This is a genomic window from Gallaecimonas kandeliae (assembly GCF_030450055.1).
Lineage (GTDB): Bacteria > Pseudomonadota > Gammaproteobacteria > Enterobacterales > Gallaecimonadaceae > Gallaecimonas > Gallaecimonas kandeliae.
The window spans coordinates 1,339,430-1,393,255 of the sequence record NZ_CP118480.1 but is presented as its reverse complement, the minus strand read 5'-3'; the positions used below and the strand labels follow the sequence as shown (position 1 = coordinate 1,393,255).

Below are 53,826 nucleotides of genomic sequence, written 5' to 3'. Positions count from 1 at the left end.
CCACCAGGGGGGCTACCAGCACCAGTAGGGTCACCGCCAAAGAGCTGTGGTGGCTGCTGAGCAGGTGCTGGGCCAGGGTCAGGTAGAAGGCCAGCACGTAAAGGCCAACAGAACTGTTGCCCGGCCTGTGCTGGATGATGGCTCTGTAGGTTTCCCTGGGGCGGGCCCAGAGGGAAAGAAGGGCTTGGTAAGGCATGCAGTTCCTTGGCGACCTGAACGAGTAATGGCCAGATTGTGTCAAGGCTGGCACGCCCTGGCAATCCGCCTTGCCCGGCGGGCTCAGTTGACCGACCATTAGGCGTTGTTTCCTTCAGATGCAGGACTGGCCATGCGCTATCCCGTGCTCTTTATCGGCGGTTCGGATCCGTCCGGCGGCGCCGGTATCCAGGCCGACATCAAGACCTGCCAGGCCCTGGACGGCTATGCCATGGCCCTGCCCACCGCCTTGACGGTGCAAAGCAGCCAGGGGGTGCAGGCCTTGGAGCTACTGCCCCCCAGCCTGGTGGCGGCCCAATTGCGGGCTGTGCTGGCCGACATCCCGCCCCTGGCCATCAAGGTGGGCATGCTGGGTAGCCCGGCCATAGCCCAGGCGGTGGCAGCCGAATTGGAAGCCTGGCAAGGCCAGGCGCCGCTGGTACTGGATCCGGTACTGTCGGCCAGCAGCGGCCTGCGCCTGGGGGCCTTGGAAGCCATAGCGGCCCTGCTGCCCCATTGTTCCCTGCTGACCCCAAACCTGCCAGAGGCCGGCGCCCTGCTGGCCCAAAGCCTGGAACCCAAGGCCCTGCTCGAAGGCCTCAAGGCCTCCCTGCCCTGCGCCTTCCTGCTCAAGGGCGGCCACGGCCAGGGGGCCCTGCTCACCGACTGGCTCTGGGACGGCAAGCGCCTGTCCAGCCTCACCGCCCGACGCCAGCCGGACGGCCAGCTGCACGGCACCGGCTGCACCCTGGCCGCCGCCATTGCCACGGAGTTGGCCAAGGGCAAGCCCCTGGCCATGGCCGTGCTACTGGCCCACCAATACCTGCAAGGGGCCATAGCCAGGGCCGCCAGGGCCCCCCTTGGCAAGGGTCCCCATGGCCCTCTCTGGCACTGAGGCCTTTCTCGTCGAGAAAAGGTAAGCTGCAGACTGGCCCGCAGGCCTGCCTTTATTGCCAAGAGCTGGCATGGGAAAGGGTCAGGGCCTCAGCCAGGCCTCCTGGCCAGGACCTGGGATCTAACCGCAGCCCGGGCTCTATTCAGCCGGCCTCCTGGCCAGGACGTGGATATAGCGGGCCAGGCTGCGATAGGGCTCGCGATTGGCCACCCATTCCTCCCAGCGGATCCGGGTCTCGAGATCCGGCTGCTGCTCCCCTTTCTGGAAATAGTCGGAAAAACAGCGGATGCCGGTCTTGGCCTCCAGGGTCCAGCCGGCCTCCTCCAGCCAACCGTAGACGTCTTCCGGCCAGAGCGGGCTGTGAGGGGTCAGGCTGTGACCGCCACCGTAGCTGCCCCTTTCCAGGTGACGGTAGTTGCCGCGGATGAGGTGGTTGAAGTCGATGCTGTGGCGGTTGTAGAAGAGCAAGGAGAGGTGACCGCCTGGTGCCACCCTGTCCATCACCTGTTGCAGTGAGCCGTGCTGGTCCCCCAGCCACTCCAGTACGGCGTGGAAGAGCACCAGCGGGTACTGGCCGGTAAGCTCCTTGAGCCGGGCCTGGCGGCACTGCACCTGGACACCGGCAGTTGCAAAGGCCTCGCGGGCCTTGGCCAGCATCTCGGCGGACGGCTCGGCCAGCTCCAGGCGGTGGCCAAGGCCGGCCAGCAGCAGGCTCATCTCCCCCTGGCCGCCGCCCACGTCCAGTATGTCCAGGAGCTCTGCCAGCAGCGGCTTGAGATCCCTCAGCACCAGGTGTTGGCGCAAGGCGCCCTTGTAGCTGTCGTAGATGCGGCGGCCGAACTTGGCCGCCAGGCGGTCTTCAAAGATGCGGTCTTGGGTCATACGGGATTGGGCAGATCTACGAAGCGCACGTCCAGATCGAACTGGTCGGCCAGGTGCTCACCCAAGGCCTTGATGCCATAGCGCTCTGTGGCATGGTGGCCGGCGGCGAAGTAATGAAGGCCACGCTCGGCGGCAATGTGGGTGGTGCGCTCCGAGACTTCACCGGAGATGAAGGCATCGACGCCGGCATCGGCGGCCAAGTCGATGTAGTCCTGGGCACCGCCGGTGCACCAGGCGACGGTCTCTATCACCTCGGGTCCCCCCGGCAGGTGCAGGGGGCGGCGGCCAAGCTTGGCTTCCAGGTAGGCGCAGAAGTCCAGAGCCTGCATGGGCATCGGCAAGCGCCCCTTCCACACCAGGCCCTTGCCCAGCTCGTCGTCGAGGGCGCCACGCACCTCCAGCTCCAGCTGGCGGGCCAGTTGGGCGTTGTTACCCAGGCCCTGGTGGGCGTCCAGGGGCAGATGGTAGCCCACCAGGTTGATGTCGTGGGCCAAGAGGCTCTTGATGCGCTTGGCCTTGATGCCGGTGATGATCTGGGGTTCGTTCTTCCAGAAATAACCGTGATGCACCAGCAGCAGATCGGCCCCCCAGCCGATGGCCTCGTCGATCAGGGCCTGGCTGGCGGTAACCCCGGTCATGATGCGGGTGACTTCCTCGCCGCCCTCCACCTGCAGGCCGTTGGGGGCATAATCACGAAAAAGCGTGGGCTTGAGCAACTCGTCCAAGTAGCCGAGCAAGTGCTGACGTTCCATTTTTCCTCCTTCTTCGCCGCCCAGGATAAAGGGGGACCTTGAGGGCAAAAACCATGAAATTAGACAGGGGTTGTTAAAATAAGTATAAAATCTGGCGGGTTAAACACGCCTATACGTCGAGGAATATAAGGAAAGGGCCATGGCCACTCTGGATAAAGACCAAGTATTGGCAGACTTCATCGCTGCCTACAACGCCAAAAACGGCAAAGAACCGCAGATCGAGCAAAAAGGCAGCTGGTATGCCATCGACGGCGGCAAAAGCGTCCGCCTGGCGGATATCGTCGATATGACTGCCGAACTCAAAGGCGGCGCCGGCGAGGCCAAGGCCACCCCGGCCAAGAAAGCGGCCGCGCCCAAGGCAGAGCCGAAAGCCGCCCCCAAGAAAGCCGCTGCCCCCAAGGCGGCACCGGCCAAGAAAGCGGTCACCCAAGTCAGTGCCGGTAGCGGCCTGCTGCCCAAGGCGTTCTGGGAAGATGTCCTGGAAGGCCGTGACCACCACTGCCGCCGCCCCCGCGGCTTCTGAAAAAACGCCGGCACCCGCCGGCGTTTTTCTTTCCCGCCCCCAACAAAGCCGCTTCCCCCCCTTGCTCGAGGCCTTTCAAAAGAAGGCACTTTAACAAACAAAAAACATCAAACTGCCTTTCCAGGCCCTACCTCAGGCGCCTTATGTTGGTTTCGTTACCATTTGGTAACACAACAAAAATATAACGACGGGAGGACCCCCATGTATCGCAAAACCCTGTTGGCCACGGCCGTGCTCAGCACCCTGGCAGCCTCGTCCCTGGCCCAGGCCGCCGATGACAAGAAGGACGATCAGGTCGAACGTATCGAAGTGACCGGTTCCCATATCCGCAGGGCCGACCTGGAAGGCCCCTCACCCGTGCTCTACATCGACGCCAACCAGATAGCCCGTTCCGGCGCCCGTGATCTGGGCGAACTGCTGAAGAAGCTGCCCGTTGCCGGCAACGGCAGCTTCAGCCCCCAGGGTAACGACTCCGACTCCACCGCCAACGGCTCAGCCGGTATATCCCTGCGCGGCCTGGGGGCCGACTCCACCCTGGTGCTGCTGAACGGCAGGCGCATCGCCGTCAACGCCTTCGCCCAGGGCATAGACACCGCCTTCGTGGACATCAACGCCATCCCCGTCGCCGCCATAGAGCGTATCGACGTGCTCAAGGACGGCGCCTCGGCCATCTACGGCTCCGACGCCATCGCCGGCGTGGTCAACGTCATCCTCAAGAAGAATTTCGACGGCACCGAGATCAACGCCAGCATGGGCGACACCAAGGACGGCGGCGGCGCCGAGAAGTCCGCCTCCCTGCTCTGGGGCCACGGCGACGACAAGGCCCACACCACCGTGATCCTGGACTACTTCAAGCGCGACGAGACCTTCTACAGCGACCGCAGCTACTCCAGGAATGCTGACCAGAGCAGCCGTGGTGGTACAGACCATAGATCCTCTTCCGGCAACCCCGGCTCCTATATCCCCGCCACAGTGGGCGCGGACGGATCCATCACCCCCAAATCCGATCTCTACGAATGGCAGCCGGACGTCAACTGCCCTGTTGAAGACCGTATTGGAGCTTATTGTCGCTTCAACTACGCGCCCTGGATGACCCTCAACCCCTCCACAGAGCGAACCGGCCTCATCCTGACCCACCAGCAGGAGATCACCGAAAACATCACCGGCTTCATGGAAGCCAACGTCCAGCACTCCACCAGCAACGTGCATGGCGCCCCCAGCCCCTCCTTCGGGGAGTTCTACATGCTGGCGGACAACCCCCTGTTCACCTCTGGCGCAGCCACCAACCCCTTCCCGGGTGAAGACCTGACCATGCGCCGCCGCACCACCGAAGCCGGTGCCCGCCACAAGCAGGTGGAAGCGGACAACCAGCGCCTGGTGCTGGGCCTGAACGGCCAGCAAAACGCTTTCGACTGGGAACTGTCCTACACCTACTCCCGCTCCCGCAGCCACGAATACGGCAAGTCCGGCTTTGTGCAGAGTTCCCGCTTCCAGGACGCCATCAACGCCGGCCTCTACAACCCCTTCGCCACAGAGCAGGATCCGGCGGTCATCGACGATATCAGCGTCCAGACCACCCGTTCCGGCCGCTCCGTGACCAAGGCCTGGGACGGCCAGATCTCCGGTGACGCCTTCGCCCTGCCCGGCGGCGACAGCCAATACGCCGTCGGCGTCGAATACCGCCAGGAGGAGATAGAAGACGTCCCGGACGAGCTGTTCCTGCGCGGCGAGGTGTTCGGCACCGAAGCCACCACCGCCTTCGGCAGCCGCAACCAGTATTCGGTCTACGGCGAACTGGCCCTGCCGATAGTGGAAAAACTGGAAGCCCAGTTGGCCCTGCGTTACGAGCACTATTCCGACTTCGGCACCAACACCAGCCCCAAAGTCGCCCTGCAGTACAAGGTCACAGAGGATCTGATGCTGCGCGGCTCCTGGGGCAAGGCCTTCCGCGCCCCATCCCTGGTGCAGCTGGGCCTGGGCCCGACCCAAGAGTCGCCAAGTCTTACAGACCCGCTGCGCTGCGAGAAAACCGGAGCCGATGAGGACTGCAAAGGCCTGGAGCGCACCGTGATCCTGTCCGGTAACCCGGATCTGAAGCCGGAGAAATCCGACTCCTACAACCTCGGCATGGTCTGGCAGCCCCTCGACGCACTGGAAGTGGTGATGGACTACTGGAATTACGACCAGAAGAACCTCATCGACACCGACACCCAGTACCGTTTGACGCAAATGGCCAATGGGGTAGCGGAAGACAACTTCCAGGTGATCCGTGAACCGGCCGCCAACGGCGTGCCCGGCCGCATCTTCCAGATAGTCGACCAGTACCAGAACCTCGGTGGCCAGAAGACAGACGGCATCGATCTCGACATGCGCTACCACCTGGACAGCAACGTTGGCCTCTTCAACCTGAGCTACCTGCTGACCTGGGTGAACAACTTCAAGGAGATCAAGGCAGACGGCAAAGAACGTAACCTGGCCGGCAAGTGGCGCCACCCCGAATGGCGCTGGAACGCCGCCCTGGATTGGAGCCTGAACGACTGGGCCGCCACCGCCAGGGTCAACTACATCGGCCAGTACGAAGACAACGTCGACGTCGGCGCCGACGGCACGGTGGACCGCTTCGTGACGTTGGACACCAGCGTCAGCTACCAGGGCCTGGAGCACTGGAAACTGACGCTGGGCGCCAACAACCTCTTCAACGAGAAGCCGCCCTTCTCCGACAACGACTTCATGGGCTACGACACCGAGACAGCGTCCGCCCAAGGCCGTTTCGCCTACTTCAGGGTCAACTACCGCTTCTAAAGCACCCCAACGAAAAAGCCGCCCAAAGGGCGGCTTTTTTTATCAGGGCTTGCGGCGGCTCTCATTGCGGCCGGCCCTGGTGGGGGCCTTGCGGCCGCCGGGGCGGGCAGGCCTTCCCTGTTCGCCACCTTGACGGGCCTTGTCACCGGGGCGGCCCGGCTTCTTGGTGCCGGCTTGCTCGCCGCGCAGCCTGGGACCTTCTTTGCCGGGCTTTTCCTGGCGGGGCTTTTCCTGGCGCTGCTGGCCACGGCCCTGCTCTGTTTCCCTGGCCTTGTCACGCTTGACGGCGCGGCGGATACGGGCGGCAAGGACATAAGGGTTGTCCTTGGCGTCGGCCCGCTCGTCCAACAGGGTACGAGTCTCTTCCGGCAGGCCTACCAGGGTGCGCAGGTAGTTGACTTCGGGCTTGGCCAGCTCCTTCCAGCCGCCCTGGGGCAGTTGGCGGTCGAGATCCATCTTGCCGTACTGGGTACGGATAAGGCGCGACACCTGTACTCCCTGGGATTCCCAAAGCCGGCGCACTTCGCGGTTGCGGCCCTCTGCCAGGGTGACGGCGAACCATTGGTTCATGCCTTCGCCGCCGGTGAACCTGATGCTGTTGAAGTGGGCCGGGCCGTCTTCAAGCTGCACGCCCTTGCGCAAGGTCTTGAGCATGGCGTCTGTCACTTCACCGAAGATGCGCACCTGGTACTCCCGCTCCACCTGGTGGCTGGGGTGCATCAAGCGGTTGGCCAGCTCGCCGTCTGTGGTGAACAGCAGCAGGCCAGAGGTGTTGATGTCGAGGCGGCCGACGGCCACCCAGCGGCCCTGCTTGAGGCGCGGTAGGCGGTCGAAGACGGTGGCCCTGCCTTCGGGATCCTTGCGCGAGCAGAGTTCGCCTTCGGGCTTGTTGTACATCAGCACTCGGCAGACCACCTCTTCGGAGCTGCTGATGGGCACTATATGGCCGTCGATACGCACTTCGGCATGGCTGTCGATACGGTCGCCCAGGGTGGCGACCTTGCCGTTGACGCTGATGCGGCCGGCGGCGATCAGGGCTTCAAGCTGGCGGCGGGAGCCGTGGCCGGCACGGGCCAGGACTTTCTGCAATTTCTCTGTCATGGGGTTTCCTCTTCGAGCCTCTCGGCTGGGTTGGTGATGTCCATCAGCTCGGGCAAATCGCCCAGGCTTTTCAAATTCATGTCGTCCAGAAACTGGCGGGTAGTGCCAAACAGCGCCGGGCGGCCAGGCACTTCCTTGGTCCCCACCACCCGGATCCAACCCCGCTCTTCCAGGGTGCGGATGATCTGGGTGCTGACGGCAACGCCCCGCACTTCCTCAATCTCGCCGCGGGTAATGGGCTGGCGGTAGGCGATGAGGGCCAGGGTCTCCAGGGTCGCCCGCGAGTACCGCGGTGCCTTTTCTACCCAGAGCCGGGACAGCAGCGGGCTCAGGGCGTCGTTGGCCTGGAAGCGCCAACCGCTGGCCACTTCCACCAGTTGGATGCCGCGGGGCCTGTAGTCCAGCTCCAGGGCCTGCAGGGCCTTGGTGAGCTTGGGACGCGAGATTGTATAGCCTGCCAGCACGCTGTCCAGCAGATCTTGGGCCGACAGGGGCCGGCCGGCCACGAACAGGGCCGCCTCCAGCACCTGTTTAAGCTGTTCGTCACTGATCTTGGCCATGGCTGACCTCCACTCTCAACGACACCCGTTGGCGTCCTTCGTCACCTGTCCTGGCCATGGCGGATCTCCACGCGGATAGGGCTCAGGGGCTCGGGCTGGATGATGCGCACCGCAGCCAGCTTCTGCAGTTCAAGGATAGCCACGAAGGTGACCACCACGCCGGACCGGCCCTCTTCGGGCGTAAAAAGGGCGACAAAGGGCAGGTGGCCGGCCTCGGCCAGGATCTCCAGCACCCTGGCCATGCGCTCGCGGGTGCTGAGCTTTTCCTTGCTGATCTGGTGCTTTTCGAACATGGCCGCGCGCTTGAGCACCCCCGACAGCGCCAACACCAGCTCTTCCAGCGCCACCTCGGGCTGCAGCTTGATGGGGGCACAGCCGGGGCCTGTGTCGGCGCCGGCGATAAAGGTGTCCCGCTCCACCCGCGGCAGGGCGTCGATGTCCTGGGCGGCCTGCTTCATCACCTCGTATTCCTGGAGGCGGCGGATCAGCTCGGCCCTGGGGTCCACCTCTTCCTCGCCCTCTTCGCTGACCCTCCTTGGCAGCAGCAGCCGGGATTTGATCTCGGCGAGGATGGCGGCCATCACCAGGTATTCGGCGGCCAGCTCCAGCTTCAGCTCCTGCATCAGCTCCACGTACTCCATGTACTGGGCCGTGATACGGGCCAGGGGCATGTCGACGATGTCGACCTTGTCGCGGCGGATGAGGTAGAGCAGCAGATCCAGGGGGCCCTCGAAGGCTTCGAGGAAGACCTCCAGCGCCTGTGGCGGGATATAGAGATCCTCGGGCAGCTCGGTGAAAGGCTGCCCGTGGACAAAGGCCAGCGGCAAAGGCTGCTGTATGGGCTGGGTCGGGGTGTCCTGGGTCATTGGAAGGGGGTCACGTCTCCTGCGCCGACCCTGACAATCTCGACGGCCTCTTCGCTCATGTCAATGACGCTGGTGGGTTTTTCCCCCAGCACGCCGCCGTGGATGATGAGGTCCACCTGCCGCTCCAGGCCGAAACGGAAATCCTCGGGATCCGACTCGGTAAAGTCGTTGCCGGGCAGGATAAGCGACGTCGACATCAACGGCTCCCCCAGGGCTTCCAGCAGCGCCAGGGCGATGACGTTGTCCGGCACCCGCAGCCCTATGGTCTTGCGCTTGGGGTTGAGCAGGCGCTTGGGCACCTCCTTGGTGCCCTTGAGGATGAAGGTGTAAGGCCCAGGGGTGTTGTTGCGGATAAGGCGAAAGGCCTGGTTGTCCACCCTGGCATAGAGGGACAACTCGGAGAGATCCTTGCAGACCAGGGTAAAATTGTGGTCGTCATGCAGCTGGCGGATGCGCACTATGCGCTCCAGGGCCGCCTTGTCCCCCAGGTGGCAACCCAGGGCATAGCCCGAATCGGTGGGGTAGACGATGACGCCACCGCTACGGATGATGGCCACGGCCTGGCTGATCAGCCTGGCCTGGGGGTTCTCCGGGTGGACGTAGAAAAATTGGCTCATAAGGATTCCCTCTCCCAGACTGCGCGGCAGCCCGCCGGCAGGTAAAGGTTGCGCCCCAGCTCCGAAAAAGGGCTGGGGTAATGAAAATCGGACCCCTGGGAGCCGGCGAGTTGGTGCTCGGCGGCCAATTCCGCCAGGAAACGCCGCTCATTCAGGGGTTGCTGGCACTGGGCCACTTCCAGGGCCTGGCCGCCCTGCTCGGCAAAGTCCGCCACCAGCTTGCGCAGCCATTTACCGGAAAGCTTATAGCGGCCCGGGTGGGCCAGCACGGCGACGCCGCCGGCAGCCCTGATAGCCGCAATGGCCTCGCCCATCTCGGGCCAGGGTGGCGGCACATAACCGGGGTTGCCGCGGGTCAGGTATTTCTTGAACACCGCCTGCATGGTCGGGGCCTTGCCCTGGTTCATGATGTACTGCGCGAAATGGGCCCGGGTCAGGGTGCCTGAGCCTGCCAGGGCGCGGGCGCCTTCCAGGGCGCCGGGCACCCGGGCCTTCTCCAGGCGCCTGGCCATTTCCTCTGCGCGCCGCTCCCGGCGCTCGGCCTGGGCGGCGATGAGGGTGGTCAGGGCCTCATGCTGCGGCTCCACCCAGAGACCCACCACGTGGATCTCCTTGTTCTGCCAGCAGGTGGAAAACTCGATGCCGTTGATGAGCTCAAGCGCCTCTCCCGCCGCTTCTCGGGCTTCGGCGAGGCCCGCGACGCTGTCATGATCGGTGATGGCCAGGTGGCTTACCCGGCGCTCAATAGCCCGCGCCACCAGCTCCCTGGGGGAGAGGCGGCCGTCGGAAAAATGGGTGTGGCTGTGCAGGTCGTAAAGCATGGGGCCATTCTAACTGAAAGAAGGCGTTGACAGGGGTAAAAAAGGCCTATAGCTTGGATAGCAATTCAACTATTGAAAGAAACACGACCCATGCAAAACCAAGCATTCAACCTCATCTGGTGGTGGCACAACCCTTAAGCGGGCTGTGAGCTTGGTCGTGTTTACGATTTCCAAGAAGGGCCCGCAGAAAGCGGGCCCTTTTTCGTTTCTGGAGTTTTTAAGGCAATGAGCAGCAAGACAAACAGCATGACTTTCCGTTGGTGGTGGCGCTCCTGGCTTCAGGCGGGCTAGCTGCACCTTGTTGTTTGTCGAACCGACATCCAAAAGCCCGCTGAGAAAGCGGGCTTTTTCGTTTTTGAATCAAAGGAAAACATCATGATCATCGTACTGAAACCCCATGCCACCGAAGCCGATGCCAAGACCATCCTCGCCCGCATCGAAGCCAAGAACCTCAAGCCCCTCTACATGCCCGGCGTCGAGCGCATCGTCCTCGGTGCCATCGGCGACGAGCGGGTGCTGGACGAGCTGAACCTCGAAGCCGACCCCATAGTGGAGGAGGTCAAACCCATCCTCTCCAAGCACAAGCTGGTGTCCCGCGAACTGCATCCCCACGACACCCAGGTGCCGCTGGGCAAGGTCAAGATCGGCGGCGAGCGTTTCGTGGTCATTGCCGGGCCCTGCGCCGTGGAATCCCGCGAGCAGCTGCTGGGGGTGGCAGAAATGGTCCAGCACCACGGCGCCATCGGTCTGCGCGGCGGCGCCTTCAAGCCCCGCACCAGCCCCTACGCCTTCCAGGGCCTGGGTCTGGAAGGCCTCAAGCTGCTCAAGGAAGCCAACGAGGTGCTGGGGTTGCCCACCGTCTCCGAGGTGGTGAGCCCGGAAGACGTGGACGCCATGGCCGAGCACGTGGACATGCTGCAGATCGGCGCCCGCAACATGTACAACTACCGGCTGCTGGAAGCGGTGGGCCGCTGCGGCAAGCCGGTGATGCTGAAAAGAGGCCTGTCCGCCAGCATCGAAGAGTTCCTGCTGGCCGCCGAATACATAGTCGCCCACGGCAACCCCCAAGTGGTGCTCTGCGAGCGCGGCATCCGCACCTTCGAGACCGCCACCCGCAACACCCTGGATCTTAACGCCGTGGCCCTGCTGAAGCAGAAGACCCACCTGCCGGTGGTGGTGGACCCTTCCCACGGCACCGGCATCCGCGAGCTGGTGATCCCCCTGGCCCGGGCCGCCGCCGCCGTCGGCGCCGATGGCGTCATCGTCGAGGCCCACCTCAATCCCAAGGAAGCCCTCTCCGACGGCCACCAGGCCCTGACCGCCGCCATGTTCGAACAGCTGATGCGCGAACTCAAACCCTTCGTGGCCGCCGCCGGGAGGACCCTGTGAGACCCGCCCTGCTGCGCCTGCGCCTCGGCGCCTGCCCCGATCCCCTGGTGGCCTACCGGGCCCTGGGGGCCAAGACCCACAGCCTGCTGCTGGAATCCGCCGAGCCCAGCGCCGGCAACGCCACCCAGAGCCTGGTCATCACGGACGCGGCCCTGAAGATCACCGCCCTCGGCCGCACCGTCACTGTCCAGGCCCTCACCGCCAACGGCGAGGTGCTGCTGCCGGTGCTGGCGGAGCGCCTCAATGCCCAGGTGGAAGGCAATACCTTCAGCCTGAGCTTCGAGCAGCCGGACACCGAGCTGGACGAGGACAGCCGCCTCAAGGCCCCTTCTGTCTTCACGGTGCTGCGGGAATTGCTGGCGCTCTTGCCCAAGGACGCCGACCTGCCCTTCGAGAGCCTGGTGGCCGGCCTCTTCGGTTTCGATCTGGTGGCCAGCCTCGAGGATCTGCCCGAGCTCGACGGCAACGAAAGGGTGCCGGATCTCTGCCTGTACCTTGCCGAGACCGCCCTCTACCTAAACCACCGCACCGGCAGCGCCACCCTGCTGGCCCTGGCCCTGGGTGGCCAGGGCTCCGCCAGCTACTTCGAGCTGTCCCGGCGCCTGGCCGGTTACCAGCAGCAGCTGGCCCAGGCCGCTCCCCTGCCGGCCCTGGCCATCCAAGCCCCGCCCCAGGCGCGGGTAGAGCCGGACGACGAGGCCTTCAAGGCCCAGGTATCGGCCCTCAAGGAGCACATCCTCGCCGGCGACTGCTTCCAGGTGGTGCCCTCGCGGCGCTTCTTGGCCCCCTGCCCTGCGCCCCTCATCAGCTACCAGGCGCTGCGGGCCCAGAACCCCAGCCCCTACATGTTTTATCTCAACGCCGGCGACTTCGTGCTCTTCGGCGCCAGCCCGGAAAGCGCCCTGACCGTCGACAGCCAGAGCCGTGAGCTGGCCATCTACCCCATCGCCGGCACCCGACCCCGCGGCAGCGACGCCGACGAAGACAGCCGTTTCGAACTGGAGATGCGCCTGGACGAGAAAGAGCAGGCCGAGCACCTGATGCTGGTGGACTTGGCCCGCAACGACGTGGCCCGGGTCTCGGAGCCCGCCAGCCGCACCGTCACCGATCTCCTCAAGGTGGACCGCTACGAAAAGGTGATGCACCTGGTATCCCGGGTCAAAGGCACCTTGCGCGGCGATCTCGATGCCCTGCACGCCTACCAGTCGGCGCTCAACATGGGCACCCTCAGCGGCGCCCCCAAACTGATGGCCACCCGCCTCATCCGTGAGACCGAAGGCCGCCGCCGCGGCGCCTACGGCGGCGCCATCGGCTACCTCACCGCCCGCGGCGACATGGACAGCGCCATCGTCATCCGCTCCGCCCTGGTCCAGGACGGCGTGGCCTGCGTCCAGGCCGGCGCCGGCGTGGTTTACGACTCGGTCCCCCAGCTCGAAGCCGACGAGACCCGCCACAAGGCCGCCTCTGTACTGCGGGCCCTGGGCGCCGTGGAGGTGCAGTCATGATAGTGCTGCTGGATAACTTCGACTCCTTTACCTACAACCTGGTGGACGACTGCCGCCGCCTCGGCGAAGAAGTGGTGGTCTACCGCAACAACGTCTCGGTAGAGACGGTACTGGCCAAGCTGCAAAGCCAGAGCGGCGCAGTGCTGCTGATCTCCCCCGGCCCCGGCACCCCGGACCAGGCCGGCAACCTCAAGGCACTGCTGGCCGAAGCCCTGGGCCGCTTCCCGGTGCTGGGCGTCTGCCTGGGCCACCAGGCCCTGGTGGAGCTGTGCGGCGGCAGCCTCAAGCGCTCGGCCCCGCCCCGCCACGGCAAGGCCTTCCGCCTGGCCATCCAGGACCATCCCCTCTTCCAGGGCATGGGCAGCGCCCCCATGGTGGGCCGCTACCACAGCCTGGTGGCCGACCTGGTGCCCGACTGCCTGACGGTACTGGCCACCAGCGAAGACCAGGTGATGGCGGTGAGCCACAAGCAATACCCGGCGCTGGGCCTGCAATTCCACCCCGAGTCCCTGCTGACCCAAGGCGGTCACCAGCTGCTGGCCAACGCCCTGACTTTGCTGCGAGGTGCATCATGAGCCTGGATACGCTGCTGCAGGGCAAGGCCCTGGACGTGACCGAGGCCCAGGCCTTCTTCACAGAGATGGCCGCCGGCCGCCTCGAAGACGTGACGCTTGCCGCCGCCCTCACCGCCATGAAGCTGCGCGGCGAGCAGAGCAGTGAACTGCAGGGCCTGGCCCAGGCGCTGCTGGCCGCCGCCAATCCCTTCCCCCGGCCCCAGGGGGATCTCATCGACTGCTGCGGCACCGGCGGTGACGGCGCCAACACCCTCAACATCTCCACCACCGCCGCCTTCGTGGCCGCCGCCGGTGGCGTCAAGGTGGCCAAGCACGGCAACAGGGCCGTGTCCTCCCAGTCCGGCAGCACCGACGTGCTGGGCGCCCTGGGGGTGCCGGTGACGGTGCCGTCCACCGTCGCCCACCGCGCCTTGATGAACACCAACCTCTGCTTTATCGCCGCCCCCCAATACCACCCCGGCATCAAACACGCCATGCCGGTGCGCAGGGCGCTCAAGACCCGCACCCTCTTCAACCTGGTGGGGCCCCTGGTCAACCCCGCCCGCCCCAACCTGCAGCTGATGGGGGTCTACGATCCCGCCCTGCTGGACGTGGTGGCCAGCGCCCTCAAGGCCCTGGGAGTGGAGCGGGCCCTGGTGGTGCACGGCAGCGGCCTCGACGAGCTGGCCCTGCACGGCCCCACCCAGGTGGTGGAGCTGCTGGACGGCGCCCTTATCCAGTACAAGCTGACCCCGGCGGATCTGGGCCTTGAGGAAAGGGCCATAGACGAGCTGGCCGGCGGCGATGCCGCCTTCAACGCCGCCGCCCTGGAAAAGCTGCTTGCGACCGGCGAGCGCGGCCCTTACTTTGACGCTGTGGCCGCCAATGCGGGGGCCCTCTTCTACTTGGCCGGCAAGGCTGCCGGTCTGAAGGAAGGTGTTGCCCTGGCCGCCGAGATACTGGCGTCCGGCCGGGCCCACGCCACCCTGCAACAACTCAAGGAGATCCTTCGTGGCGACAGTGCTTGAGCAGATCGTTGAGCGCAAGAAAGCGGACCTGCCGGCCCTCAAGGCCCGCTATCCCAGGGCCGCCACCATGGCCCTGCCCCAATCCCGGCGCTCCCTGGAACACAGCCTGCGCTACGGCAGCGGCTTTATCCTCGAGTGCAAGAAAGCCAGCCCCTCCAAGGGACTGATCCGCCCCGACTTCGATGCCTTGGCCCTGGCCAAGGCCTACCAGTCCTACGCCAGCGGCATCTCGGTGCTGACCGACGAGCCCTACTTCCAGGGCCATCCTGATTACCTGGCGGCGGTGGCGGCCGAAGTCAAGGTGCCGGTGCTGATGAAGGACTTCTTCATCGACCCCTTCCAAGTGCGCCTGGCCCGCTACCTGGGGGCCGACGCCATCCTTTTGATGCTGTCGGTGCTGGACGACGCCAGCTACCGGCAACTGGCCGAGGAAGCCGGCAAATTCGGCCTGGACGTGCTGACCGAAGTGGCCACCGCTGAGGAGCGGGACAGGGCCGTGCGCCTCGGCGCCCGCATCATCGGCATCAACAACCGCAACCTCCACGACCTGTCCATCGATTTGCGCCGTACCGAGACCCTGGCCGAGGGCATTCCCGAGGACAGGGTCATCATCAGCGAGTCCGGGATCCGCACCCACGGCGACGTACAGCGCCTGCGGAAGGTGGCCAGGGGCTTCTTGGTGGGATCCGAGCTGATGAGCAAGAGCGACGTCAACCTCGCCTGCCGCCAGCTCATCCTCGGCGAGCACAAGGTCTGCGGCCTGACCCGGCCCCAGGACGCCAAGGCCGCTTATGAAGCCGGCGCCACCTACGGCGGCCTCATCTTCGCCGCCAAGAGCCCCCGCCAAGTGACCCTGGCCGAGGCCAAGGCCATCACCCAGGCCGCTCCTTTGGCTTATGTGGGGGTCTTCAAGGACGCCCCGGTGGCGGAAGTGGCCGAGGCGGCCGAGGCCTTGGGGCTTTTCGCCGTACAGCTGCACGGCGATGAAGATGCCGACTACGTGGCGGCCCTGCGCGGCCTCACACAGGCGCAGCTCTGGAAGGCCAGCACCGTGGAGGCCCCCAGCACCCTGGCCGTGGACCGCCTGGTGCTGGACAGCCAGGACGGCGGCCAATTCGGCGGCACAGGCCAGAGCTTTGACTGGCAGGCCATCCAAAACCCCGCCAAACTGCCCCTGATGCTGGCCGGCGGCCTGGGCCCGGCCAATGTCCAGGCCGCCCTCAAGGTCCCCGGCATACTGGGCCTGGATCTCAATTCCAAGCTGGAGTCCGCCCCCGGCGTCAAGGACGCCGCCCTTATCCAGCAGACATTCCAATTGATGAGGCAAGCATGAGTCGTTTCTCCCCCTATTTCGGCGAATTCGGCGGCACCTTCGTGCCGGAGATCCTGGTGCCGGCCCTGGACCAGTTGACCCAGGCCTTCGAAGACGCCATCGAGGATCCGGCCTTCCAAGCCGAGCTCGGCAAACTGCTCAAGCACTTCGCCGGTCGCCCCACGCCCCTTTACGAGGCCACCCACCTCAGCCCCAATCCCAAGGTGCGCATCTTCTTGAAGCGCGAGGATCTGCTGCACGGCGGCGCCCACAAGACCAACCAGGTGCTGGCCCAGGGTCTGCTGACCCAGCGCATGGGCAAGACCGAGATCATCGCCGAGACCGGCGCCGGCCAGCACGGGGTGGCCACCGCCATGGTGGCGGCCATGCTGGGCCTCAAGGCCCGGATCTACATGGGCGCCAAGGACTGCGAGCGCCAGCAGCCCAACGTCTACCGCATGAAGCTGATGGGCGCCGAGGTGATCCCCGTCCATGCCGGCTCCGGCACCTTGAAGGACGCCGTCAACGAGGCGCTGCGCGACTGGGCCGCCAACTACGACAAGGCCCACTACCTGCTGGGCACGGCAGCTGGTCCCCACCCCTTCCCGCACCTGGTGCGCGAGTTCCAGCGCATCATAGGTAAAGAAGCCAAGGCGCAGATGATCGAAGCCATAGGCCGGCTGCCGGATGCCGCCATCGCCTGTGTCGGCGGCGGCTCCAACGCCATCGGCCTCTTCGCCGACTTCATCGAGGAAGAAGGGGTGGAGCTCGTCGGCGTCGAGCCCGGCGGCGAGGGCCTCGACACCGGCAAGCACGGCGCCCCCATCCATCTCGGCCGCACCGGCATACTGCACGGCATGAAGAGCTACCTGATGCAGGATGACGAGGGTCAGGTGCAGGAGTCCCACTCCATTTCCGCCGGCCTCGACTACCCGGCCGTGGGCCCCCAGCACGCCTTTCTCGCCCAGACCGGCCGGGCCCAGTACGTGGCCGTGACGGACGACGAGGCCATAGCCGCCTTCAAGACCCTGTGCCGCAGCGAGGGCATCATCCCCGCCATCGAGTCCTCCCACGCCCTGGCCTACGCCCTCAAGCGGGCAGCGGCCGCCACCGAGGAAGAAGTGCTGCTGGTCAACCTCTCCGGCCGCGGCGACAAGGATCTCAACACCATCATGCAGCTGGAGGCCGGACAATGAGCCTGTACCAATCCCTCTTTGACCGCCTCAAAGCCCAGGACGAAGGCGCCTTCATCCCCTTCCTGACCCTGGGCGACCCGGATCTGGAGACCAGTTTCGAGCACCTCTGCCTGCTGGTGGAAAACGGCGCCGACGCCCTGGAGCTGGGCATGCCCTTCTCCGATCCCGTAGCCGACGGCCCCACCATCCAGGGTGCGACCCTGAGGGCCCTCGCTGCCGGCACCACGCCGCAAAAAGCGTTGGACCTTATCCGCCGCCTCAAAGACAGGTACCCGCAGATCCCGGTGGGGCTGCTGACCTACGCCAACCTGGTCTTTGCCGCCGGCATCGACAGCTTCTACCAGCAGGCCAAGGCCGCCGGGGTGGATTCGGTGCTGGTGGCGGACGTGCCGGTCAGGGAATCCCAGCCCTTCGTGGCCGCCGCCAAGACGGCCGGCGTAGCGCCTGTGCTGATAGCGCCCCCCAACGGCTCGGAGGAAACCCTCAAAGCCGTGGCCGAACTCAGCGAGGGTTACGTCTACCTGGTATCGAGGGCCGGGGTCACAGGCACGGAGACGGCGGCCGGCAAGCCGCTGGGCCACATCATCGAGACCTTGCGGCGCTACCAGTCGGCCCCTGTGGTGCTGGGCTTTGGCATAGGGGAACCGTCCCAGGTCAGGGCGGCGTTGGAGGCCGGCTGCGACGGCGCCATCAGCGGCAGCGCCACCGTGAAGGCGGCCGAGCGCGGGCCCAAGGCCCTGGCGAGGTTTGTCGAAGGCATGAAGGCGGCCAGCCGCCAAGCCTAAAGGAAAGGGCCCGATGGGCCCTTTCTGTTATGCTGGCCTCCAAAAAGAGGCCGCCATGTTCGACAAAGCCACACTGCTCAAGCTCGCCAACACCCGCATGCCCTTCGGCAAATACCAGGGCCGGTTCCTGATGAAGCTGCCGGAGGAATACCTGCTGTGGTTTCAGAAGAAGGGGTTTCCCGAAGGCGAGCTGGGAGAATTGATGGCGCTGGCATTGGCGCTCAAGATAGAAGGCCTGGACAGGTTGCTGGACCCTTTGCAGCGTCCTTTTTGACGGGCATGAAAAAAGGACGCCGAAGCGTCCTTTTTCTTAAGCTGGGTAACGTGGTCTTACAGAGCGACGACGTTGGCAGCTTGGGGGCCTTTCTGGCCTTGTTCTACGTCGAAGGAAACCTTTTGGCCTTCCTTCAGAACGCGGAAACCGTTGCCCTGGATGGCGCGGAAGTGAACGAATACGTCAGAACCGCCGTTCTCAGGGGTGATGAAGCCAAAACCTTTCTCTTCGTTGAACCACTTTACAGTGCCGGTAGACTTGGACATGGGATGTCTCCTGAAGTTGACTGTGCGCCGAGGCGCGTTAAACAAATTACTTATGATGACAAACAGTTAGTGAAGCTTCAGGACAACATTTCTGGTAAAGCGGAATGTGTAGCGAAGTATCAAATCTTGACTGTTACATGAAGTAAAGCCGCAACCTGCAAGCTGCGACCGATGACCATAGTAGCATAAGCGGCGCCAGCGTACAGCGTTATTTTCGTGAGACTCGCCTGTCCTTCGTTTCCTTATTTAGCGTAGCAGCAGTGCGGCCGAATATTGGCGTCGTCCCTGGCGCGACATGCGTTGGAACATGGCCAGGGGAACAGGCATGGCGATGTTGTCGGTCACGCTCTGGCCCTGGTCCAAATCCGGGTCATGCAGGTAGACGAAACGCTTGTCCATGGCCACCACCAGCACCCAGTGCGGCGCCTTCTCGTTGTGCATCAGGTAGGTGGAGATGAGTACCAGCGCCAGGCCGCCGCCGTCCAGGTGCCGCTTGAGGGCGTCGAGCTCCAGGCGCTGGATGATGCGGGCCACCCCGGCCTTCTTGAGGCGCTTGGAAAAATCCTCGTGCACCACTGAGATGATGCGCTTCTTCTCCAGGTTCCTGACCCCTTCGACGAAGGGCACTTCCCGGTCGGAGACGCAGAGGCTCACCTCCAGGCCATGGGCTTTGGCCGCCAATGCCAGGCCCTCGCCGGAGCAGCCGCCGTGGCCCGAGGTCATGTAGATGGTGGTGGACTCGCGCCAGAGGTTGAGTTCGTTGCTGATGCTGGGCCTGTGCTTCTTCTTCAGCGCCGACAGGGCCATCAGCAGGCAAGCGGGGCCGCAGGTGAAGCTGGTCTGCTGGGCATAATAAGGCACCTTGAGGCTGCCCCTGGGCAGCTTGCCCTTGAGGCGCTTTTCCATGCGCAGGCCGTCGCCGCCGTCCTCGTAGTAGGCCAGCAGCGGCGCTATGACCTTGAAGCCGCAGCGCCCGTAGAGGCCTATGGCGGCCTCGTTGCCCTGCTGCACTTCCAGGCGGATGGCGACCATGCCCTCGGCCAGGGCCGCTTCCTCGAGCTTGTCCATCAGGGCCTTGGCGATGCCGCGGCCACGGGCCTTGGGGTCCACCGCCAGGGAATAGAGCCGGGCCAGGGCCGTGCCCTTTTTCAGCAGCAGCACCGCGGCCCCCAGCAGCTTGGTCTTTTCCTCTGCCACCCAGACCTGGCCATGGGCCTCCTTCAGCAGGTGGCGCCAGCGGCGCCTGTCCAGCCTGTCGTGGGTAAAGGCCTTCAGTTCCAGGTCGTGGAGATCCTCGAGATCCCTAAGGGTGGCAAGGCGCAGTTTCATGTCGAACACCAGTTACGCGGCTTAACAGCACAATAGCCATAATTGGAGGCGCCCGACAGCAAAGGTTGCTTGTCTTAAGAACAAGAAACCCTTGTTTGCGAAGGCGTCTTTGCAGGCGCATGCTGGCGGCGCCCAAGCAGGCCATCAGCGCCCGCCAGCGCAGCACTACCCTAGTTCAGGAGCGACCATGACCCGGCTTTATATCCTCCTCAAGGACAGAAAACAGTGGGGAGGCCTCTACCCCTCGGAAGATCTGCTGACCGCCCGCCAATACCTCAAGCTCCATCCCACCAAGGAAGGGGACAAGGTCCAGGTACTCAACCTCACCGGCTCCTATCGCTACCTGGGCGAGGGCTATTACTGCTCGCTGCTGGCCGAAGCCCGTGGCCACAGGGTCATTCCCTCTGTCGCCACCTTGAACGACCTGGCCAGCCGCGGCCTCTACGGCCCTGAGCTGAAGACGGTCAAGGCCCCGGTTGAGACCGAGTCGAACTTTCGCGTCTTCTTCGGCCGCACCCTGGACCCGCAGTTCGCCGAGCTGGGGCTACAGCTGTTCGACCGTTTCCCGGCCCCTATCCTGGAGGCCAGCATCAAGGAGGGGGTCATCACCAAGCTCAAGCCCAAGGGGCTCAAGGATCTCAGCGACGCCGAGGAAACCCTCTTCGCCGAAGCCCTGGACGCCTTTTCCGCCAAGATCTGGCGGGTCAAGAAGCCCAAGCGCAAGTACCGCTTCGATCTCGCCATGCTGGTGGACCCACAAGAGAAGTTCCCGCCGTCGGACACCGGCGCCCTCAAGCGCTTTATCCGCGCCGGCCGCACCCTGGGGGTTCAGGTGGATCTCATCACCCACAAGCAGGCCGCACGGCTGGCCGAATACGACGGCCTCTTCATCCGCGAGACCACCAGCATCCACGGCCAGAGCTTCCAGATGGCACGCCGTGCCGAGAACCTGGGGCTGGCCGTCATCGACACCCCCGAGGCCATACTGCGCTGCACCAACAAGATCTACCTCGCCGAGCGCCTGGAGCAGGCCAAGGTGGCTATCCCCAAGACCCGGGTGGTGCAACACGGCGACGAGGAGGCCCTGGTGGCCGCGGCCCAGGAGCTGGGATTCCCACTGGTGATGAAGATACCGGACGGCTCCTTTTCCCGGGGCGTGGTCAAGGCCAAGGACATGGAGGAGGTGCACCATCATGCCCAGGCCTTCTTCAAACAGTCGGCGCTGATCCTGCTGCAGGAGTATTGCTACACCGAATACGACTGGCGGGTGGGGGTGCTCAACCGGCAGCCTCTTTTTGTCAGCAAGTATTTCATGAGCCGGGGCCATTGGCAGATCTACAACCACTCCGGCAAGAAGACCCAGTCCGGCGGTTTCGAGACATTGCCGGTGGCCGCCGCCCCCAAGAAGGTGGTGGAAACGGCGGTCAAGGCCGCCAACCTGATGGGGGACAGCCTGTTCGGGGTGGATCTCAAGGTGGTGGACGGCAAGCCGGTGGTGATAGAGGTCAACGACAACCCCAACATCGACTCAGGGGTGGAGGACAAGGTGCTGGGAGACCAGATCTACCTCACCATCATCCAGGAGTTCATCAAACGCATGAGTTGATGACCCAGCGCGGGGCTTTGGAGTGGGGAGCCAGTTGGCGTAGACTGGGCGGCAGTTGTCTGGAGGATTGCATGGCTGTTCTTGATTACCTGCCGCTCATCGTCTTTTTCATCGCCTACAAGCTGGGCGGCATCTACACCGCCACCTGGGCCCTGATGGCCAGCACGGCCCTGCTGCTGGTGATCTTCAAGGCCATGGGCAAGGCCATCAGCAAGCAGCAGTGGTGGCTGCTGGGGGCCGTGGTCGTCTTCGGCAGCATGACCCTCATATTCCGGGACCCCCTCTTCATCAAGTGGAAGGTGACTGTGGTCTACCTCGCCTTCGCCCTGGCCCTGCTGCTGGCCCAGCTCAAGGGCGAGAGCCTGCTCAAGACCATGCTGGGCGGCCAGCTGACGCTGCCTGACGGCGTCTGGCGCAACCTGAGCTTCGGCTGGAGCGCCTTCTTCGCCGGCCTTGCCGCCCTCAACCTCTATGTGGCCTACCACTATTCCCAGGACGCCTGGGTCAACTTCAAGCTGTTCGGCACCACTGGCCTCAACCTCTTGGCCATAGTGGTGACCGGTATGCTTATCTACAAGCATCTGCCGGAAGAAGAAAAGTCCTGATCGCAAAGGCCGCCCCGGGCGGCCTTTTTCATAGCAGGAAGGAGTGCAGTCCTGCTGCTTTGCTCGCCTTTGGCTAAGTTGTCGCCTCTTGTCCAAACAGTCATCAAAATGTCACGCCATGGCGGCACAATGCCTGCGAATTGGCATTGCGATACAGCGCCAGTCCATCTCTGAGACATCCTGATAGTGATTTTTTGCCCCGGCTGCTGCCGGGGCTTTTTCTTTTGCGTAAGCTAAGGGCCTCAACCAAGGAGAGCCCCATGCTGTACATGATCGCCAGTGAAGACGTTCCCCATTCCCTGCCCCTGCGCCAGCCGGCCCGCCCCGCCCACCTGGAGCGGCTGAAGCTGTTGCAGGAAGCCGGCCGCCTGGTGCTGGCCGGCCCACTGCCGGCCATAGACGCCAACGATCCGGGTGAGGCCGGCTTCACCGGCTCCCTGGTGGTGGCCGAGTTCGACAGCCTGGCCGAAGCCCAGGCCTGGGCCGACGCCGACCCCTACGTCGAAGCCGGCGTCTACCAGAAGGTGGTGGTCAAACCCTTTAAGAAGGTGCTGCCCTGAACCAGCACTTGTAAGGCGCTGGAACCACAGGAAGCTGATATGCCAGCGTAAAAAAAGCCGCCTCAAGGGCGGCTTTTTTTATCAGGCCTTGCTCGCCTCCAGGCGGGCCAGCAGGCTGGAGGTGTCCCAGCGGCTGCCGCCGAGGCGCTGCACCTCGGCATAGAACTGGTCCACCAGGGCGGTCAGGGGCAACTGGCTGCCGTTGCGGCGCGCCTCGTCCAGGGCGATGGCCAAGTCCTTGCGCATCCAATCCACGGCGAAGCCGAATTCGTACTGCCCCTTGTCCATGGTCAAGGCGCGGTTTTCCATCTGCCAGCTCTGGGCGGCCCCCTTGGCGATCACCTCCACCACGTCGGCCACGTTGAGGCCGGCCTGCTTGGCGAAGTTGATGCCCTCGGCCAGGCCCTGCACCACGCCGGCGATGCAGATCTGGTTGACCATCTTGCAGAGCTGGCCGGCACCTGCCTCACCCAGGCGCTTGATCTGCTTGGCGTAGGTCTTGAGCACCGGCTCGGCCTTGGCGTAGCTGGCCTCATCGCCCCCGACCATGATGGTCAGCTGGCCGTTCTCGGCGCCGGCCTGGCCGCCGGAAACGGGCGCGTCCAGGAAGCCGATGCCGCGGGCCAAAAGGGCCTGGTGCAGTTCGCGGGCGACGATGGCGCTGGCGGTGGTGTGGTCCACCAGTATGGCGCCGCTGGCCATGCCGGCCAGGGCCTGCTCGGCGACACTGCGCACGTCGTCGTCGTCGCCGACGCACATCATCACCAGCTCGGCACCCTGGGCCGCCTCGGCGGGGGTGGCGGCATAGCGGCCGCCATGTTGCTTGGCCCAGGCCTCGGCCTTGGCACCAGTCCTGTTGTAGACGCAGACGTCAAAGCCCGCCTGCTGCAGGTGGCCGGCCATGGGATAGCCCATGACGCCGAGGCCCAGAAATGCCACTTTCATCTTCAATCCTTCCAGTTGAGGAGCCGCTTGTAGAGGGGCCTGAGCTTGCCATAAATCGGCTTATAAATCTCTTGGTAGAGGCGCTGGTAAGTCCGCTGGTGCTCAGGCTGCGGCCAAAAGCATTGGCCCTGGTGGCACATGGCCTCGCCGGCCGCCGCCATGTCCGGATACCAACCCAGGCCCACGGCCGCCGCCATGGCCGCCCCCAGGCCCGAGGCCTCGAAGGTATGGGGCCGGCTGACGGGCTGGCCCAGCACGTCGGCGAGGATCTGCATCACGGTATCCGACTGGCTGCCGCCCCCCGACACCCGGATGCCGCTAAAGGCCTGGCCCTTGGCTTTTTCCAGCCTGTCCTTGCCGGCCTTGAGGGCGTAGGCGATGCCTTCGATCAGGGCCCGGTAGAGATGGGCACGGCTATGGCCGTCGGTCAGGCCCACCAAGGCGCCGCGGGCTTCGGGCCCGGGGTAGATGACGCCGGGCGCCATATGGGGGTCGAAGACCAGGCCGTCCGAGCCCGGCGGCACGGCGCTGATCAGCTCCTCGACGATCTCCTCCGCCGCCCTGGCCTCGGCCTTGGCCGCCTGGGTCTCCACCTCCCCGAATTCCTGCAGCAACCAGCGCAGCAACCAGAAGCCGCGGTTGAGCTGCACCTCCAGGCAATAGGCCCCGGGCACCAGGGCCGGGTATGGCGGCAGGAAACGCACCGCCTCTTTGTACTTGTGGCTGAGGCCTGTGATGGTGGCGGTGGTGCCGAGGCTGATGGAGGCCAGTTCCTCGCCGGCCACCCCGGCCCCCAGCACTTCTGCCTGCTTGTCGCCGCCGGCGGCGAAGAGCTTGAGGCCCGCCGGCAGGCCAGTGGCCTCGGCGGCGTCCAGGCTCAGCTCCCCCAGCAATTGGCAAGGCGCCACCAGTTCGGGAAGCTGGTCACGGCGTACCTTGAGGGCCTGCCACTTCCAGTCCCAAGGCTCGGCCCAGGCCTGGCGGCGATAGGAAAAGGGCAAGAAGCCGACCTGGGAAGCCACCGAATCCCGGTACTGGCCGGTGAGCTTGAGGGTCAGCCAGGCAGAGAGCAGCCCCACCTTCTTGGCCTCGGCATGGACCCTGGGCTCATGCTGGGCCACCCAGTTGATCTCGGCCTCGGCCTGGAAATGGCGCACTGTGCCCAGTTGCCCTGCCGCCATCAGCGCCAGGCGCCAATGCCAGGGGATGGCCGGCAACTGGCTGGCGCGGCGCCGGTCAGGCCAGATGATGGCCGGGCGCAGGGGCTGGCCCTCACCGTCCAGGTGCAGCAGGGTGCCACGCTGGGTGGTGAGGGCCGCCCCCGCTATGGCCTTGGGGTCTATGCCGGTTTCCCTGAGCAGGCCCTTGCTGGCCTGGCAGAGGGCTTGCCAGAAATGCTGCGCCTCCAGCTCGGCGCTGCCGCCCGGGCCCTGGTAGAAAGGCGGCTGAAAGGCTTGCTGGCGCTTGGCCAGCAGCTGGCCCTCCCGGTCAAACAGCAGGGCACGGACCGACTGGGTGCCGCAGTCGAGGGCGAGAAGGTAGGAAGGGTTATTTGCCATAGGTCAAAAATGGGGCACTTAGGCTACAGGCCTTGGGGATGCGTGATAAAATGCCCACAAAATCCCCTGCATTTCAATCATGTAATGAAGCTGTTGCGGGCCGTCCTCATTCTTTTCAGCTGCCTCTACCTGGGTAAGGGGCTGGTTTACCTCAGCCATTTGCCCATACCGGGCAGCATCATCGGCATGCTGCTGCTGTTCCTGGCCCTATCCTCTGGCCTCGTCAAGGGCCACTGGGTCAGCCCCTTCGTCACGCCCCTGCTGCGCCACATGACGCTGCTTTTCATCCCGGCCGGGGTGGGGCTGATGAACTACCTGGACCTCATCAGCAGCCATGCCCTGGCCCTGCTGGGCACCACCCTGCTCTCCACCTGGCTACTGATCCTGGCGGTGGGTACCTGGCATCAGCGGAGGCAGCCCCATGATTGAAACCGCCCTGCTGGCCCTGACCCTGGCGCTCTACTGGGGCTTTCGCACCCTGCAAGCCAAGGTGAAAAGCCCACTGCTGAACCCGGTGCTGCTGGCCATCGCCTGCCTGGTGCCGCTGCTGATCTATTGCCATATCCCCTACGAGCGCTACATGGCGGGCGGGCGCTTTATCAACTTATTCCTGGAGCCGGCCGTGGTGGCCCTGGCCTACCCCCTCTACCAGCAACTGGCGCTGATCCGCGCCCAGTGGAAGGCCCTGCTGGTGACCCTGCTGCTGGGGGTGCTGCTGGCCCTGACGCTGACGGTGTTGCTGGCCTGGGCCCTTGGCGCCGACAAGACGGTGGCCCTGTCCCTGGCGCCCAAGGCCGTCACTACCCCCATCGCCATGGGGGTCAGCCAGAAACTGGGCGGCATAGCCCCCCTGACGGCGGTGCTGGTGATCCTGGCCGGCATAGCGGGGGCCGTACTGGGCCCCTGGATCTTGGACAAGGCCGGGGTCAAAAGCCCCGAAGCGAGAGGCCTTGCCATGGGCTGCGCTGCCCATGCGGTGGGCACGGCGCGGATGGTAGAGGAAAGCCCGGAAGCGGCCGCCTTCTCCAGCCTGGCCCTCAGCCTTTGCGGCATTTTGACGGCACTGCTAGCCCCGCTGCTGGTGCCCTTACTCACGGAGTGGATGACATGAAAGTCGCGGTATTTTCCAGCAAGCCCTATGACAAGGCGTCCCTCGAGGCAGCCAAGGGTGCCATCGACTGGCACTTCCTCGAACCCCGCCTGGACGCCCTGACGGCGAGCCTCGCCGCCGGTTGCCAGGCCGTCTGCGCCTTCGTCAACGACGACCTCTCCGCCCCCGTCCTCGAAAAACTCAAAGAGGCCGGTGTGACCATGGTCGCCCTGCGCTGTGCCGGCTACAACAACCTGGATCTCAATGCCGCCGACCGCTTGGGCCTGCGGGTGGCCAGGGTGCCGGCCTACAGCCCGGAGGCGGTGGCCGAACACGCCGTGGCCCTGATGCTGATGCTCAACCGCCGCCTGCACAGGGCCTACAATCGGGTGCGCGAAAACAACTTCAGCCTGGAGGGGCTGCTGGGCTTCAACCTCCACGGCAAGACGGCGGCCCTCATTGGCACCGGCGCCATCGGCCTGGCCACGGCCCGTATCCTGGCCGGCTTCGGCTGCCGGCTGCTGGCCGTGGACCCAAGGCCCAACCCGGCCTTCGAGGCCCTGGGCGGCCGCTACCTGCCCCTGGAGCAGGCCCTGCCCCAGGCCGACATCGTCAGCCTGCACCTGCCCCTGACCCCGGACAGCCGCCACCTCATCGACGCCGACAGCCTGGCCCTGATGAAGCAGGGTGTGATGTTGATCAATACCAGCCGAGGTGCTCTACTGGACACCCAGGCGGCCATAGCAGCCCTCAAGTCAGGGCAGCTGGGCTACCTGGGACTGGACGTGTACGAACAAGAGGGGGACCTTTTCTTCGAGGATCTCTCCAACGCCATCATCCCCGATGATGTGTTCCAGCGGCTGCTCACCTTCCCCAACGTGGTGATCACAGGCCACCAGGGTTACTTCACCCAGGAAGCCTTAAGCGCCATAGCGCGCACCACCGTCGACAACCTCGACGCCTTCGGGCAAGGCCGACGCAGCGGCAACGAATTGACCAAGGCTTGATTTTTGATGAACAAAGAGTTGTTGGCGGCTTCATTGCCGCTTTTGCCGTCTGGGCTGCAAAACCCGGTGCGCCAATGGCTGGACCGCCGGCCCTTCGCGGCCCGGCTGGCCCCGGATGAGATAGCAGCCTGGCAAGCCCTGAGCGGCCTGGACGGCGACCAGCTGATGCTGGCCCTGCTGCCCCTGGCCCGCTGCTTCGCCCACCCCGGCATTTCCGAGTTCTATGTGGGTGCCATAGTGGCGGGGGCCAGCGGCAGCTGGTACTTCGGCGCCAACCAGGAATTTGCCGGCGCCACCCTGGCCATGACCATCCACGCCGAGCAATGCGCCATCACCCATGCCCGCCAAGCCGGTGAAACCCGGCTCAGCACCCTGGCCGTCAACTACAGCCCCTGTGGCCACTGCCGCCAGTTCATGAGCGAGATAGACGAAGAGTTGAGCCTGCGGGTGCTGCTGCCGGGCCGCCCTGCCCTGACCCTGAAGGACTACCTGCCGGACGCCTTCGGCCCCTGGGACTTGGATAAGCCCCAGCGGCTGCTGGGCCCCACCAACCTGAGTCTTGCCGCCACCAGCGCCGATCCTCTGCACCAGGCGGCGGCCCAGGCCGCCAGCCACAGCCACAGCCCCTACAGCGGCACCGCCGCTGGGGTAGCCTTGCAGATGGGCGAGCGGCTGGTGACCGGAAGCTACCTGGAGAACGCCGCCTACAACCCCAGCCTGCCGCCTTTGCAGGCGGCGCTGATCCTGGCCGCCATGGAGGGCCTGCCCTGGCAGGCCAGCCGCCTGGTGCTGGCCCAGCATCTAGGCAAAGTGGATCTCTTTGAGAGCACGGCCCAGTTGGCCAAGGCCCTGGGGCTGCCGGCACCCGAGTTGCTGGACTTGTGAAAAAGGCGGCCTGGGCCGCCTTTTTCATTCCTTGTCTTCCACCACCTTGGGCTTGGGGGGCCTCAGCCGGCCCTGGGCATAGAGGGCCTGGCGCAGCACATATTCTATCTGGGCATTCAAAGAGCGCAGCTCGTCGTCCGCCCAGCCTTGCAGGGCGGCCAGTACCTGTTCGTCGATGCGCAGGGGATAGGCTTTCTTGGCCATGGCTCAGTAGAGGCTGCCGGCGTTGACCACCGGCTGGGTATGGCTCTCGCCGCAGAGCACCACCAGCAGGTTGGAGACCATCACCGCCTTGCGCTCCTCGTCCAGCTCCACCACCCCCTGTTCCTTGAGTTCGCTGAGGGCCATATGCACCATGGACACGGCCCCTTCCACCAGTTGGGAACGGGCGGCCACTATGGCGGCGGCCTGCTGGCGGCGCAGCATGGCCGAGGCGATTTCCGGCGCATAGGCCAGGTGGGAAATGCGCGCCTCTATGACTTCCACCCCGGCCTTGTCCAGGCGGTCCTGGATCTCGACCTTGAGCTTCTCGGCGATGTCCTGGGTGTGGCTGCGCAGTGCCACCTCCCCTTCCTGGTGCTGGTCATAGGGGTAGGAGCTGGCCAGGTTCCTGACAGCCGCCTCGGACTGGATGGAGACGAAGTCCTCGAAGTCGTCCACCTCGAACACCGCCTCGTAGGTGTCCACCACCCGCCATACCACCACGGCCGCTATCTCTATGGGGTTGCCGGCATGGTCGTTGACCTTGAGCTTGTCGCTGTCGAAATTGCGCACCCGCTGCGACACCCGCTTCTTGGAATAGAAGGGGTTGGCCCAGCGCAGCCCGGGGCTGACGGCTGTGCCCACATAGGAGCCGAACAGCTGCAGCACCTTGGCCTCGTTGGGGGCCACCATGAAAAAGCCCCCCAGGCTGATGACACTGCACAGCAACAGCAACGCTGCCAGCACCTTCACCAGGCCGATGTTGACGCCCACCAACACCAGCAATGAAACCAGCATCAGGGCAGGCAGCACCACCAGCATCAGGTAGCCGGAGGCAGGGTTGCGACGGATCTCTTTCATGACTCACTCCTTGAATTGATATCAATTAGATATCTAACTGATGAAGACTCCCTTGTCAAAGCCGTTGTCGCTGGCGCCGGCCTTTGGCATCCTTGCCCCCAGTTTCCACTGTCTTTTGCTTTGCCATGTCCCTGCCCTTCGTGATCAAGGCCGGCGCCAGCGCCCGGGCCCAACTGTTAAAGGACGGCTTCGACGCCGCCCAGTTCTCCACCCTGCTCGGCGCCTCAGGTGGCCCTAAGTGGTTCGTGCTGTCGGGGCTGGACCGCTTCCTGGCCGGGGATTTTTTCAAGGGACAGCGGTTGGATCTGCTGGGCACCTCTGTGGGAGGCTGGCGCATGGCGGCCCATGCCTGCGGCGACTCCGTGGCGGCCATAGAGCGCTTTCGCGACTTCTACCATCATCTTTCTCACGCCGATGACGCCAGCCCCAAGGCCATCTCCGATTCCAGCCGCGCCATGGTCGCTACCCTGCTGGGCAGCCAAGGGGCCGGCGACATCATAGGTAACGAACAAAAGCGGCTGCACCTCATCACCGCCGGCTGCAAGGGGCTCCTGAAGAGCGAGCGCAAGGGGCCCCAGCTGCTGGGCCTGGGCCTGGCCGCCTTCGGCAACCTGCTGCACCGCAAGGCCCTCGGCCTCTTTTTCGGCCGCGCCGTCTTCCACAATGGCGAGGCGCCGGCCTGGCTGGGCACGGCCGATCTGCCCACCGAATATCTGCGGCTTACCGAGCAGAACCTGCCCCTGGCCCTGGAGGCCACGGGCGCCATACCCCTGGTGCTGGAAGGGGTGCGCCTGGACGGCAGCCGCCACGGCCTGCACAGGGACGGCGGCATCCTCGACTACCACTTCGACCTGCCCCTGGAGCCAAAGGGCCTGGTGCTCTACCCCCACTTCTACCCCCAGGCCATACCGGGCTGGTTCGACAAGGGCCTCAAGTGGCGCAAGGCCAAGGCGGCCCATTACGACAAGGTGGTGATGGTGGCGCCCTCCCCCGAGTTGGTGGCAAGCCTGCCCCATGGCAAGATCTCCGACCGCAAGGACTTCGAGCGCTTCAGCGACCAGGAGCGCATCGCTTACTGGCAGGCCGTCATCGACGCCGGCAACCGCCTGAGCGACGCCTTCGCGGCCAGCCTCAAAAACGGCCAATGGCGGCAAGCGCTGCTTTAAGCTGTGGTATCCTCTCGCCCCGATAATAATGAACAAACCCTACAGGAAAGGAGATCACCCGGAATGCGTCGTCCTCTGGTGATGGGAAACTGGAAGCTGCACGGTACCAAGGCTTCCGTCGAAAAACTGCTGGTCGAACTGATGGTCACGGCCAACGAGGTGGAAGGGGTCGAAGTGGCCGTCTGCCCGCCGGTGATCTTCATGGGCCAGGCCGAACGCTTGCTGCGCTACAGCAACATCGCCCTCGGCGCCCAAAACATCGACTTCAACCGCCAAGGCGCCTTCACCGGGGAAGTCTCCCCCGACATGCTCAAGGAATTCGGGGTCCGTTACGTGCTGGTGGGCCATTCCGAGCGCCGCGCCCTGCACCATGAGACCGACGAACTGGTGGCCCGCAAGTTCGAAGCCGTCAAAGAAGCCGGCCTCACCCCTGTGCTCTGCGTCGGCGAGACCCAGGCCGAGCGCAACAACGGCGAAACCCAGGACGTCATAGGCCACCAGCTGCAAGCGGTGGTAAAGCGCTGCGGCCGCAAGAGCTTCGAAGACGCCGTCGTGGCCTACGAGCCGGTCTGGGCCATAGGCTCAGGCCAGGCCGCCAGCCCTATCGACGCCCAGAAGGTCCACGCCTTCATCCGCGCCCAGGTGGCGGCCCAGGACAAGGCCCATAGCGACGCCCTGCGCATCCTCTACGGCGGCTCGGTCAAGGCCAGCAACGCCCGCTCCCTGTTCATGATGGACGACGTGGACGGCGCCCTGGTGGGCGGTGCCTCCCTGGACGCCAGCGAATTCAGCGCCATCTTCAAGGACGCCATCAAGGGCGCCGCCTGACACTGGCACATAAAAAAGGGGGCCATCCGGCCCCCTTTTTTATTGGGAAAATTAGAGCTGCAAGGCTTGCTTCACAAAGGGAATGGTCAGCTTGCGCTGGGCGGCCATGTAGGAGCCCTGTCCCGGGCTCCTGAAACCTCAGAGCTGCAGCGCCTGCTTCACAAAAGGAATGGTCAGCTTGCGCTGGGCGGCGATGGAGGCCCTGTCCAGGGCGTCCAGGGCCTCGAAGAGAGAACGCATGTCCCTCGACAGCCGGTTCAGCAGGAAGCGGCCCACGTCATCCGGCAAGGTGAAGCCGCGCAGCCCGGCCCGCAACTGCAGGGCGGCCAGCTTGCCTTCGTCGTCCAGGGGCTGGAGCTGGTAGGTGACCCCCCAGTCGAGGCGGGAGACCAGATCCGCCAGTTCCAGGCCCAACTGCTGGGGCGGCGCCTCGGCGGTGATCACCAGGTGGGCCCCGTCCCGGGTTTCCAGCACCCTGTTGTAGAGGTCGAACACCTGGCTCTCCCAGGGGTTGTCGCCGGCGATGGCGCCGACGTCGTCGATGCAGACCAGGGCCAGCTTCTCCATGCCTTCGAGCATGGCCGGGGCCATCTGGTCACGGGCCTTCAACGGCAGGTAGGCGGCGGCGGCGCCGCGCTCGGCGGCCAGGGCACAGGCGGCGTGCAGCAGGTGGCTGCGGCCGCTCATGCCCTTGCCCCAGAGGTAGAGCACCCTTTTCCCTTCGGCGCGGGCGGCGTTCTTCACCGCCGCCACCAGTTGGGCGTTGTCGCCGGGGTAGAAACTGACAAAGGTCTCGTCGTCAGGTAGCTGGACGGCAAGGGGTAACTGCACGCTTGGTCCTCAGCGGTTCACGTAATGGTACTGGCCGTCTGGGCCGGCCTCGAAATGGCGGCTCAGGGCCAGGGCCTGGTTGAGCTGGCCTTCATCGCCCCGCAATTGCAGGCTGAAGGTCACCTGGCCTTGGTTGACGGCGGTAACGCTGGCATCGGCCACCAGCGGCAGGGCCTTGAGTTCGTCGAGGGCCGCCAGGTAGTCGGCGGAACGCCCTACCCCCACCAGGGTCAGCTGGGTGAGGTTGGCCGAGAGCTGGCCCTTGACCGCCAGGCTGTCGGCAAGCTGGTCGGCCAGCTCGTCCACCATGGCCTTGAGGGCATCGCCGGGGCTGGCCCCCTGGCCCTGGCCGCTGGCTGCCACATTGCCGGCCAGTTGCCAGTCGGCCACAAAGCCATTGCCTTCGGCGCTGACCTTGGCCATCAGGAACTGGGGCGCCTGGTAGCGGCTGGAGGCGTCGGCCACCGGCTCGCGAAAACGCCCCCAGACGTCCAGCACGTCCAGCTTGAGCTTGTCGTCGAGATCCCAGAGCGGCAGCAGCAGCGGCAGGCCCCGCGCCTTGCCTTCGTCCACCAGCACCTTGGCCAGGGCCGGGTTGGAGGCGTCGCTCACCAGATCGCGCTTGCCGTCCTGCTCCTGGGCCACCCACAACAGGGTGGTGGGCCTGTCGGCGCCCCAGACTGCCAGGCCCCGCTGCCAGATGGCCTGTTCCAGGGGGCGCTTGTCGAAGGCGGCATAGAGGGTCAGGCCGTCCTTGTCCTGCTCGTAGCGGTAGGACAGCAGAAAGGGGCTGGGATCACTCAGCAGATCGGCCAGGGCCGGGTTGCTGGCCGCGGCGCCGTTGCCGGTGACCCGCACCAGGGTCTGGGCCAGGGCCGTCTTCAGGGCAGTGCTGCGCGCCGCTTCCGTCTGGCTGGGCACCTGCACCTGGCTGCGGTACAGATCCTCGACCTGCACCGCCGGCAGTTGGGTGCTCAGCAGGGCAAGGCAAGCAAAAAGGGTGGCTCTCATGGGGTTCTCCGTACCGCGAATAGGGGGATCATAGGGGCAGGCCCCCCCTGACTCAAGACCTGACCTGATCCCTGGGTAATACCAGGTTCAGCAGTATGGCCACCAGGGCACAGAGGCTGATCCCCTGCAAGGTAAAGCTCCCCAGGCTGATCACCATGCCGCCGATGCCGAACACCAGCACCACTGAGCAGATCACCAGGTTGCGGGACTGGCTCAAGTCCACCCGGGAGCGCACCAGGGTATTGATGCCCACCGAGGCGATGGAGCCGAACAGCAGCACCATGATGCCGCCCATCACCACGGAGGGGATGGATTGCAGCGCCGCTCCCAGCTTGCCGACGAAGGCCAGCACTATGGCGAAGATGGCCGACCAGGTCATGATGCGCGGGTCGAAGCTGCGGGTCAGGGTCACGGCGCCTGTCACCTCCGAATAGGTGGTGTTGGGCGGGCCGCCGAAACAGGCGGCCAGGGTCGTGGCCAGGCCATCCCCCAGCAGGGTGCGATGCAGGCCGGGCTTTTGCAGGTAGTCGCGGCCTGTGACCGAGCCGATGGCCAGCACGTCACCCACGTGTTCTATGGCCGGGGCCAGGGCGACGGGCAGCATCCAGAGGATGGCGTCCCAGCGAAATTCCGGTGCCGTGAAATGGGGCATGGCCAGCCAGGGCGCCGCCTTAATGGCGTCAAAAGAGACGATGCCGAGCATCAACGACAGGCCATAACCGACCACTATGCCGGCGATGATGGGAATGAGCTTGAAGATGCCCTTGGCCAGGGTCGCCACCGCCAAGGTGGTGACCAGGGCGCTCATGGAGACCAGCAGCGCCTGGCCGGCCGGCACCAGCACCTTGGCGCCGTCCCCTGTCTTGCCCATCGCCATATTGACGCCGATACCTGCCAGGGACAGGCCGATGACGATGATGATGGGCCCCACTACCACAGGGGGCAGCAGCCGCTCTATGACGGCCACGCCCCGCAGCTTGACCAGGCTCGCCAGGGCCACGTAGACCAGGCCGCAGGCGGCCAGGCCCCCCAGGGTGGCGGGCAGGCCGAACTGCTGGGTGCCCATGATCACAGGGGCTATGAAAGCGAAGCTGGAGGCCAGGAACACCGGCACCAGGCGGCCTGTGATGAGCTGGAACAGCAGGGTGCCGAGGCCTGCGGTAAAGAAGGCGACGTTGGGGTCGAGGCCGGTCAGCAGCGGCATCAGCACCAGGGCGCCGAAGGCCACGAACAGCATCTGGGCACCGATCAGCGCCCTTTTCGGCAGGCTGTCGATGCGGTGGTGGCCGGGGGGCAGGGAAGTCATGGAGCAGTCCTCTGGATGGAAAAAACCCGGCCTGGGGCCGGGCGGGATCACTTGGTGCCGAAGATCTTGTCGCCGGCGTCACCGAGGCCGGGGATGATGTAGCCGTGCTCGTTGAGGTGCGAGTCGATGGCCGCTGTATAAAGCTCCACGTCGGGGTGGGCCTCTTCCAGGGCCTTGATGCCCTCGGGGGCCGCCACCAGCACCAGCACCTTGATGTGCTGGCAACCGCGTTGCTTCAAGAGATCCAGGGTGGCCACCATGGTGCCGCCTGTGGCCAGCATGGGGTCTATGACCAGGGCCACCCGCTCCGGCAGATCCTTGCAGAGCTTCTCGAAGTAAGGCACGGGCTCCAGGGTTTCCTCGTTGCGGTACATGCCCACCACAGACACCCGGGCAGAGGGGATCAGCTCCAGCACCCCGTCCAGCATGCCCATGCCGGCGCGAAGGATGGGCACCACCGTCACCTTCTTGCCCTTGAGCTGTTGCACCTCGACGGGGCCGTTCCAGCCATGGATGGTGACGGTTTCCAGCTCGAAGTCCTTGGTGGCTTCGTAGGTCAGCAGGCTGCCCACTTCGGCGGCCAGCTCGCGAAAGCGCTTGGTGCTGATGTCGGCTTCACGCATCAGGCCCAGCTTGTGCTGGACCAGGGGGTGTTTGACTTCACTGATCTTCATGGCGCTTCCTTTTCAGCTGGCAAAAAACTCATCGATTTTACCTGCCGCCTGCCGGGCGGGCAAAGGAAAAAGCCGCCAGGAAAACGTTTCAACTTAGGCCCGGCCCGGCTACAATACGCCCCGCCAAAATCCCCCCAACATCCCTAGAGGAAGACGATGAGCGAAAAACGCACGTCCCTGTCCTATAAAGACGCCGGTGTAGACATCGATGCAGGCAACGCCCTGGTAGAAAGGATCAAAGGTGTGGCCCGCCGCACCAGCCGCCCCGAAGTCATGGGGGGCCTGGGCGGCTTTGGCGCCCTCTGCCAGATCCCGACCGGCTATCAAGAGCCGGTACTGGTGGCCGGTACCGACGGCGTCGGCACCAAGCTGCGCCTGGCCCTGGACTGGAACCGCCACGACGGCGTCGGCATCGACCTGGTGGCCATGTGCGTCAACGACCTCATAGTCCAAGGCGCCGAGCCGCTGTTCTTCCTCGACTACTACGCCACCGGCAAGCTGGACGTGGACGTCGCAGCCCAAGTGGTGGCCGGCATAGGCCAGGGCTGTGAGCAGTCCGGCTGCGCCCTCATCGGTGGCGAGACGGCCGAGATGCCCGGCATGTACGAAGGTGACGACTACGACCTGGCCGGCTTCTGCGTCGGCGTGGTGGAAAAGTCCAAGATCATCGACGGCTCCGGCGTGGACGAAGGCGACGCCCTGATCGCCCTGCCCTCCTCAGGCCCGCACTCCAACGGCTACTCCCTGGTGCGCAAGATCGTCGAAGTGGCCGGTGCCAGCGCCGACACCCTCGTCGACGGTAAGCCCTTGGCTGACCTGCTGCTGGAACCCACCCGCATCTACGTCAAGCCGGTGCTGGAGCTCATCCGCAAGGTGCGCGTCAAGGCCCTGTCCCACATCACCGGCGGCGGCTTCTGGGAAAACATTCCCCGCGTCCTGCCGGACAGCGCCAAGGCCGTGGTCAACGAAGCTTCCTGGCAGTGGCCGGCCATCTTCAACTGGCTGCAAGCCGAAGGCAACGTCACCCGCGAAGAGATGTACCGCACCTTCAACTGCGGCGTCGGCATGGTGCTGGTAGTGCCCGCCTCCCAACTGGAAGAAGCCCTGGCCGTGCTGGAACAACAGGGCGAGAAGCCCTGGCACATCGGCACCATAGCGGCGCGTAACGACGGCGACAAAGCGGTAGAGATCCATTGAAGCGTATTGTCGTCCTGATCTCCGGTAGTGGCTCCAACCTGCAGGCGATCATCGACGCCTGCAGCGCAGGCAACCTCCAGGCCCAGGTGGTGGGCGTCGTCTCCAACAAGGGCGATGCCTACGGCCTGGAAAGGGCCGCCAAGGCCGGTATCGAGACCCTGGTGCTCAGCCACAAAGGCTTTGGTGACAGGGAAAGCTACGATGCCGCCCTGGTCGAGGCCGTCAACGGCTTCGAGCCCGATCTGGTGGTGCTGGCCGGCTTTATGCGCATCCTCACGCCCGTCTTTGTCGGTGCCTTCGAAGGCCGACTGCTCAACATCCACCCCTCGCTGCTCCCCAAATACAAGGGCTTGCATACCCATCAGCGGGCCCTGGACGAAGGCGACGCCGAGCACGGGGTGTCAGTGCATTTCGTCACCGCCGAGCTGGACGGCGGCCCCGTCATAGCCCAGGCCAAAGTGGCCATAGAAGCGGGTGACGACGCCGACAGCCTGGCCCAGAAGGTGCACCGGCAGGAACACATCCTCTACCCCCTGGTATGCGGCTGGTTCGTTGACGGCAGGTTGCAAATGGGCGAAGGTAGGGCCTGGCTTGACGGACAGGTTTTACCGCCATGCGGTTACGCAATCAATTGATCCCCCTGGCGCTGGCAGCGCTGCTCGCGCTGCCGGTTGCCGCTTCCCCCCTCTCCAGCTACGACGCCATCTACAAGGTACTGCGCAAAGGCAAGACCCTGGGCATGGGCAGCCGCAGCCTGGAGCAGGACGGCGATACCTATGTCCTCAAGAACGCCTCGGATCTGCGCTGGCTGATCTTCACCGACCAGCGCTCGGAGGAAGCCTCCTTCAAGGTCCAGGACGGCCAGGTCCAGTCCCTGCGTTACAGCTACAAGCGCACCGGCACAGGCCCTGACGACAGCTCCAGCCAGACCACTGACGGCCATACGGTGCGCAGCGGCGGCGCCGGCATCAATATCGAAGGCACCTTCTACGATCCCCTCTCCTACCAGCAGCAACTGGCCCTGGATATCGCCGCCGGCAAGCAGGACGTCAGTTACCACATAGTCCAAGGGCTCAAGGAGAAGGACTACCACTTCAAGGTGGCCGGGGAAGAGCGCATCAAGACCCCTTACGGGGAGCTGGATACCCTGAGGGTGGAGCGGGTGCGCGGCAAGAACTCCAGCCGCCAGACCATCTTCTGGCTGGCCCCCAGCCTCAACTACAGCCTGGTCAGGCTCTGGCAGGCCAAGGACGGGGTGGAACAGATGGAACTGGTGCTGGCCGAGTACCACGGCGGGCCCAAGATGCCGAGGGCCGAACCTGCGGCCGCCCCTGCAACTGCCCCTAAGGCCCCCTGAAGTAGACCTCCCCCAGCTTGAACACCACGTATTGCCCCGGGGCCATGGCGGCCCAGGGCTCCCCCACCGTCAGGGGCCGGGTGGCGATCACCGTCACCACGTCGTCCGGGGTGGTCAGGGCCCCGAAATCCACTTCCATGTCTTCGTCGATGAGCTTGGCCGCCCCGAATGGGGCGCGCCGGGTCAGCCAGTGCAGGTTGTTGCTGCAATAGGCCATCAGGTAATGGCCGTCGCTGAGCAGCATGTTGAAGACCCCCAGGGCCCGCAGCTCGTCCGCCACTCGGGCCACGAAGCGCCAGAAGGTCTGTTGCCGCGCCGGCGGCCCGTCCGGGAAGCGCTCACGGATGCGGTGCAGCAGGTGGCAGAAGGCCTTCTCTGAATCGGTCTGGCCGACGGGGATGCTGGTGCCTGTTGCCAGGCCCTGGTAGCCGCTCAGTTGGCCGTTGTGGGCAAAGGTCCAGTTGCGGCCCCAAAGCTCACGGGTGAAGGGATGGGTGTTCTCCAGCCCCACCTTGCCCCTGTTGGCCTGGCGGATATGGGAGACCACGGCGCAGCTCTTGATGGGATAGTCCTTGAGGAAGCCGGCTATGGGCGACTGGTGGGACGCCTCTGGATCCTTGAAGGTCCGGCAGCCCTTGCCCTCGTAGAAGGTGATGCCCCAGCCGTCCTTATGGGGGCCCGTGGCGCCGCCGCGTTTGATAAGGCCGGCAAAGCTGAAGCAGATGTCGGTCGGCACGTTGGCACTCATGCCAAGCATTTCACACATGGTTGTCTTGCCTTGAAAAACCCTGGCGACAGCTTAACAAGAGCGGGCGGGCCCTGGGGCCTTTTTACCAACAGAAGAGGAGCCTAGGCCCCTTTATGGTCAAAGCAGGCTGCCGGCGCGCCACTGCGTGGCAAGGGCATCCGCCAGGGCCGGTTCGCTCTGCCCCCGTTGGGGCCTGCTGGCCCATATGAGACGGCTGCTGGCCACCTCGTAGAGGCTGAACTGCCAGGCCAGGGGCTCGGCTCCCTTGGCCTTGTCGGCGGCCTGGAGCAAGGCCGACGAGGCTACCCACAGGGGGGCGAACTGGTAGGGGGCTGGCCTGTCGCCCTTGTCGGCATGGTCCTGGGGTTTGAGGGAGATCAGCAGGGTGTGGCTGACGCCGCGCTTCTTGAGCAGCTTGGCCAACTGAAAGCCCTGGCCCTGCTCCACCAGGGCCAGGGCCTTGTCGCCACAAGCGCTGGCCGCTATACCCTGGCGGCTGAGGCTGGCGGCAAATTCCTGCTCCAAAGCCAGGCGCTGCTCCGGCTGGACCCCGGCCACCAGCACCATCACCTGCGCCACCGCCTGGGGATCCTGGGCCTGCCAGCTCGTCACCTGTTGCTGGGCGCAACCTGTCATCAGGGTGGCCAGCACCAATACCCTCATCACCTTCAACACGACGCTCACCTGCCTGCTGCAATTTTGTGGTGGCCTATCCTACAGCAAGCAAGGCACCCTGACTTTTGTAAAAATGTGACACGCCTGGAGTTGTTACATTTCTGCTAATTTACCATCGGGTTGTTTCAACCCTGCTGGGTCAGGGTCCGCTCTATGCGCTGATCCGGCGCTAGCCAGAGCAGGGCCACCAGCACATAGCAAGCCACCGCCAGCTCGCAGTGCCAGAAGGCGCCCCCTATGCCTACCATGTAAAACAAGGTGGACAGTTTGCCTTTCCAATCCCGGCCAATGGCCTTTTTCAATACCGAATCCGGCCCCTGGCTGCGGATGATGAGGCCCTGGAGGATGAAGTAGGCGACGGCGCACATCAGCAGCACCAGGCCATAGAGGGCGGTGGGAGCCGCCGCCAGGTGGTTCTCCCCCATCCAGCCGGTGGCGAAGGGAATGAGGGACAGCCAGAACAGCAGGTGCAGGTTGGCCCAAAGCATGGGGCCAGTCACCCTCGCCACCGTGTGCAGCATATGGTGGTGGTTGTTCCAGTAGATGCCGAGGTAGATGAAGCTCAGCACATAGCTCAGGAACACCGGCAGTACCGGCAGCAAAGCCTTGAGATCCCCCCCATGGGGCACCTTCATCTCCAGCACCATTATGGTGATAAGGATGGCGATGACGCCGTCGCTGAAGGCTTCCAACCTGTTGGTTCCCATGAGGATTTCCCCTTAATTGAAAGCCCTACTCTGCCACGGCCAGAGGCCGCCTCAAAGGAGCTTTTGCCAGAACAGCGCCTTGCCCATGGCCGGATCCAGCTCGTAGCCGGCGAAGCCGAACTTGAGGTAGGCCTGGCGGGCCGGCTGGTTGCCTTCCAGCACCTCCAGGGTCAGCTTGCAGCAGCCCTTTTCCTTGGCCAGCTCCTCGAGCCGAGCCAGCAGTTGCAGGCTCAGACCCTGGCCGCGGAAGGCTTCCAGCACCACCAGATCGTGGATGTTGTAGAGGGGCTTGCCCTTGAAGGTGGAAAAGCCCTCGAAGGCGTTGAGCAGCCCCGCCGGCTTGCCGTCCACATGGCAGAGCAGGCTGAGGGCATAGGGCAGCTCGGCGAGCTTGGCCGGCAGGGCCGCCAGGTGCTCAGCGCTCAGCGACTCGCCGCCGCCCATGGGATCGGCGGCGTAGCAGCCAAGGAGATAACCCAGGTCCTGGGCGTCCTGGGGGTTGTGGTAGTCGGCGACTTTGATTTCAACGGCCATTGGTGCTTTCCCTGGTTGTCGTTCAGGCCACAACAAAACACAGGCCCAGGGTCGGAGCAAGGCCAAGGCGCCGGGCCGCCACTCAGGCGCGCCTGAGCTTGAGCAGCTCGAACCAGAGCAGGCCAAGCCCCCCTGCCACCAGGCTCAGCAACAGATCCAGGGGATGGAGCAACGAGAAGCTGAACAGCGTCCGCAGGGCCGGCACGTAGAGCACCAGGGCCAGGAACAAGAGGGTGCCGCCCAGCACCCACCAGAGGGCGGCATTGGGCTGGCCCAGGGTCTGATGCAGCGGCTTGGACCAGGATCGGTTGGCCACTATGGTGGCCAGGTTGGCGACGATCAGGGTGGTGAAGGCCAGGGCCCTGGCGTCGGCCTCCCCTTGGCCCCAATAGAAGGCGGTGGCGAACACCGCCAGCAGGATCAGCAGCACACTGAGCCCCTGCGCCAGCGCCAGCCCCAACATGGATCTGTCGAACAGCGGCTCGCCGGGGGCCTGGGGCGGGCGGCGCATCAGGGCGGGCTCGGGGGCTTCGGCCTCGAACACCAATGTGCAGGCGGGGTCGATGACCAGGTGCAAAAAGGCGATATGGACAGGCAGCAGCACCAGGGGCCAGCCCAGCAGCACCGGCAGCAGCGACATGCCCAGGATCGGCAGGTGGACGGCCAGCACATAGACCATGGCCTTGCGCAGGTTGTCGAAGACGCGCCGGCCGAGCGCTATGGCCGCCACTATGGAGCGGAAATCGTCCTCCAGCAGCACCAGATCGGCCGCCTCCCTGGCCACGTCCGTGCCCCGCTCGCCCATGGCGATACCCACATGGGCGGCCTTGAGGGCGGGGGCGTCGTTGACGCCGTCTCCTGTCATGGCCACCACTTCTCCCGCCGCCTTGAGGGCCTGGACCAGCCGCAGCTTCTGCTCCGGCATGACCCGCGCCACCAAGGCCAGCCCCTCGAGGCGGCTCGCCAGTGCCTCGTCGCTGAGCGCCGCCAGCTCTTCACCGGTCAGCATGTCCCCTGCCGCCAGGCCCGCCTGCCTCGCCACCTCGAGGGCGGTGGCCGGATGGTCCCCGGTCAACATCAGCACCCGGATCCCCGCCTGGCGGCACTGGGCCAAGGCCGGGGCAGTGCTGGGGCGCAGGGGATCGGCAAGGCCCACCAAGCCCAGGAACTCGAACTCGAAGTCGTGCTGGCCTAGCGGCAGCCGCCTGTCCCCCCCCAGGCGCGACTGCGGCAAGGCCGGGTGGAGCTGGGGCCGCCCGGCCTTCTGCCGGCCCCTGGCCACCCCCAGTACCCGCAGCCCGGAGGCCGCCATGGCCTGGACCTGCCCGGCCAGCAGCGCCTGCCTGTCCCTGTCGAGGTGGCAGAGAGAGGCGATGGCTTCGGGGGCGCCCTTGGCGGCCAGGTGCAGCTCCCCGTTTTCGCTCTCCCAGACGCAGGACATGGCCAGCAGCTCGTTGGACAAGGGATATTCCTGGCAAAGCCGCCAGTCGTCATGGAGGTGCTCTGTGCTGGCCAACTGCTCCTGGCCCAGCTGCCTGAGCGCCTTCTCCATGGGGTCGAAGGGCTCCTTGCGGCTGGCCAGGATGCCGAACTCCACGAGATCGTGCACCGCTTCCGGCAGGGCCTGGCCGCCGAGCTCGTCCAGGTCCAGGGGCACAAAGCGGCCCTGCCGGAAGGGATTAAGCTGGCGCACCGCCATGCGGTTGAAGGTCAGGGTGCCTGTCTTGTCGACACAAAGCACTGTGATGGCCCCCAGGGCCTCCACCACCGCCAGCCGCCGGGTCAGCACCCTGTGCCGGGAGAAGCGCCAGGCCCCCAGGGCCAGGAAGATGGCCAGCACCACGGGGATCTCGTTGGGCAAAATGGCCATGGCCAGGGCCAGGCCGGCCAGCAGCCCCTGCAGCCAGTCGCCGCTGCGAAGGCCGTGGAGCAGCGCCACCAGCAGGCAAACGGCGATGGCGAGGCCGCTGAGCCTGGCCACCATGGCCCGGGTCTCCTTCTGCCGCGGCGTCTCCTCCTGGGGCAGGGCCTGGAGGGACTTGCCGATAAGCCCCAGTTGGCTGCGCTCCCCCGTCGCCACCACCTCGGCCAACCCCTGGCCCTGCACCACCAGGGTGCCGGCATAGACGCTGTCCCCGGCCTTGTCCTTGGCCACCGGCAGCGACTCACCGGTCAGCAAAGACTCGTCGAGGCTGAGCCGGCCGCCTTGGCAGAGCCTGGCATCGGCGGCCACCCTGTCCCCTTCCGCCAGCACCAGCAGATCCCCTTCCACCAGCGCCTGGCCGGCGATGCGCTGGCGCTGGCCGTCCCGGATCACCAAGGCCCTGGGGCTGGACAGCTCCCGCAGCCGGTCCAGGGAGCGCTCCGTCTTCCATTCCTGGTAGAGGCCTATGGCCAGGATCAGCGCCACGAAGCCCAGCAGCACCAGGGCTTCCTGGGTATCCCCCAGGATGAAATAGATGAGTTCGCAGGCCAGCAGGAGCAGCAAGATGGGCTCGCGCAGGGTCGCGGCCAGCAGCGAGAAGAGGGAGCGGCGCTGGGCCACCGGCAGGGCATTGGGCCCCAGGCGTTCGAGGCGAGCCTTGGCCTCCTGGCTGGACAGGCCTTGGAATGACTCGGGTGTTTGGGGCTGGGGCATGGCAGACAACCAAGGCAGGGCTTAGCTACTGTCTAGCACACTAGAGATGGCGGCGTGGCCGGCCGTAAAGCAGCCGCAGCTCGTTCTTGGCCTGCTCCAGCAGTGCCCGCCGCTCGGCAGGCAGCTTACTGCCGGCCCTGTTGATATAGAAGTTGAGCATGGCCAGGGCAGAGCAGAAGGGGTCGGCCTGGCGGCACTGACTGGCCTCGGCGGCGTCCTTGAGGGCAAGGGCTATCTGGCACGGATCGTCCAGGGTGAAGATCCCCGGCTCCAGATCCAGGGCCTTGCTCTGTTCGCTGACCGCTTTGCTCCAATGCGACTTCATCCAGCCCCTCCCCTCTGGATAAGCCTAGCCCCTCAGCCGTCTTTGGCGGCAAAGTTGAGTTCCACGCCGTTGCCGGCGGGGTCTTGCAGGAAGAGTTGCAGCTCGCCCCGCTCCGGTACCCAATCCCGCTGATAAGGAATGCCGGCGGCCTGAAGGCGCGCTTCCACCGCCTTGGGGCCTTGGCAGCGAAAGGCCACATGGTCGAAGCTGGTTGGCTTGGTGCCGCGCTCTTCGCCGGGCCGGGTCTCGGTGAGATGGACCAGATCCAGGCCGCCACCGTAGAGCCAGTAGCCAAAACTTTGAAAAGGTGGCCGCTCGCCCAGCTTCAGGCCTACCACCTGACAGTAAAAATCCCGCAGCTCGTCCAGCAACGGCCTCGGCGCCCTCAGATTGATGTGGTTAAAACCCAATACGGCCATCGCTCTGTCCTTTTCCGCGTTACATCTGCGAACAAAATAAGGCCATTTCCAAACAATTCAAGGTATTGGCAGGGTCTACACTGCGGATTCGACAACCAAAAAAACAGGGAGAGAAGCATGTCGAACCGACCCAGCCCAGGGATTTTGGCCCTTGGCGTCATCCTGGCCCTCGGCGGCCAACAGGCCCTGGCCCAGGGCACAAGGCTGCTCAAGGAGCCGGATTTATCCAAAGACCATATCGCCTTCGTCTATGCCGGCGACATCTGGGTGGCTGACCTTGACGGCGGCCACCCCCGCCAGCTCACCACAGGCCCAGACGCCGACAGCAGGCCCCAATTTTCCCCCGACGGCAGGCAGCTTGCCTTCACCTCGGTCCACGGCGGTAACGCCGATGTCTATCTTGTCGACGTCAACGGCGGCCAACCCAAACGCCTGACCTGGCACCCGGGCCACGACCTGGTGGAAGGCTGGAGCCCGGACGGCAAATCGGTGCTCTTCACAAGCGATCGCGATATCGGCCATAACAGGGCCGCCCAGGCCTTCGAAGTGGCGGCAAGGGGCGGCATGCCGGCCCGGGTGATGGCGGCCAGGGCCGAAGATCCGGCCTGGTCGCCAGACGGCAAACAGTTGGCCTACAGGCCCATCATCATGGCCAACCGCGGCGCCAGCGGCTGGCGCCAGCACCGCGGCGGCGACACCCCGCCCATCTGGATCCTCGATCCCAAGAGCGGCGCCATGGAAGAAGTGCCCCATGAACATGCCAGCGACTTCCAGCCCATGTGGGTAGGGGCGGATCTCTACTTCCTCTCCGACCGCGGCGGTTCAGTTGGCCTCTACGGCTATGACAAACAGAAAGGGGTCTGGCCCGTCACCGATACCCGGCCCTGGGATATCCAGAGCGCCAACGCCCATGGCCACGACATCATCTTTTCGGCCGGTGGCCAGTTGCATCTTTGGGATCTCGACCAAAACAAGGGCCGGGTGCTCGACATCGACGTCCACCCCGAACTGCCCGAGCGGCGCATCCAGTGGAAGAACGTCCAGGACAATATCGAAGCGGCCCAGCTCTCTCCCACCGGCAAGCGGGTGGTGGTGACGGCCAGGGGCGAGATCTTCACAGTGCCTGTGGAGCACGGCTCCGTCCGCAACCTCAGCCAGTCCGACGGGGTCAGGGAGATGACCGGGATTTGGTCCGCCAAGGGTGACCAGCTCGCTTACCTGTCGGACGAGCGCGGCCACTACCAGCTGGTGCTGAGCGACCAGAACGGCAAGGCGGGCAGGCATTTCGATCTGTCCAAGGAGCCCAGCAACTACTTCTCGCTGGTCACCTTCGCCGACGAGGACCGCAAAATCGTCTTTCGCGACAGCCACCTGCACCTCAAGGTCATCGATCTCAAGTCGGGCGACATCCAGACCATCGCCACCAGCCCCATCCGCACCACCTTCTTGAATGGCAGCGACAGGGACGCCGTATCCCCGGACGGTGCCTGGCTGGCCTACAGCCTAGTGGGCCCCAGCTTCAACCGGCGGCTTTTCCTCTACAACTTCAAGTCGGGCAAGGCCACAGCCGTAACCCAGGGCATGAGCGACGCCTCCAACCCGGCCTTCTCGCCGGACGGCAAGTACCTCTACTTCATGGCCTCCACCAACAGCGGCACCAGCGCCGCCGGCATCGACATGTCCACCCAGGAGCGCCCCTATAGGGCCGGCCTCTACGCCCTGGTGCTGCAAAAGGACGGCAGCTCGCCGCTGCTGCCCAAATCCGACGAGGAAAAGGCGGCCAAGGAGGTGGACGCCAAGGACAAGCAAAAAGACGACAAGGAAGCCAAGCCCAAACCGGTAAAAATCGACCTTGAAGATCTCAGCCAGCGCATAGTGCCGCTGCCGGTGGACGAGCGGGCCTATTCGCAGCTGGCGGTGGCCAGCGATGGCGCCCTCTTCTACCTCGACAACCCCCAGCCCGGCGCCAGCAGCGGCCCCGGCATGGATGACGACGCCCAGGGCCGTATCATGCGCTTCGACATGGAAAAGCGCGAAGCCAAGGAAGTGACTGACAAGGTGGCCGGCTTCGGCCTCAGCCGCGACGGCAAGTTGATGCTGCTGATGGGTCCCCATCACAGCCTGATGACCGCCAAGGCCGAGGAAAAACTCGACCCCAAGGCTCTTGACCTCAAGGACCTCAAACTGAAGGTCGACCCCGCCAAGGAATGGCCGCAGATCTTCACCGACGCCTGGCGCATGGAAAAAGACTTCTTCTATGCCGCCAACATGCACGGCCTGGACTGGCAAGGCATCTACGACCGCTACCGCCCCCTGGTGGATGACGTGGGTACCAGGAGCGATCTCACCGCCCTTATCGTCAGCATGATAGGGGAGCTGCAGGTGGGTCATAACCGCGCCTACGGCGGCGACAGCCCCAGGGGCGAGGCGGCAAGCGTCGGCCTGCTGGGGGCCGATGTCGCCCTGGAAAACGGCGCCTTCCGGCTCACCAAGATCTATGACGGTGGCCAGTGGAACCCCTACCTGGCAGCGCCGCTGGCGGCGCCCGGCATCAAGGTCAAGGAAGGGGACTATGTGCTGGCGGTGAACGGCCGCCCCTACGGCGCCGGCGACAACTTCTACGCCCCCTTCGAAAACCAGGTCGGCCAGCAGGTGCGGCTCAGCATCGCCAGCAGCCCCAGCGGCAAGGACGCCCACGAAGTGACGGTGGTACCCACGGCCCGCGAGGGGGAGCTGCGGCTCTGGGACTGGATAGACGCCAACCGCCGCTACGTGGACAAGATGTCCAAGGGCAGAGTCGGCTACGTCTACCTGCCCAACACCGCCGAGGCCGGCTTCACCTTCTTCAACCGCCTCTTCTTCGCCCAATTGGACAAGGAAGGCATCATCCTCGACGAGCGTTCCAACGGCGGCGGCCAGATCGCCAACTACATCACGGACGTGCTGTCGCGGCGCTACCTGGCAGGCTTTCGTGACCGCGACGGCAAGGTCTGGGGTTCGCCGGCCGGCGCCCTCGACGGCCCCAAGGTGATGCTCATCGATCAGGATGCCGGCTCGGGCGGCGACTTCCTGCCCTATGCCTTCCGCCACCTTGGCATCGGCAAGCTGATCGGCACCCGCACCTGGGGCGGCCTCATCGCCATCTACCACAACCCGCCGCTGGTGGATGGCGGCACCCTGACGGTGCCCTTTATCCGCATCTTCGACGCCAATGGCCACTGGCTGGCCGAAAACGTCGGCATAGTGCCGGACATCGAGGTGAAGCTGCTGCCCAAGGCGGTCAACGAAGGGAAGGACGCCCAGCTCGACAGGGCCATCGACGAGGTGCTGACCGAGCTCAAGGGCTTCAAGCCGGTACGCTTCAAGACCTCACCACCCATTCCCGACACTCTGGGTAAGTAACGAAAAAGCGCGGGCCAGGCCCGCGCTTTTTTATTCCCGGTTGGCTTTTCTGTAGCCCAGCCACCCTAACAGCAGCGCCACTGGCACCAGGGCCAGGGCCAGCCAACTGGGCAGGCCCAGCCGCTTGGCGGTACCCACCACCAGGGTCACCACCACGGCCAGCATCAGGAATACCAGGAAACCCTTGAACAGCTTCATAGCCCCTCCTCAAACAAGGCGGGCAGCATAACAGCGTCCGCCTACCGGGCCAACCAGTCCAGGGCCTCGCCTTCGTCCTCGAAGTACTTCACTTCCCCTGAGACAAACCAGGCCCCGACCCTGGCCGCCAGCTTCTGCCAGCCCTTGTTGCCAAGCAAGGCTATCTTGTCGAACTCCCCGCCGTGCTTGAGCCCCAGGCGAAAATCATCCCAGGCGGCCCTAAGTTCCCAGCCCTCCAACTCTGTTGCGTCGAACAGCACCTTGACCTTGGGCTGGTCCACGGCGCCAAGGGCACTGTCGAGGAAGGGATTGATGGTCTGGTAGTCCTCATGGGTCAGCTTGCCCACCGCCTTGAGGCTGAGGAAGAAGTCCTGGTCGATGCGCTCCAGCCCGATGGAGAAGCCGTGCCTGATAAGGGTCATGTTTCGCTCCTTGCTCTATCCGCGGCCCATTCCACGGGTCTTGACTCAAGGTAGCCGCCAGCCCCAGGCGAGGCCTTGATCGGTGTCAAGGCCTCATCTTAAGGCCTGTTCAAGGCGCCTCAGCCAGCGCCTTGAGGGCCGCCAGGACTTCCGGAAAATCGGCCGTCACCATGGGCCCAATATCGTCGGCGTCAGGCCCTGTGACCTCGGTGCTGTAGGTCACCCTGACCCCCTCGCCGTCGGGTGCTATGCGGTGGTGCACCAGCACGCAGTTGTCCCCCAGCACTGTCCTGTCGGTAAAGCCGGCGTTCTCCCGCACCTCCAGCAAGGTGCTGCTGAAGGTATCCTCGCCGGGTGGCTTCATCAAAAAGCAGGTGCCCTCGGCAAAAGGCCCCAGCAGCTCTATCTCGGCTATGCCGCTGTTCCAGCGCCGCCAGCCCGGCAGGTCGCTGAACAGCTGCCAGATCCGCGCCGGGGATGCTTGAATATGAATATGGGTCTCATAGGTCCACATGATGACTGTCCTTGTGCCGGGCCCCTGGGGGCGTCCATTGATGGGAAGGCTTGCCTGGTCAAGATGGCACGAGGCAAGGACCTTCGCCAGCCCTTCCAAAGAAGTTGTCAGGCGCAGGGCAACAAAAAACCCCGGCCTGGGCCGGGGTTCTTCGCAGCAAGAAAGACGCCTTAGTCGAGCTTGACGCCCAGGCGGGCGGCCACTTCTTCGTAGGCTTCGACGACGCCGCCGAGGCCCTGGCGGAAGCGGTCCTTGTCCAGCTTCTTCTTGGTTTCCTTGTCCCAGATCCGGCAGCCGTCGGGGCTGAATTCGTCGCCGAGGACTATTTCACCCTTGAAGAGGCCGAACTCGAGCTTGAAGTCCACCAGCAGCATGCCGGCGTCATCGAACAGCTTGGACAGCACTTGATTGACCTTGTAGGTCAGCGCCTTCATGCGGGCCAGCTGGTCGGCCGTCGCCCAGCCAAAGGCTTCGCAGAGGCTGTCGTTGACCATGGGGTCGTGCAGGGCGTCGTTCTTCAGGAACAGCTCGAAGGTCTGGGGATCCAGCTTCTTGCCCTCTTCCACGCCCAGGCGGCGCACCAGGGAGCCGGCGGCGTAGTTGCGGATCACGCATTCGACCGGGATCATGTCCAGCTTCTTGACCAGCACTTCGTCGTCGCCCAGCAACTTCTCGATCTGGGTGGGGATGCCGGCAGCTTCCAGCTTTTCCATGATGAAATGGTTGAACTTGTTGTTCACCATGCCCTTGCGCGCCAGCTGCTCTACCTTCTCGCCGTCAAAGGCCGAAGTGTCGTTACGAAAGTGCAGGATCAGGTAGTCAGGATTATCCGTGGTGTAAACAGACTTGGCTTTGCCACGGTAAAGCTCTTGGCGTTTTTCCATCCTATGAGGACTCCGGTTGCTGAAAACGTTTGCGCCTGGGCGAAAAAGAAGGGCCGCATCGCGCGGCCCGGGTATTTTAATCGGCAAGAAGCGCCTTGTCAGCGCTATTTCTTGAATTCTTCGAGCTTGGGATCGGCCATCAGCTCGGAGAAAGGATTGTACATCTCGCTGTACTTGTCGGCGGCCAGGGGCTGGCCATCCTTGTCGGTGATGGTCATGGAGGTGTTCTCGCCCTTCTCGCCCAGCAGTACCTGGTACTTGCCGTGCTTGAAGCTGAGATCCTTGCCACCGCCACCGAAGAGGCCGCTCCAGAAGGAGCTGTCCGGGTTGCCTTCGTAGCTGACGAAAATGGTGCCCAGGCTCTTGTCGATGTCCTTGACCGCAAAGCCCAGGTGTTCCAGCACCATGGGCAGGCGGCTCCAGGCTCGCTCGAAGTCCGCGCCCAGGGTAAAGGCCGGTACTTCGCCGCTCTGGCTCAGGGTCACGGCGATGGGCCTGTACTTGGACAGGGCCATTTCGCGCTGGCTGACGGTGTCCTTGCCGGCGTAGAAGGCCAGGTAGTCGTTGAGCACGGCCACAGAGGCCCGCTCACCGCTGCCGATGCTCGCCTCGTCGTCATCCGCCTTTTCGGCGCCCAGGGACTTGACGGTCACCACGGCGCTGCGCTTGTGCGCAGGGGCCTCGATATGGATGGCGAAGCGGCGCTTGACGGGGAAGTCGTCCGCCGCCTTCATCATACTGTCCTGGTCGGCAGGCACGAACCAGCCGGTGTCGATGTCGGTGCCAGTACGCTTGTCGACCGGGATATTGCGGGCCTTGAGCCACTCATCCAGGCGGCTGTTGATGATGGCGACCACGTCACCCACTCCGTCAGTGGCGTCGATCTCCACCTTGGAGCCGGACTCGCTTTCCTCGAGGCGGGAGCCACCCGCCAGGGTCAGCACCAGGCGCGGGGCGCGGATATCCAGTTCCTTGCCCACAGGACCCTGGCCCTTGAGCTGGGGAATGGCGTACTTGCCGTCATCCTTGGGCGGATGCAGGCCGGCCGGGGCCTGGAGGGGGGGCTGGGGCTTGACGTCGGCATAGGCGAAACCGCCGTCTGCCTGGCGCTTATCCATGGTGCTGGAGCAACCGGCCAGGGCGATGACGGCCAGGGCCAGGGTGGTTTTTCTTATGGTCATCCAAATACCTCAAATAAGGCCGGCTTTCTTGAGATCGGCCTCAACGCTCGCCTGCCCCGCTGCGGTCAGGGGAACAAGCGGCAAACGCAAAGTGTCAGTTGCCAGCAGGCCGAGGCGCTTGAGCGCCCACTTGGCCGGCGTCGGGTTGCTTTCGATAAAGAGCGACCTGTGCAGTCCCTGGATGGGCAGATCCCGCTTGAGCGCCGCCATGGCATCGCCCCTCAGGGCCGCGTCACACATCTCACGCATGGCCTTGGGGGCGACGTTGACGGTGACGCTGATGATGCCGTGGCCGCCCGCCGCCATGAAGGCGCGGCAGGTAGCGTCGTCACCGGACAACAGGACGAAGTCCTCGGCCACCAGGGCCTGCAGGTCGGCGAGCCGGGCCAGGTCGCCAGTGGCCTCTTTGATACCCACTATGTTGGGAAGTTCACTCAAGGTGGCCACTGTCTGGGGTTTCATGTCCACGGCGGTGCGGCCAGGCACGTTGTAGAGCAATATCGGCTTGGCGGTGGCGGCAGCCACAGCCTTGAAGTGGGCTATCAGGCCTTCCTGGGTCGGCTTGTTATAGGCCGGGGTGGCGGTGAGATAACCGTCGATGGGGAGCTCGTCGAGGGCCTTGGTCAGGGCCACCACCCTGTGGGTGGCGCTGCCGCCGTTACCGGCGATAACCTGGACCCGGCCGGCGGCGGCGTCGCAGACGGCCTGGACTACGGCAACATGTTCATCGGTCTCCAGGGTGGCGGACTCACCCGTGGTGCCCATGGCAACGATCCCCTGGGTCCCCTCTTGGATATGCCATTCAACAAGGCGTTTGAGGGCCTCGAAATCTACGGCTCCCTCTGTGGTCATGGGGGTGACCAGGGCGACGATGCTGCCGGTGAACATGTTATGCTCCTGTATTGTTATTGGCTTGGTATGGTACTTTTGCCCCCTCCGCAACACAAGCCAGCTGTTAACACCCTGCAAAGGACATTGAATGAGCCAATTTCTGGTGGTCACCGCCGTCGGTGAAGACAGGCCGGGCATCGTCAACGAACTGGTCAAAATGGCCAGCAGCTGCCACTGCAATATCGTCGACAGCCGCATGGCCATCCTCGGCAACGAATTCACCCTTTTCATGCTGCTGAGCGGCGACTGGAACGCCATAGCCCGGCTCGAAAGCCAGTTGCCGGTGCTGGCCCGTGACCATCACCTGCTGACCATGATGAAACGTACCGGCACCCACCAGGCGGCCAACCATGCCCACCGCCTGGAGCTGGCGGCCAGCACCCGCGACAGACCCGGCATCATCTCCCAGATAACCCAGTTCATGGCCGAGCGCCAGGCCAGTATCTCGGCACTGGCCGCCAATACCGAGGGTGACCGCCTGCACCTCAACATGCGTATCAACCTGCCCGAAGGGGCAGATCTTGGCGAATTCGAGCAGGCCCTGGCGCCGCTGTGCCAGAGCGCCGAGCTGGACGTGACCCTGTCCCACCAGACCCCCCTGACAGAGATCAGGCACAAGGAGTAAGGATGAGCATTCAGCCATTGGGCCCGGGCGACAAGGCCCCGGCCTTCGACCTCAGGGATCAGGACGGCAACCCAGTCCGCCTCGGCGATTTCGCCGGCCGCCAGTTGCTGGTCTATTTCTATCCCAAGGCCAGCACCCCGGGCTGCACTGTCCAGGCCTGTGGCCTGCGCGACAGCCTGGCCGAACTCAAAGCCCAGGGCGTGGCCGTGGTGGGCATCAGCCCGGATCCGGTCAAGCGCCTCAAGAACTTCGAACAGAAGCAGTCCCTCAACTTCCCGCTGCTGGCCGACGAGGACCACAGCGTTGCCGAAGCCTTCGGGGTCTGGGGCCTGAAGAAATTCATGGGCCGCGAGTTCGACGGCATCCACCGCCTCAGCTTTTTAATAGGGCCGGACGGCACTGTCCGTCACCGCTTCGACAAGTTCAAGACCAGCGACCACCACCAGGTAGTACTGGACTGGATCAAGGCCAACGGCTGAGCAGACGCAGGGTCCGTTGCCAATTCAACAGGCCCAAGACCAGCGACCACCACCAGGTAGTACTGGACTGGCTCAAGGCCAACGGCTGAGCAGACGCAGGGTCCGTTGCCAATTCAACAGGCCCAAGACCAGCGACCACCACCAGGTGGTACTGGACTGGATCAAGGCCAACGGCTGAGCAGACGCTGGGTCCGTTGCCAATTCAACAGGCCCAAGACCAGCGACCACCACCAGGTGGTACTGGACTGGATCAAGGCCAACGGCTGAGCAGACGCAGGGTCCGTTGCCAATTCAACAGGGCCAAGACCAGCGACCACCACCAGATGGTACTGGACTGGCTCAAGGCCAACGGCTGAGCAGGCGGCCCCAAGGCAAATACCCCTCGACGGGCCTTGGGAAAAGGGCTAATACAGGAAGGGGCCGGATGGCCGTCTTTCAGGAGGAAAAATGAGAGCATTGATGGTGACAGCGTTGCTGCTGGCAAGCGCCCTGCCCGTCCAGGCCATGAGCCTTGGCAAGCTGGGTGATGCCCTCAAGAGCGCGACCCAGACCAAAGCCACCCAGCCCCAGGGCAGCCTGGTGGAAACCCTGATGTCGAGCCTGGGCGTCAGCCAGGATCAGGCCACCGGCGGCGCCGGCGCCCTCTTCGCCCTGGCCAAGGACAAGATGAGCAACACCGATTTTGCCAAGCTCAGCCAGGTGGTCCCGGGCATGGACAAGCTGCTGGCCGCCGCGCCCGACGCGGCCCAGGTGGACTCCGACGCCCAGAACGGCGGCAACAGCAGCCTGCTGGGCAAGGCCGGCGCCCTGCTGGGGGCCGACAGCAACCTGGCTACTCTGAACGGCGCCTTCGAATCCTTGGGCATGGACTCGGGCATGGTGCGCCAGTTCCTGCCCACCGTGCTGGACTATGTGCAGTCCAAGGGCGGCACCGAACTGATGCAGAGCCTGAAGACGGCCCTGCTGGGCGGCTAAGCGATACGCGACAAAAAAGGCGGCCTAAGCCGCCTTTTTTCATGCCCTCAGTTCTTCCATCTCGCCCGGGTCCAGGAAGCCGCCTGACTGGCGCTCCCAAAGCTGGGCGTAGATGCCACCGTGGGCCAGCAGCTCCTCGTGGCTGCCCATCTCCACTATCTGGCCCTTGTCCATCACCACCAGGCGATCCATGGCCGCTATGGTGGAGAGGCGGTGGGCGATGGCGATCACCGTCTTGCCGGCCATCAACCGGTAGAGGTTCTCCTGGATGGCCGCCTCCACCTCGGAATCCAGGGCCGAGGTGGCCTCGTCGAGGATGAGGATGGGGGCGTCCTTGAGCATCACCCGGGCGATGGCGATACGCTGGCGCTGGCCGCCGGAGAGCTTGACGCCGCGCTCGCCCACGTGGGCGTCATAGCCGGTGCGGCCCTTGGCGTCGGAGAGATCCTCGACGAAGCCGGCCGCCTCGGCCTTGCGGGCCGCCTCCAGCATCATCTCCTCGGTGGCGTCGGGGCGGCCGTAGAGGATGTTGTCGCGGACCGAGCGGTGCAGCAGGGAAGTGTCCTGGGTGACCATGCCTATCTGGGCGCGCAGGCTGTCCTGGGTCACGGCGCTGATGTCTTGGTCGTCGATGAGGATGCGGCCTCCTTCGAGGTCATAGAAGCGCAGCAGCAGGTTGACCAAGGTGGACTTGCCGGCCCCGGAGCGGCCCACCAGCCCCACCTTCTCGCCGGGCTTGATGTCGAGGCTGAGGCCTTCGATGACGCCGCTGTCCTTGCCGTAGTGGAAACGGATGTCCTGAAAGGCGATGCCGCCCTGGCGCACGGCCAGGTCCTGGGCACCCGGCTTGTCTTCCACCAGCCGCGGC

Annotated in this window: 58 protein-coding genes, 1 pseudogene and 1 other annotated feature (2 of these 60 only partly in view); of the genes and pseudogenes, 27 read left to right on the top strand and 32 right to left on the bottom strand. The window is 64.7% G+C overall.

Annotation, left to right across the window (positions count from 1 at the left end):
* Positions 1–196: the start of a YIP1 family protein gene (locus PVT67_RS06830; RefSeq protein WP_301499155.1), read on the bottom strand. The gene continues 419 nt to the left of window position 1, outside the view; only the first 196 of its 615 coding nucleotides appear in the window; it begins with the start codon at positions 194–196; the stop codon falls past the left edge of the window.
* Between the two features lie 132 nt (positions 197–328).
* Here PVT67_RS06830 and thiD point away from each other — a divergent pair, with 132 nt between their 5' ends.
* Positions 329–1,090 carry a bifunctional hydroxymethylpyrimidine kinase/phosphomethylpyrimidine kinase gene (gene thiD / locus PVT67_RS06825; RefSeq protein ID WP_301499154.1) on the top strand — a complete coding sequence of 254 codons (762 nt, stop codon included), beginning with the start codon at positions 329–331 and terminating at the stop codon, positions 1,088–1,090.
* Between the two features lie 138 nt (positions 1,091–1,228).
* On the opposite strand, the gene PVT67_RS06820 is transcribed toward thiD, so the two are convergent.
* The gene (locus PVT67_RS06820) at positions 1,229–1,972 is read right to left on the bottom strand and encodes a methyltransferase domain-containing protein (protein ID WP_301499153.1); all 744 of its coding nucleotides are present in this window, start codon (positions 1,970–1,972) and stop codon (positions 1,229–1,231) included.
* The gene (locus tag PVT67_RS06815; RefSeq protein ID WP_301499152.1) at positions 1,969–2,724 is read right to left on the bottom strand and encodes a Nif3-like dinuclear metal center hexameric protein; all 756 of its coding nucleotides are present in this window, start codon (positions 2,722–2,724) and stop codon (positions 1,969–1,971) included. The genes PVT67_RS06820 and PVT67_RS06815 overlap by 4 nt, the downstream gene beginning before the upstream one ends.
* Positions 2,725–2,863: 139 nt before the next feature.
* Between PVT67_RS06815 and PVT67_RS06810 the strand changes: the two genes are divergently transcribed.
* Positions 2,864–3,247: a hypothetical protein gene (locus PVT67_RS06810; RefSeq protein WP_301499151.1), complete on the top strand. Its 384-nt coding sequence runs from the start codon at positions 2,864–2,866 to the stop codon at positions 3,245–3,247.
* 201 nt (positions 3,248–3,448) lie between these two features.
* Complete coding sequence (locus PVT67_RS06805; protein ID WP_301499150.1) at positions 3,449–6,049, top strand: TonB-dependent receptor; 2,601 nt, start codon at positions 3,449–3,451, stop codon at positions 6,047–6,049.
* Between the two features lie 216 nt (positions 6,050–6,265).
* Here PVT67_RS06805 and rluB read toward each other — a convergent pair.
* The 5 genes and pseudogenes from rluB to rnm all read right to left on the bottom strand — a co-directional run.
* A pseudogene (rluB, locus tag PVT67_RS06800) lies at positions 6,266–7,150 on the bottom strand (23S rRNA pseudouridine(2605) synthase RluB); the annotation flags it as partial.
* Positions 7,147–7,710, bottom strand: coding sequence for an SMC-Scp complex subunit ScpB (scpB, locus tag PVT67_RS06795; protein WP_301499148.1), 564 nt, complete (start codon positions 7,708–7,710; stop codon positions 7,147–7,149). The pseudogene rluB and the gene scpB, both read right to left, overlap by 4 nt.
* Before the next feature lie 41 nt (positions 7,711–7,751).
* Positions 7,752–8,576 carry a segregation and condensation protein A gene (locus PVT67_RS06790; protein ID WP_301499147.1) on the bottom strand — a complete coding sequence of 275 codons (825 nt, stop codon included), beginning with the start codon at positions 8,574–8,576 and terminating at the stop codon, positions 7,752–7,754.
* A complete protein-coding gene (locus tag PVT67_RS06785; protein ID WP_301499146.1) occupies positions 8,573–9,193 on the bottom strand; it encodes an L-threonylcarbamoyladenylate synthase in 621 nt (206 codons plus the stop codon). The genes PVT67_RS06790 and PVT67_RS06785 overlap by 4 nt, the downstream gene beginning before the upstream one ends.
* Positions 9,190–10,014, bottom strand: a complete 825-nt coding sequence (gene rnm / locus PVT67_RS06780) for an RNase RNM (protein WP_301499145.1) — start codon at positions 10,012–10,014, stop codon at positions 9,190–9,192. The genes PVT67_RS06785 and rnm overlap by 4 nt, the downstream gene beginning before the upstream one ends.
* A gap of 252 nt (positions 10,015–10,266) precedes the next feature.
* Positions 10,267–10,367 (top strand) — a sequence feature (Trp leader region).
* Positions 10,368–10,389: 22 nt separating this feature from the next.
* Here rnm and aroF point away from each other — a divergent pair.
* The 8 genes from aroF to PVT67_RS06740 are packed head-to-tail and all read left to right on the top strand — an operon-like array spanning position 10,390 to position 18,057.
* Complete coding sequence (aroF, locus tag PVT67_RS06775) at positions 10,390–11,403, top strand: 3-deoxy-7-phosphoheptulonate synthase (protein ID WP_301499144.1); 1,014 nt, start codon at positions 10,390–10,392, stop codon at positions 11,401–11,403.
* Positions 11,400–12,908, top strand: coding sequence for an anthranilate synthase component 1 (locus PVT67_RS06770; RefSeq protein ID WP_301499143.1), 1,509 nt, complete (start codon positions 11,400–11,402; stop codon positions 12,906–12,908). The genes aroF and PVT67_RS06770 overlap by 4 nt, the downstream gene beginning before the upstream one ends.
* Positions 12,905–13,483, top strand: a complete 579-nt coding sequence (locus PVT67_RS06765; RefSeq protein ID WP_301499142.1) for an anthranilate synthase component II — start codon at positions 12,905–12,907, stop codon at positions 13,481–13,483. The genes PVT67_RS06770 and PVT67_RS06765 overlap by 4 nt, the downstream gene beginning before the upstream one ends.
* Positions 13,480–14,490: an anthranilate phosphoribosyltransferase gene (trpD, locus tag PVT67_RS06760; RefSeq protein ID WP_301499141.1), complete on the top strand. Its 1,011-nt coding sequence runs from the start codon at positions 13,480–13,482 to the stop codon at positions 14,488–14,490. Before PVT67_RS06765 ends, trpD begins: the two co-directional genes overlap by 4 nt.
* Positions 14,474–15,823: a bifunctional indole-3-glycerol-phosphate synthase TrpC/phosphoribosylanthranilate isomerase TrpF gene (gene trpCF, locus PVT67_RS06755; protein WP_336407817.1), complete on the top strand. Its 1,350-nt coding sequence runs from the start codon at positions 14,474–14,476 to the stop codon at positions 15,821–15,823. Before trpD ends, trpCF begins: the two co-directional genes overlap by 17 nt.
* Positions 15,820–16,998, top strand: a complete 1,179-nt coding sequence (gene trpB, locus PVT67_RS06750) for a tryptophan synthase subunit beta (RefSeq protein WP_301499140.1) — start codon at positions 15,820–15,822, stop codon at positions 16,996–16,998. The genes trpCF and trpB overlap by 4 nt, the downstream gene beginning before the upstream one ends.
* Positions 16,995–17,783, top strand: coding sequence for a tryptophan synthase subunit alpha (gene trpA / locus PVT67_RS06745; protein WP_301499139.1), 789 nt, complete (start codon positions 16,995–16,997; stop codon positions 17,781–17,783). The genes trpB and trpA overlap by 4 nt, the downstream gene beginning before the upstream one ends.
* A gap of 55 nt (positions 17,784–17,838) precedes the next feature.
* A complete protein-coding gene (locus tag PVT67_RS06740) occupies positions 17,839–18,057 on the top strand; it encodes a DUF3820 family protein (RefSeq protein WP_301499138.1) in 219 nt (72 codons plus the stop codon).
* A gap of 56 nt (positions 18,058–18,113) precedes the next feature.
* Here the strand turns inward: PVT67_RS06740 and cspE are convergent, their stop codons facing one another.
* Positions 18,114–18,323 carry a transcription antiterminator/RNA stability regulator CspE gene (cspE, locus tag PVT67_RS06735; RefSeq protein WP_301499137.1) on the bottom strand — a complete coding sequence of 70 codons (210 nt, stop codon included), beginning with the start codon at positions 18,321–18,323 and terminating at the stop codon, positions 18,114–18,116.
* Positions 18,324–18,569: 246 nt separating this feature from the next.
* Complete coding sequence (locus PVT67_RS06730; RefSeq protein WP_301499136.1) at positions 18,570–19,652, bottom strand: peptidase C39 family protein; 1,083 nt, start codon at positions 19,650–19,652, stop codon at positions 18,570–18,572.
* 187 nt (positions 19,653–19,839) lie between these two features.
* Between PVT67_RS06730 and PVT67_RS06725 the strand changes: the two genes are divergently transcribed.
* The 3 genes from PVT67_RS06725 to PVT67_RS06715 all read left to right on the top strand — a co-directional run bounded on the left by PVT67_RS06725 (position 19,840) and on the right by PVT67_RS06715 (position 22,423).
* Entirely contained in the window at positions 19,840–21,258 is a 1,419-nt protein-coding gene (locus PVT67_RS06725) for a RimK family protein (protein WP_301499135.1), read from the top strand.
* 71 nt (positions 21,259–21,329) lie between these two features.
* Complete coding sequence (locus PVT67_RS06720) at positions 21,330–21,863, top strand: septation protein A (RefSeq protein WP_301499134.1); 534 nt, start codon at positions 21,330–21,332, stop codon at positions 21,861–21,863.
* A gap of 260 nt (positions 21,864–22,123) precedes the next feature.
* Complete coding sequence (locus PVT67_RS06715) at positions 22,124–22,423, top strand: YciI family protein (protein WP_301499133.1); 300 nt, start codon at positions 22,124–22,126, stop codon at positions 22,421–22,423.
* Positions 22,424–22,504: 81 nt separating this feature from the next.
* On the opposite strand, the gene PVT67_RS06710 is transcribed toward PVT67_RS06715, so the two are convergent.
* Entirely contained in the window at positions 22,505–23,368 is an 864-nt protein-coding gene (locus PVT67_RS06710; protein ID WP_301499132.1) for an NAD(P)-dependent oxidoreductase, read from the bottom strand.
* Positions 23,369–23,370: 2 nt separating this feature from the next.
* On the bottom strand, positions 23,371–24,927 hold the full coding sequence (locus tag PVT67_RS06705) for an FGGY-family carbohydrate kinase (RefSeq protein WP_301499131.1): 1,557 nt from the start codon (positions 24,925–24,927) through the stop codon (positions 23,371–23,373).
* An 84-nt stretch (positions 24,928–25,011) separates the two neighbouring features.
* On the opposite strand from PVT67_RS06705, the gene PVT67_RS06700 reads away from it, so the two are divergent.
* The 4 genes from PVT67_RS06700 to cdd are packed head-to-tail and all read left to right on the top strand — an operon-like array spanning position 25,012 to position 27,909.
* The gene (locus PVT67_RS06700) at positions 25,012–25,356 is read left to right on the top strand and encodes a CidA/LrgA family protein (protein WP_301499130.1); all 345 of its coding nucleotides are present in this window, start codon (positions 25,012–25,014) and stop codon (positions 25,354–25,356) included.
* Positions 25,349–26,038 carry an LrgB family protein gene (locus PVT67_RS06695; protein ID WP_301499129.1) on the top strand — a complete coding sequence of 230 codons (690 nt, stop codon included), beginning with the start codon at positions 25,349–25,351 and terminating at the stop codon, positions 26,036–26,038. Before PVT67_RS06700 ends, PVT67_RS06695 begins: the two co-directional genes overlap by 8 nt.
* A complete protein-coding gene (locus tag PVT67_RS06690; RefSeq protein WP_301499128.1) occupies positions 26,035–27,024 on the top strand; it encodes a 2-hydroxyacid dehydrogenase in 990 nt (329 codons plus the stop codon). The genes PVT67_RS06695 and PVT67_RS06690 overlap by 4 nt, the downstream gene beginning before the upstream one ends.
* A 6-nt stretch (positions 27,025–27,030) precedes the next feature.
* A complete protein-coding gene (gene cdd / locus PVT67_RS06685) occupies positions 27,031–27,909 on the top strand; it encodes a cytidine deaminase (RefSeq protein ID WP_301499127.1) in 879 nt (292 codons plus the stop codon).
* 24 nt (positions 27,910–27,933) lie between these two features.
* On the opposite strand, the gene PVT67_RS06680 is transcribed toward cdd, so the two are convergent.
* Positions 27,934–28,113 carry a type II toxin-antitoxin system antitoxin gene (locus PVT67_RS06680; protein ID WP_301499126.1) on the bottom strand — a complete coding sequence of 60 codons (180 nt, stop codon included), beginning with the start codon at positions 28,111–28,113 and terminating at the stop codon, positions 27,934–27,936.
* Between the two features lie 3 nt (positions 28,114–28,116).
* The gene (locus tag PVT67_RS06675) at positions 28,117–28,971 is read right to left on the bottom strand and encodes an SPFH domain-containing protein (RefSeq protein ID WP_301499125.1); all 855 of its coding nucleotides are present in this window, start codon (positions 28,969–28,971) and stop codon (positions 28,117–28,119) included.
* A gap of 125 nt (positions 28,972–29,096) precedes the next feature.
* On the opposite strand from PVT67_RS06675, the gene PVT67_RS06670 reads away from it, so the two are divergent.
* Both PVT67_RS06670 and tpiA read left to right on the top strand, forming a co-directional pair.
* Entirely contained in the window at positions 29,097–30,137 is a 1,041-nt protein-coding gene (locus tag PVT67_RS06670) for a patatin-like phospholipase family protein (RefSeq protein ID WP_301499124.1), read from the top strand.
* A 63-nt stretch (positions 30,138–30,200) separates the two neighbouring features.
* Positions 30,201–30,965: a triose-phosphate isomerase gene (gene tpiA / locus PVT67_RS06665; RefSeq protein ID WP_301499121.1), complete on the top strand. Its 765-nt coding sequence runs from the start codon at positions 30,201–30,203 to the stop codon at positions 30,963–30,965.
* A gap of 138 nt (positions 30,966–31,103) precedes the next feature.
* Here tpiA and hda read toward each other — a convergent pair whose 3' ends face one another.
* From hda to upp, 4 genes are read right to left on the bottom strand one after another with little or no spacing between them, the layout of a single operon-like run.
* Positions 31,104–31,796, bottom strand: a complete 693-nt coding sequence (gene hda / locus PVT67_RS06660; RefSeq protein WP_301499119.1) for a DnaA inactivator Hda — start codon at positions 31,794–31,796, stop codon at positions 31,104–31,106.
* A 9-nt stretch (positions 31,797–31,805) separates the two neighbouring features.
* Positions 31,806–32,807 carry a DUF2066 domain-containing protein gene (locus tag PVT67_RS06655; protein ID WP_301499117.1) on the bottom strand — a complete coding sequence of 334 codons (1,002 nt, stop codon included), beginning with the start codon at positions 32,805–32,807 and terminating at the stop codon, positions 31,806–31,808.
* A gap of 52 nt (positions 32,808–32,859) precedes the next feature.
* Entirely contained in the window at positions 32,860–34,113 is a 1,254-nt protein-coding gene (locus PVT67_RS06650) for a uracil-xanthine permease family protein (protein WP_301499115.1), read from the bottom strand.
* A gap of 47 nt (positions 34,114–34,160) precedes the next feature.
* Entirely contained in the window at positions 34,161–34,787 is a 627-nt protein-coding gene (gene upp / locus PVT67_RS06645) for a uracil phosphoribosyltransferase (RefSeq protein ID WP_301499113.1), read from the bottom strand.
* 156 nt (positions 34,788–34,943) lie between these two features.
* On the opposite strand from upp, the gene purM reads away from it, so the two are divergent.
* Genes purM through PVT67_RS06630 form a run of 3 tightly spaced genes read left to right on the top strand, consistent with a single transcriptional unit; the run spans position 34,944 to position 37,341 of the window.
* A complete protein-coding gene (purM, locus tag PVT67_RS06640; RefSeq protein ID WP_301499111.1) occupies positions 34,944–35,984 on the top strand; it encodes a phosphoribosylformylglycinamidine cyclo-ligase in 1,041 nt (346 codons plus the stop codon).
* On the top strand, positions 35,981–36,619 hold the full coding sequence (gene purN / locus PVT67_RS06635; protein WP_301499110.1) for a phosphoribosylglycinamide formyltransferase: 639 nt from the start codon (positions 35,981–35,983) through the stop codon (positions 36,617–36,619). The genes purM and purN overlap by 4 nt, the downstream gene beginning before the upstream one ends.
* Positions 36,598–37,341: a DUF3108 domain-containing protein gene (locus PVT67_RS06630; protein WP_301499108.1), complete on the top strand. Its 744-nt coding sequence runs from the start codon at positions 36,598–36,600 to the stop codon at positions 37,339–37,341. Before purN ends, PVT67_RS06630 begins: the two co-directional genes overlap by 22 nt.
* Here PVT67_RS06630 and PVT67_RS06625 read toward each other — a convergent pair.
* The 7 genes from PVT67_RS06625 to PVT67_RS06595 all read right to left on the bottom strand — a co-directional run bounded on the left by PVT67_RS06625 (position 37,328) and on the right by PVT67_RS06595 (position 43,387).
* The gene (locus tag PVT67_RS06625) at positions 37,328–38,107 is read right to left on the bottom strand and encodes a class II glutamine amidotransferase (protein ID WP_301499106.1); all 780 of its coding nucleotides are present in this window, start codon (positions 38,105–38,107) and stop codon (positions 37,328–37,330) included. The two genes, PVT67_RS06630 and PVT67_RS06625, sit on opposite strands and share 14 nt — an antisense overlap.
* Before the next feature lie 99 nt (positions 38,108–38,206).
* Positions 38,207–38,773: a hypothetical protein gene (locus PVT67_RS06620; RefSeq protein WP_301499104.1), complete on the bottom strand. Its 567-nt coding sequence runs from the start codon at positions 38,771–38,773 to the stop codon at positions 38,207–38,209.
* Positions 38,774–38,889: 116 nt separating this feature from the next.
* Entirely contained in the window at positions 38,890–39,471 is a 582-nt protein-coding gene (locus PVT67_RS06615) for a TMEM175 family protein (RefSeq protein ID WP_301499102.1), read from the bottom strand.
* A 51-nt stretch (positions 39,472–39,522) separates the two neighbouring features.
* Positions 39,523–40,005, bottom strand: coding sequence for a GNAT family N-acetyltransferase (locus tag PVT67_RS06610; protein WP_301499100.1), 483 nt, complete (start codon positions 40,003–40,005; stop codon positions 39,523–39,525).
* Between the two features lie 82 nt (positions 40,006–40,087).
* Positions 40,088–42,643, bottom strand: coding sequence for a cation-translocating P-type ATPase (locus PVT67_RS06605; protein WP_301499098.1), 2,556 nt, complete (start codon positions 42,641–42,643; stop codon positions 40,088–40,090).
* 40 nt (positions 42,644–42,683) lie between these two features.
* Positions 42,684–42,968 (bottom strand): DUF3175 domain-containing protein, encoded by a 285-nt coding sequence (locus tag PVT67_RS06600; protein WP_301499097.1) that lies wholly within the window; start codon positions 42,966–42,968, stop codon positions 42,684–42,686.
* 32 nt (positions 42,969–43,000) lie between these two features.
* Complete coding sequence (locus tag PVT67_RS06595; protein WP_301499096.1) at positions 43,001–43,387, bottom strand: VOC family protein; 387 nt, start codon at positions 43,385–43,387, stop codon at positions 43,001–43,003.
* A 117-nt stretch (positions 43,388–43,504) separates the two neighbouring features.
* Here PVT67_RS06595 and PVT67_RS06590 point away from each other — a divergent pair, with 117 nt between their 5' ends.
* On the top strand, positions 43,505–46,789 hold the full coding sequence (locus tag PVT67_RS06590) for a S41 family peptidase (protein WP_301499094.1): 3,285 nt from the start codon (positions 43,505–43,507) through the stop codon (positions 46,787–46,789).
* 30 nt (positions 46,790–46,819) lie between these two features.
* Here the strand turns inward: PVT67_RS06590 and PVT67_RS06585 are convergent, their stop codons facing one another.
* From PVT67_RS06585 to dapA, 6 genes are all read right to left on the bottom strand, one after another.
* Positions 46,820–46,987, bottom strand: coding sequence for a hypothetical protein (locus PVT67_RS06585; protein ID WP_301499092.1), 168 nt, complete (start codon positions 46,985–46,987; stop codon positions 46,820–46,822).
* 41 nt (positions 46,988–47,028) lie between these two features.
* Positions 47,029–47,409 carry a SpoIIAA family protein gene (locus PVT67_RS06580; protein ID WP_301499090.1) on the bottom strand — a complete coding sequence of 127 codons (381 nt, stop codon included), beginning with the start codon at positions 47,407–47,409 and terminating at the stop codon, positions 47,029–47,031.
* Positions 47,410–47,518: 109 nt separating this feature from the next.
* Positions 47,519–47,923 carry an SRPBCC family protein gene (locus PVT67_RS06575; protein ID WP_301499088.1) on the bottom strand — a complete coding sequence of 135 codons (405 nt, stop codon included), beginning with the start codon at positions 47,921–47,923 and terminating at the stop codon, positions 47,519–47,521.
* A 170-nt stretch (positions 47,924–48,093) separates the two neighbouring features.
* Positions 48,094–48,807, bottom strand: coding sequence for a phosphoribosylaminoimidazolesuccinocarboxamide synthase (gene purC / locus PVT67_RS06570; RefSeq protein ID WP_301499086.1), 714 nt, complete (start codon positions 48,805–48,807; stop codon positions 48,094–48,096).
* Between the two features lie 104 nt (positions 48,808–48,911).
* Entirely contained in the window at positions 48,912–49,988 is a 1,077-nt protein-coding gene (gene bamC, locus PVT67_RS06565) for an outer membrane protein assembly factor BamC (protein ID WP_301499083.1), read from the bottom strand.
* 9 nt (positions 49,989–49,997) lie between these two features.
* Entirely contained in the window at positions 49,998–50,876 is an 879-nt protein-coding gene (gene dapA, locus PVT67_RS06560) for a 4-hydroxy-tetrahydrodipicolinate synthase (RefSeq protein WP_301499081.1), read from the bottom strand.
* Positions 50,877–50,967: 91 nt separating this feature from the next.
* On the opposite strand from dapA, the gene PVT67_RS06555 reads away from it, so the two are divergent.
* The 3 genes from PVT67_RS06555 (at position 50,968) to PVT67_RS06545 (ending at position 52,958) form a co-directional block, all read left to right on the top strand.
* Positions 50,968–51,504: a glycine cleavage system transcriptional repressor gene (locus tag PVT67_RS06555; protein ID WP_301499079.1), complete on the top strand. Its 537-nt coding sequence runs from the start codon at positions 50,968–50,970 to the stop codon at positions 51,502–51,504.
* A gap of 8 nt (positions 51,505–51,512) precedes the next feature.
* Complete coding sequence (bcp, locus tag PVT67_RS06550; RefSeq protein WP_301499662.1) at positions 51,513–51,983, top strand: thioredoxin-dependent thiol peroxidase; 471 nt, start codon at positions 51,513–51,515, stop codon at positions 51,981–51,983.
* Between the two features lie 447 nt (positions 51,984–52,430).
* A complete protein-coding gene (locus PVT67_RS06545) occupies positions 52,431–52,958 on the top strand; it encodes a DUF2780 domain-containing protein (RefSeq protein WP_301499077.1) in 528 nt (175 codons plus the stop codon).
* 39 nt (positions 52,959–52,997) lie between these two features.
* Here PVT67_RS06545 and PVT67_RS06540 read toward each other — a convergent pair whose 3' ends face one another.
* On the bottom strand, positions 52,998–53,826 hold the 3' end of the coding sequence (locus PVT67_RS06540; RefSeq protein ID WP_336407841.1) for an ABC transporter ATP-binding protein. Its footprint extends 1,025 nt past the window's final position; the window shows 829 of its 1,854 coding nt (coding positions 1,026–1,854); its start codon lies beyond the right edge, outside the window; the stop codon is at positions 52,998–53,000.

Excerpts from the sequence above, each read along its gene's own strand:
- PVT67_RS06675 (WP_301499125.1), bottom strand. The coding sequence starts at position 28,971 with ATGAAAGAGATCCGTCGCAACCCTGCCTCCGGCTACCTGATGCTGGTG.
- PVT67_RS06720 (WP_301499134.1), top strand. The coding sequence starts at position 21,330 with ATGGCTGTTCTTGATTACCTGCCGCTCATCGTCTTTTTCATCGCCTAC.
- PVT67_RS06740 (WP_301499138.1), top strand. The coding sequence starts at position 17,839 with ATGTTCGACAAAGCCACACTGCTCAAGCTCGCCAACACCCGCATGCCC.
- PVT67_RS06670 (WP_301499124.1), top strand. The coding sequence starts at position 29,097 with ATGTCCCTGCCCTTCGTGATCAAGGCCGGCGCCAGCGCCCGGGCCCAA.
- PVT67_RS06650 (WP_301499115.1), bottom strand. The coding sequence starts at position 34,113 with ATGACTTCCCTGCCCCCCGGCCACCACCGCATCGACAGCCTGCCGAAA.
- purC (WP_301499086.1), bottom strand. The coding sequence starts at position 48,807 with ATGGAAAAACGCCAAGAGCTTTACCGTGGCAAAGCCAAGTCTGTTTAC.
- PVT67_RS06805 (WP_301499150.1), top strand. The coding sequence starts at position 3,449 with ATGTATCGCAAAACCCTGTTGGCCACGGCCGTGCTCAGCACCCTGGCA.
- PVT67_RS06815 (WP_301499152.1), bottom strand. The coding sequence starts at position 2,724 with ATGGAACGTCAGCACTTGCTCGGCTACTTGGACGAGTTGCTCAAGCCC.
- trpD (WP_301499141.1), top strand. The coding sequence starts at position 13,480 with ATGAGCCTGGATACGCTGCTGCAGGGCAAGGCCCTGGACGTGACCGAG.
- PVT67_RS06625 (WP_301499106.1), bottom strand. The coding sequence starts at position 38,107 with ATGTGTGAAATGCTTGGCATGAGTGCCAACGTGCCGACCGACATCTGC.
- PVT67_RS06555 (WP_301499079.1), top strand. The coding sequence starts at position 50,968 with ATGAGCCAATTTCTGGTGGTCACCGCCGTCGGTGAAGACAGGCCGGGC.
- PVT67_RS06585 (WP_301499092.1), bottom strand. The coding sequence starts at position 46,987 with ATGAAGCTGTTCAAGGGTTTCCTGGTATTCCTGATGCTGGCCGTGGTG.
- PVT67_RS06765 (WP_301499142.1), top strand. The coding sequence starts at position 12,905 with ATGATAGTGCTGCTGGATAACTTCGACTCCTTTACCTACAACCTGGTG.
- PVT67_RS06715 (WP_301499133.1), top strand. The coding sequence starts at position 22,124 with ATGCTGTACATGATCGCCAGTGAAGACGTTCCCCATTCCCTGCCCCTG.
- PVT67_RS06695 (WP_301499129.1), top strand. The coding sequence starts at position 25,349 with ATGATTGAAACCGCCCTGCTGGCCCTGACCCTGGCGCTCTACTGGGGC.
- PVT67_RS06710 (WP_301499132.1), bottom strand. The coding sequence starts at position 23,368 with ATGAAAGTGGCATTTCTGGGCCTCGGCGTCATGGGCTATCCCATGGCC.
- trpA (WP_301499139.1), top strand. The coding sequence starts at position 16,995 with ATGAGCCTGTACCAATCCCTCTTTGACCGCCTCAAAGCCCAGGACGAA.
- bamC (WP_301499083.1), bottom strand. The coding sequence starts at position 49,988 with ATGACCATAAGAAAAACCACCCTGGCCCTGGCCGTCATCGCCCTGGCC.
- PVT67_RS06725 (WP_301499135.1), top strand. The coding sequence starts at position 19,840 with ATGACCCGGCTTTATATCCTCCTCAAGGACAGAAAACAGTGGGGAGGC.
- PVT67_RS06655 (WP_301499117.1), bottom strand. The coding sequence starts at position 32,807 with ATGAGAGCCACCCTTTTTGCTTGCCTTGCCCTGCTGAGCACCCAACTG.
- PVT67_RS06605 (WP_301499098.1), bottom strand. The coding sequence starts at position 42,643 with ATGCCCCAGCCCCAAACACCCGAGTCATTCCAAGGCCTGTCCAGCCAG.
- PVT67_RS06630 (WP_301499108.1), top strand. The coding sequence starts at position 36,598 with ATGCGGTTACGCAATCAATTGATCCCCCTGGCGCTGGCAGCGCTGCTC.
- trpB (WP_301499140.1), top strand. The coding sequence starts at position 15,820 with ATGAGTCGTTTCTCCCCCTATTTCGGCGAATTCGGCGGCACCTTCGTG.
- PVT67_RS06820 (WP_301499153.1), bottom strand. The coding sequence starts at position 1,972 with ATGACCCAAGACCGCATCTTTGAAGACCGCCTGGCGGCCAAGTTCGGC.
- PVT67_RS06580 (WP_301499090.1), bottom strand. The coding sequence starts at position 47,409 with ATGACCCTTATCAGGCACGGCTTCTCCATCGGGCTGGAGCGCATCGAC.
- PVT67_RS06700 (WP_301499130.1), top strand. The coding sequence starts at position 25,012 with ATGAAGCTGTTGCGGGCCGTCCTCATTCTTTTCAGCTGCCTCTACCTG.
- dapA (WP_301499081.1), bottom strand. The coding sequence starts at position 50,876 with ATGTTCACCGGCAGCATCGTCGCCCTGGTCACCCCCATGACCACAGAG.
- cdd (WP_301499127.1), top strand. The coding sequence starts at position 27,031 with ATGAACAAAGAGTTGTTGGCGGCTTCATTGCCGCTTTTGCCGTCTGGG.
- aroF (WP_301499144.1), top strand. The coding sequence starts at position 10,390 with ATGATCATCGTACTGAAACCCCATGCCACCGAAGCCGATGCCAAGACC.
- PVT67_RS06610 (WP_301499100.1), bottom strand. The coding sequence starts at position 40,005 with ATGGCCGTTGAAATCAAAGTCGCCGACTACCACAACCCCCAGGACGCC.
- PVT67_RS06810 (WP_301499151.1), top strand. The coding sequence starts at position 2,864 with ATGGCCACTCTGGATAAAGACCAAGTATTGGCAGACTTCATCGCTGCC.
- scpB (WP_301499148.1), bottom strand. The coding sequence starts at position 7,710 with ATGGCCAAGATCAGTGACGAACAGCTTAAACAGGTGCTGGAGGCGGCC.
- PVT67_RS06615 (WP_301499102.1), bottom strand. The coding sequence starts at position 39,471 with ATGGGAACCAACAGGTTGGAAGCCTTCAGCGACGGCGTCATCGCCATC.
- rnm (WP_301499145.1), bottom strand. The coding sequence starts at position 10,014 with ATGCTTTACGACCTGCACAGCCACACCCATTTTTCCGACGGCCGCCTC.
- cspE (WP_301499137.1), bottom strand. The coding sequence starts at position 18,323 with ATGTCCAAGTCTACCGGCACTGTAAAGTGGTTCAACGAAGAGAAAGGT.
- PVT67_RS06590 (WP_301499094.1), top strand. The coding sequence starts at position 43,505 with ATGTCGAACCGACCCAGCCCAGGGATTTTGGCCCTTGGCGTCATCCTG.
- PVT67_RS06575 (WP_301499088.1), bottom strand. The coding sequence starts at position 47,923 with ATGTGGACCTATGAGACCCATATTCATATTCAAGCATCCCCGGCGCGG.
- PVT67_RS06790 (WP_301499147.1), bottom strand. The coding sequence starts at position 8,576 with ATGACCCAGGACACCCCGACCCAGCCCATACAGCAGCCTTTGCCGCTG.
- thiD (WP_301499154.1), top strand. The coding sequence starts at position 329 with ATGCGCTATCCCGTGCTCTTTATCGGCGGTTCGGATCCGTCCGGCGGC.
- PVT67_RS06595 (WP_301499096.1), bottom strand. The coding sequence starts at position 43,387 with ATGGCCGTATTGGGTTTTAACCACATCAATCTGAGGGCGCCGAGGCCG.
- tpiA (WP_301499121.1), top strand. The coding sequence starts at position 30,201 with ATGCGTCGTCCTCTGGTGATGGGAAACTGGAAGCTGCACGGTACCAAG.
- PVT67_RS06705 (WP_301499131.1), bottom strand. The coding sequence starts at position 24,927 with ATGGCAAATAACCCTTCCTACCTTCTCGCCCTCGACTGCGGCACCCAG.
- PVT67_RS06680 (WP_301499126.1), bottom strand. The coding sequence starts at position 28,113 with ATGGCCAAGAAAGCCTATCCCCTGCGCATCGACGAACAGGTACTGGCC.
- PVT67_RS06690 (WP_301499128.1), top strand. The coding sequence starts at position 26,035 with ATGAAAGTCGCGGTATTTTCCAGCAAGCCCTATGACAAGGCGTCCCTC.
- PVT67_RS06785 (WP_301499146.1), bottom strand. The coding sequence starts at position 9,193 with ATGAGCCAATTTTTCTACGTCCACCCGGAGAACCCCCAGGCCAGGCTG.
- PVT67_RS06600 (WP_301499097.1), bottom strand. The coding sequence starts at position 42,968 with ATGAAGTCGCATTGGAGCAAAGCGGTCAGCGAACAGAGCAAGGCCCTG.
- purM (WP_301499111.1), top strand. The coding sequence starts at position 34,944 with ATGAGCGAAAAACGCACGTCCCTGTCCTATAAAGACGCCGGTGTAGAC.
- PVT67_RS06545 (WP_301499077.1), top strand. The coding sequence starts at position 52,431 with ATGAGAGCATTGATGGTGACAGCGTTGCTGCTGGCAAGCGCCCTGCCC.
- PVT67_RS06730 (WP_301499136.1), bottom strand. The coding sequence starts at position 19,652 with ATGAAACTGCGCCTTGCCACCCTTAGGGATCTCGAGGATCTCCACGAC.
- upp (WP_301499113.1), bottom strand. The coding sequence starts at position 34,787 with ATGAAGATCAGTGAAGTCAAACACCCCCTGGTCCAGCACAAGCTGGGC.